Source organism: Streptomyces sp. CB01373 (assembly GCF_002803075.1).
GTDB lineage: Bacteria > Actinomycetota > Actinomycetes > Streptomycetales > Streptomycetaceae > Streptomyces.
Window position 1 is genome coordinate 398,827 of record NZ_NNBK01000002.1, and the last position, 55,547, is coordinate 454,373.

Annotated in this window: 55 protein-coding genes (2 of these 55 only partly in view); 22 read left to right on the plus strand and 33 right to left on the minus strand. The window is 72.4% G+C overall.

Features of this window, described 5'->3' with window-relative positions; genetic code table 11:
• The 7 genes from CG719_RS04110 to CG719_RS04140 form a co-directional block, all read right to left on the minus strand.
• A protein-coding gene (locus tag CG719_RS04110; RefSeq protein ID WP_100567063.1) for an urease accessory protein UreF crosses the window boundary here: on the minus strand, positions 1-46 show its start. 683 nt of this gene lie to the left of the window's left edge; the window shows 46 of its 729 coding nt (coding positions 1-46); the start codon lies at positions 44-46; its stop codon lies beyond the left edge, outside the window.
• Positions 47-69: 23 nt separating this feature from the next.
• Positions 70-1,779 carry an urease subunit alpha gene (locus tag CG719_RS04115; RefSeq protein WP_100567064.1) on the minus strand — a complete coding sequence of 570 codons (1,710 nt, stop codon included), beginning with the start codon at positions 1,777-1,779 and terminating at the stop codon, positions 70-72.
• Positions 1,772-2,083 (minus strand): urease subunit beta, encoded by a 312-nt coding sequence (locus tag CG719_RS04120; protein WP_100567204.1) that lies wholly within the window; start codon positions 2,081-2,083, stop codon positions 1,772-1,774. The genes CG719_RS04115 and CG719_RS04120 overlap by 8 nt, the downstream gene beginning before the upstream one ends.
• A gap of 176 nt (positions 2,084-2,259) precedes the next feature.
• Positions 2,260-2,562, minus strand: a complete 303-nt coding sequence (locus CG719_RS04125; protein ID WP_100567065.1) for an urease subunit gamma — start codon at positions 2,560-2,562, stop codon at positions 2,260-2,262.
• A 95-nt stretch (positions 2,563-2,657) separates the two neighbouring features.
• Positions 2,658-3,149 carry a hypothetical protein gene (locus tag CG719_RS04130; RefSeq protein WP_234375399.1) on the minus strand — a complete coding sequence of 164 codons (492 nt, stop codon included), beginning with the start codon at positions 3,147-3,149 and terminating at the stop codon, positions 2,658-2,660.
• A 107-nt stretch (positions 3,150-3,256) separates the two neighbouring features.
• Positions 3,257-3,625, minus strand: a complete 369-nt coding sequence (locus tag CG719_RS04135) for a MazG-like family protein (RefSeq protein WP_100567066.1) — start codon at positions 3,623-3,625, stop codon at positions 3,257-3,259.
• Between the two features lie 106 nt (positions 3,626-3,731).
• Positions 3,732-4,277 carry a DoxX family protein gene (locus tag CG719_RS04140; protein WP_100567067.1) on the minus strand — a complete coding sequence of 182 codons (546 nt, stop codon included), beginning with the start codon at positions 4,275-4,277 and terminating at the stop codon, positions 3,732-3,734.
• Positions 4,278-4,419: 142 nt separating this feature from the next.
• On the opposite strand from CG719_RS04140, the gene CG719_RS04145 reads away from it, so the two are divergent.
• The 3 genes from CG719_RS04145 to CG719_RS04155 all read left to right on the plus strand — a co-directional run bounded on the left by CG719_RS04145 (position 4,420) and on the right by CG719_RS04155 (position 7,232).
• Positions 4,420-4,746, plus strand: coding sequence for a hypothetical protein (locus CG719_RS04145; RefSeq protein ID WP_100567068.1), 327 nt, complete (start codon positions 4,420-4,422; stop codon positions 4,744-4,746).
• A gap of 67 nt (positions 4,747-4,813) precedes the next feature.
• On the plus strand, positions 4,814-5,809 hold the full coding sequence (locus CG719_RS04150) for an aldo/keto reductase (protein WP_100567069.1): 996 nt from the start codon (positions 4,814-4,816) through the stop codon (positions 5,807-5,809).
• 214 nt (positions 5,810-6,023) lie between these two features.
• A complete protein-coding gene (locus CG719_RS04155) occupies positions 6,024-7,232 on the plus strand; it encodes a D-alanyl-D-alanine carboxypeptidase family protein (protein ID WP_324838184.1) in 1,209 nt (402 codons plus the stop codon).
• Between the two features lie 113 nt (positions 7,233-7,345).
• On the opposite strand, the gene CG719_RS04160 is transcribed toward CG719_RS04155, so the two are convergent.
• A complete protein-coding gene (locus tag CG719_RS04160; protein WP_100567071.1) occupies positions 7,346-8,104 on the minus strand; it encodes an SDR family oxidoreductase in 759 nt (252 codons plus the stop codon).
• Between the two features lie 107 nt (positions 8,105-8,211).
• Complete coding sequence (locus CG719_RS04165) at positions 8,212-9,270, minus strand: Gfo/Idh/MocA family protein (RefSeq protein ID WP_442802707.1); 1,059 nt, start codon at positions 9,268-9,270, stop codon at positions 8,212-8,214.
• A gap of 132 nt (positions 9,271-9,402) precedes the next feature.
• On the opposite strand from CG719_RS04165, the gene CG719_RS04170 reads away from it, so the two are divergent.
• The 5 genes from CG719_RS04170 (at position 9,403) to CG719_RS04190 (ending at position 14,846) form a co-directional block, all read left to right on the plus strand.
• The gene (locus tag CG719_RS04170; protein ID WP_100567072.1) at positions 9,403-10,710 is read left to right on the plus strand and encodes a multidrug effflux MFS transporter; all 1,308 of its coding nucleotides are present in this window, start codon (positions 9,403-9,405) and stop codon (positions 10,708-10,710) included.
• On the plus strand, positions 10,659-11,846 hold the full coding sequence (locus tag CG719_RS04175; protein ID WP_100567073.1) for a serine hydrolase domain-containing protein: 1,188 nt from the start codon (positions 10,659-10,661) through the stop codon (positions 11,844-11,846). The genes CG719_RS04170 and CG719_RS04175 overlap by 52 nt, the downstream gene beginning before the upstream one ends.
• Positions 11,847-12,316: 470 nt before the next feature.
• A complete protein-coding gene (locus CG719_RS04180) occupies positions 12,317-13,312 on the plus strand; it encodes a small ribosomal subunit Rsm22 family protein (protein ID WP_100567074.1) in 996 nt (331 codons plus the stop codon).
• A 66-nt stretch (positions 13,313-13,378) separates the two neighbouring features.
• On the plus strand, positions 13,379-14,008 hold the full coding sequence (locus CG719_RS04185) for a TetR/AcrR family transcriptional regulator (RefSeq protein ID WP_100567075.1): 630 nt from the start codon (positions 13,379-13,381) through the stop codon (positions 14,006-14,008).
• 100 nt (positions 14,009-14,108) lie between these two features.
• Positions 14,109-14,846, plus strand: coding sequence for a bifunctional DNA primase/polymerase (locus CG719_RS04190; RefSeq protein WP_100567076.1), 738 nt, complete (start codon positions 14,109-14,111; stop codon positions 14,844-14,846).
• Between the two features lie 20 nt (positions 14,847-14,866).
• Here the strand turns inward: CG719_RS04190 and CG719_RS04195 are convergent, their stop codons facing one another.
• The 7 genes from CG719_RS04195 to CG719_RS04225 all read right to left on the minus strand — a co-directional run bounded on the left by CG719_RS04195 (position 14,867) and on the right by CG719_RS04225 (position 22,230).
• Positions 14,867-15,868 carry a hypothetical protein gene (locus CG719_RS04195; RefSeq protein WP_100567077.1) on the minus strand — a complete coding sequence of 334 codons (1,002 nt, stop codon included), beginning with the start codon at positions 15,866-15,868 and terminating at the stop codon, positions 14,867-14,869.
• A complete protein-coding gene (gene efeU / locus CG719_RS04200) occupies positions 15,828-16,700 on the minus strand; it encodes an iron uptake transporter permease EfeU (protein WP_100567078.1) in 873 nt (290 codons plus the stop codon). The genes CG719_RS04195 and efeU overlap by 41 nt, the downstream gene beginning before the upstream one ends.
• Positions 16,701-16,703: 3 nt before the next feature.
• Entirely contained in the window at positions 16,704-17,963 is a 1,260-nt protein-coding gene (gene efeB / locus CG719_RS04205) for an iron uptake transporter deferrochelatase/peroxidase subunit (protein ID WP_100567206.1), read from the minus strand.
• A 17-nt stretch (positions 17,964-17,980) separates the two neighbouring features.
• Complete coding sequence (gene efeO, locus CG719_RS04210; protein ID WP_100567079.1) at positions 17,981-19,117, minus strand: iron uptake system protein EfeO; 1,137 nt, start codon at positions 19,115-19,117, stop codon at positions 17,981-17,983.
• A 187-nt stretch (positions 19,118-19,304) separates the two neighbouring features.
• Complete coding sequence (locus CG719_RS04215; protein WP_100567080.1) at positions 19,305-20,129, minus strand: heme ABC transporter ATP-binding protein; 825 nt, start codon at positions 20,127-20,129, stop codon at positions 19,305-19,307.
• Complete coding sequence (locus CG719_RS04220) at positions 20,126-21,220, minus strand: FecCD family ABC transporter permease (protein WP_442802708.1); 1,095 nt, start codon at positions 21,218-21,220, stop codon at positions 20,126-20,128. The genes CG719_RS04215 and CG719_RS04220 overlap by 4 nt, the downstream gene beginning before the upstream one ends.
• Positions 21,217-22,230: a heme/hemin ABC transporter substrate-binding protein gene (locus CG719_RS04225; RefSeq protein WP_199836499.1), complete on the minus strand. Its 1,014-nt coding sequence runs from the start codon at positions 22,228-22,230 to the stop codon at positions 21,217-21,219. The genes CG719_RS04220 and CG719_RS04225 overlap by 4 nt, the downstream gene beginning before the upstream one ends.
• Positions 22,231-22,342: 112 nt before the next feature.
• Here CG719_RS04225 and CG719_RS04230 point away from each other — a divergent pair, with 112 nt between their 5' ends.
• From CG719_RS04230 to CG719_RS04240, 3 genes are all read left to right on the plus strand, one after another.
• A complete protein-coding gene (locus CG719_RS04230) occupies positions 22,343-23,809 on the plus strand; it encodes an HtaA domain-containing protein (RefSeq protein ID WP_100567082.1) in 1,467 nt (488 codons plus the stop codon).
• A 133-nt stretch (positions 23,810-23,942) separates the two neighbouring features.
• The gene (locus tag CG719_RS04235; protein WP_100567083.1) at positions 23,943-25,535 is read left to right on the plus strand and encodes an HtaA domain-containing protein; all 1,593 of its coding nucleotides are present in this window, start codon (positions 23,943-23,945) and stop codon (positions 25,533-25,535) included.
• A 61-nt stretch (positions 25,536-25,596) separates the two neighbouring features.
• Positions 25,597-26,280 (plus strand): PhzF family phenazine biosynthesis protein, encoded by a 684-nt coding sequence (locus CG719_RS04240; protein ID WP_100567084.1) that lies wholly within the window; start codon positions 25,597-25,599, stop codon positions 26,278-26,280.
• A gap of 36 nt (positions 26,281-26,316) precedes the next feature.
• Here CG719_RS04240 and CG719_RS04245 read toward each other — a convergent pair whose 3' ends face one another.
• Together CG719_RS04245 and map are read right to left on the minus strand one after the other, a co-directional pair.
• Positions 26,317-26,964 (minus strand): biliverdin-producing heme oxygenase, encoded by a 648-nt coding sequence (locus CG719_RS04245; RefSeq protein WP_100567085.1) that lies wholly within the window; start codon positions 26,962-26,964, stop codon positions 26,317-26,319.
• A 152-nt stretch (positions 26,965-27,116) separates the two neighbouring features.
• Entirely contained in the window at positions 27,117-27,974 is an 858-nt protein-coding gene (map, locus tag CG719_RS04250) for a type I methionyl aminopeptidase (protein ID WP_100567086.1), read from the minus strand.
• 58 nt (positions 27,975-28,032) lie between these two features.
• Between map and CG719_RS04255 the strand changes: the two genes are divergently transcribed.
• The gene (locus CG719_RS04255) at positions 28,033-28,263 is read left to right on the plus strand and encodes a hypothetical protein (protein WP_100567087.1); all 231 of its coding nucleotides are present in this window, start codon (positions 28,033-28,035) and stop codon (positions 28,261-28,263) included.
• Positions 28,264-28,475: 212 nt separating this feature from the next.
• Here the strand turns inward: CG719_RS04255 and CG719_RS04265 are convergent, their stop codons facing one another.
• Positions 28,476-29,075 carry a hypothetical protein gene (locus CG719_RS04265; protein ID WP_100567088.1) on the minus strand — a complete coding sequence of 200 codons (600 nt, stop codon included), beginning with the start codon at positions 29,073-29,075 and terminating at the stop codon, positions 28,476-28,478.
• Positions 29,076-29,181: 106 nt separating this feature from the next.
• Here CG719_RS04265 and npdG point away from each other — a divergent pair, with 106 nt between their 5' ends.
• Positions 29,182-29,886: an NADPH-dependent F420 reductase gene (npdG, locus tag CG719_RS04270; protein ID WP_100567089.1), complete on the plus strand. Its 705-nt coding sequence runs from the start codon at positions 29,182-29,184 to the stop codon at positions 29,884-29,886.
• 54 nt (positions 29,887-29,940) lie between these two features.
• Entirely contained in the window at positions 29,941-30,126 is a 186-nt protein-coding gene (locus tag CG719_RS04275) for a hypothetical protein (protein ID WP_100567090.1), read from the plus strand.
• Here CG719_RS04275 and CG719_RS04280 read toward each other — a convergent pair.
• Complete coding sequence (locus CG719_RS04280; protein WP_100567091.1) at positions 30,116-30,925, minus strand: site-2 protease family protein; 810 nt, start codon at positions 30,923-30,925, stop codon at positions 30,116-30,118. The two genes, CG719_RS04275 and CG719_RS04280, sit on opposite strands and share 11 nt — an antisense overlap.
• Before the next feature lie 153 nt (positions 30,926-31,078).
• Here CG719_RS04280 and CG719_RS04285 point away from each other — a divergent pair, with 153 nt between their 5' ends.
• Complete coding sequence (locus CG719_RS04285; protein ID WP_100567092.1) at positions 31,079-34,672, plus strand: AfsR/SARP family transcriptional regulator; 3,594 nt, start codon at positions 31,079-31,081, stop codon at positions 34,670-34,672.
• Positions 34,673-34,697: 25 nt separating this feature from the next.
• Here CG719_RS04285 and CG719_RS04290 read toward each other — a convergent pair whose 3' ends face one another.
• From CG719_RS04290 to panB, 3 genes are all read right to left on the minus strand, one after another.
• Positions 34,698-35,528, minus strand: coding sequence for an ABC transporter permease (locus CG719_RS04290; RefSeq protein ID WP_100567093.1), 831 nt, complete (start codon positions 35,526-35,528; stop codon positions 34,698-34,700).
• Entirely contained in the window at positions 35,525-36,550 is a 1,026-nt protein-coding gene (locus tag CG719_RS04295) for an ATP-binding cassette domain-containing protein (RefSeq protein WP_100567094.1), read from the minus strand. Before CG719_RS04295 ends, CG719_RS04290 begins: the two co-directional genes overlap by 4 nt.
• Positions 36,551-36,778: 228 nt before the next feature.
• On the minus strand, positions 36,779-37,645 hold the full coding sequence (panB, locus tag CG719_RS04300; protein ID WP_100567095.1) for a 3-methyl-2-oxobutanoate hydroxymethyltransferase: 867 nt from the start codon (positions 37,643-37,645) through the stop codon (positions 36,779-36,781).
• A 191-nt stretch (positions 37,646-37,836) separates the two neighbouring features.
• On the opposite strand from panB, the gene CG719_RS04305 reads away from it, so the two are divergent.
• The 4 genes from CG719_RS04305 (at position 37,837) to CG719_RS04320 (ending at position 42,791) form a co-directional block, all read left to right on the plus strand.
• On the plus strand, positions 37,837-39,435 hold the full coding sequence (locus CG719_RS04305; RefSeq protein WP_199836500.1) for an MFS transporter: 1,599 nt from the start codon (positions 37,837-37,839) through the stop codon (positions 39,433-39,435).
• A gap of 122 nt (positions 39,436-39,557) precedes the next feature.
• Positions 39,558-40,184, plus strand: coding sequence for a TetR/AcrR family transcriptional regulator (locus CG719_RS04310; RefSeq protein WP_234375400.1), 627 nt, complete (start codon positions 39,558-39,560; stop codon positions 40,182-40,184).
• A 176-nt stretch (positions 40,185-40,360) separates the two neighbouring features.
• Complete coding sequence (locus tag CG719_RS04315; protein WP_100567098.1) at positions 40,361-41,416, plus strand: endonuclease/exonuclease/phosphatase family protein; 1,056 nt, start codon at positions 40,361-40,363, stop codon at positions 41,414-41,416.
• 112 nt (positions 41,417-41,528) lie between these two features.
• Positions 41,529-42,791 (plus strand): MFS transporter, encoded by a 1,263-nt coding sequence (locus CG719_RS04320; protein WP_100567099.1) that lies wholly within the window; start codon positions 41,529-41,531, stop codon positions 42,789-42,791.
• A 73-nt stretch (positions 42,792-42,864) separates the two neighbouring features.
• Here CG719_RS04320 and CG719_RS04325 read toward each other — a convergent pair whose 3' ends face one another.
• The 4 genes from CG719_RS04325 to CG719_RS04340 form a co-directional block, all read right to left on the minus strand.
• On the minus strand, positions 42,865-44,619 hold the full coding sequence (locus tag CG719_RS04325; protein ID WP_100567100.1) for an NAD+ synthase: 1,755 nt from the start codon (positions 44,617-44,619) through the stop codon (positions 42,865-42,867).
• 667 nt (positions 44,620-45,286) lie between these two features.
• The gene (locus CG719_RS04330; RefSeq protein ID WP_100567101.1) at positions 45,287-47,224 is read right to left on the minus strand and encodes a S53 family peptidase; all 1,938 of its coding nucleotides are present in this window, start codon (positions 47,222-47,224) and stop codon (positions 45,287-45,289) included.
• Positions 47,225-47,529: 305 nt separating this feature from the next.
• Positions 47,530-48,162: a DUF305 domain-containing protein gene (locus tag CG719_RS04335; protein WP_100567102.1), complete on the minus strand. Its 633-nt coding sequence runs from the start codon at positions 48,160-48,162 to the stop codon at positions 47,530-47,532.
• Entirely contained in the window at positions 48,159-48,845 is a 687-nt protein-coding gene (locus CG719_RS04340) for a DUF3105 domain-containing protein (RefSeq protein WP_100567103.1), read from the minus strand. The genes CG719_RS04335 and CG719_RS04340 overlap by 4 nt, the downstream gene beginning before the upstream one ends.
• Positions 48,846-49,022: 177 nt before the next feature.
• Here CG719_RS04340 and CG719_RS04345 point away from each other — a divergent pair, with 177 nt between their 5' ends.
• Positions 49,023-49,466: an RrF2 family transcriptional regulator gene (locus CG719_RS04345; RefSeq protein ID WP_100567104.1), complete on the plus strand. Its 444-nt coding sequence runs from the start codon at positions 49,023-49,025 to the stop codon at positions 49,464-49,466.
• A gap of 109 nt (positions 49,467-49,575) precedes the next feature.
• On the opposite strand, the gene CG719_RS04350 is transcribed toward CG719_RS04345, so the two are convergent.
• Positions 49,576-50,766 carry a globin domain-containing protein gene (locus CG719_RS04350; protein WP_100567105.1) on the minus strand — a complete coding sequence of 397 codons (1,191 nt, stop codon included), beginning with the start codon at positions 50,764-50,766 and terminating at the stop codon, positions 49,576-49,578.
• Positions 50,767-51,095: 329 nt separating this feature from the next.
• Here CG719_RS04350 and glnA point away from each other — a divergent pair, with 329 nt between their 5' ends.
• Positions 51,096-52,457: a type I glutamate--ammonia ligase gene (glnA, locus tag CG719_RS04355; protein WP_100567106.1), complete on the plus strand. Its 1,362-nt coding sequence runs from the start codon at positions 51,096-51,098 to the stop codon at positions 52,455-52,457.
• A gap of 67 nt (positions 52,458-52,524) precedes the next feature.
• On the plus strand, positions 52,525-52,740 hold the full coding sequence (locus CG719_RS36140; RefSeq protein WP_100567107.1) for an ATP-binding protein: 216 nt from the start codon (positions 52,525-52,527) through the stop codon (positions 52,738-52,740).
• Positions 52,741-52,810: 70 nt separating this feature from the next.
• Here the strand turns inward: CG719_RS36140 and CG719_RS04365 are convergent, their stop codons facing one another.
• The 5 genes from CG719_RS04365 to CG719_RS04385 all read right to left on the minus strand — a co-directional run.
• A complete protein-coding gene (locus tag CG719_RS04365) occupies positions 52,811-53,179 on the minus strand; it encodes a DoxX family protein (protein WP_100567108.1) in 369 nt (122 codons plus the stop codon).
• Positions 53,176-53,823: a TetR/AcrR family transcriptional regulator gene (locus tag CG719_RS04370; RefSeq protein WP_234375401.1), complete on the minus strand. Its 648-nt coding sequence runs from the start codon at positions 53,821-53,823 to the stop codon at positions 53,176-53,178. The genes CG719_RS04365 and CG719_RS04370 overlap by 4 nt, the downstream gene beginning before the upstream one ends.
• A gap of 169 nt (positions 53,824-53,992) precedes the next feature.
• Complete coding sequence (locus CG719_RS04375; protein ID WP_100567109.1) at positions 53,993-54,304, minus strand: hypothetical protein; 312 nt, start codon at positions 54,302-54,304, stop codon at positions 53,993-53,995.
• Positions 54,305-54,492: 188 nt separating this feature from the next.
• Positions 54,493-55,047 (minus strand): hypothetical protein, encoded by a 555-nt coding sequence (locus tag CG719_RS04380; protein ID WP_100567110.1) that lies wholly within the window; start codon positions 55,045-55,047, stop codon positions 54,493-54,495.
• Positions 55,044-55,547: the 3' portion of a TetR/AcrR family transcriptional regulator gene (locus CG719_RS04385; RefSeq protein ID WP_199836501.1), read on the minus strand. 60 nt of this gene lie beyond the right edge of the window; the window shows 504 of its 564 coding nt (coding positions 61-564); the start codon falls outside the window, past its right edge; its stop codon occupies positions 55,044-55,046. Before CG719_RS04385 ends, CG719_RS04380 begins: the two co-directional genes overlap by 4 nt.

The window sequence follows — 55,547 nt, forward strand, 5'->3', positions numbered from 1 at the left end:
GCGCCGGCGGCGTCGGCTGCGGCTGATTGGCGTCCTGGGCGTTCATCGAGGCGCGTCGATGTCGTCGGGTCAGAAGAGGAAGTAGCGCTGTGCCATGGGCACTTCGGCCGCGGGTTCGTGCTCGATCAGCTCCCCGTCGACCCGCACGGCGTACGTGTCGGCGTCGACCTCGATGCGCGGAGTGGCCGTGTTCTCCGGAAGGTCCCGCTTGCCGCGGCCGCGTACGTTCTCCACGGCGACGAGCCGCCGCCGCAGCCCCAGGCGGTCCGCGAGGCCGTCCTCGACGGCCGCCGGTGCGACGAAGGCGACGCCGCTCGCGGCGGCGGCCGGGCTGCCCACGTTGTAGCCCATCCGGTTCAGCACCGGCTGGGGCGTGGGAATCGACGCGTTCGGGTCGCCGAGGGCGGCGCTCGCGGCCATCCCGGCCTTGAACACGACCGTGGGCCGCACCCCGAACAGGGCGGGCTGCCACAGCACCAGGTCGGCCAGCTTCCCGGGCTCGACGGAACCGATCTCGCGTTCCAGGCCGTGCGCCACCGCCGGGCAGATCGTGTACTTGGCGACGTAGCGGCGGGCCCGGTGGTTGTCGGCCCCGCTGTCGCCGGGCAGTGAACCGCGCAACTCCTTCATCCGGTGGGCGGTCTGCCACGTCCGCGTCACGACCTCCGCGACCCGGCCCATCGCCTGAGCGTCCGAGGACATGATCGAGAGCGCTCCGAGGTCGTGCAGCACGTCCTCGGTGGCGATGGTCGTGGGCCGTACCCGGCTCTCGGCGAAGGCGAGGTCGTTGGGCACCTGCGCGTTGAGGTGGTGGGCCACCATGACCATGTCCAGCGCCTCGGCCACCGTGTTGACGGTGAACGGGCGGGTCGGATTGGTCGACGCGGGCAGCACGTTCGGCTCACCGGCGATGCGGATGATGTCCGGTGCGTGGCCGCCGCCCGCGCCCTCGGTGTGGTACGCGTGGAACGTCCGGCCGCCCACGGCGGCGAGCAGATCCTCCACGAAACCCGCCTCGTTGAGGGTGTCGCTGTGGATCGCGACCTGAACTCCGGCCCGGTCGGCGACGGTCAGCGCGGCGTCGATCGCGGCCGGGGTGGCGCCCCAGTCCTCGTGCACCTTGAACCCGCCCGCCCCGCCGCGCAGTTGCTCCCACAGCGCCTCGGGGGACACGGTGTTGCCGCGGGCCAGGAACAGCACGTTGAGCGGCCAGGGCTCGCAGGCCTCCAGCATCCGCCGCAGCCACCAGGCGCCCGGCGTGGCCAGGGTCGCCTTCGAGCCCTCGGTGGGTCCGGTCCCGCCGCCGACGAACGTGGTGGTGCCCGCCGCGAGGGCCTCCTCGAACATGGCCGGGCCGACGAAGTGCACATGGGTGTCGATCGTGCCCGCCGTCAGGATCAGCCCGTTGCCGGCCGCGATCTCCGTGGAGGGGCCGATGACGAGGCCGGGGTGGACCCCGTCCATGGTCTCGGGGTTGCCCGCCTTGCCCAGCGCCACGATCCTGCCGTCCCGCACGCCGACGTCGGCCTTGACCACTCCCCAGTGGTCCAGGACCACCGCGCCGGTGATGACCAGGTCCGGTGTTCCCTCGCCGCGGGTGGCCCGCGACTGGCCCATGGACTCCCGGATGGATTTGCCACCGCCGAAGACGGCCTCGTCTCCGCCGCCGCAGAGATCCCGCTCGACCTCGATGAACAGGTTGGTGTCGGCCAGGCGGACCCGGTCCCCGGTGGTCGGGCCGAACGATGCCTCGTACTCGCGCCGGCTGATCTCAGCCATCGAGTTCACCTCCGCACAGACCGCGCAGTCCGGCCACGATCCGCCGCCCCCCGATCGGGACCAGCTCCACCTCCTCCACGGCCCCGGGCTCGAAACGCACCGAGCCGCCCGAGAGCACGTTGAGCCGCCGCCCCCACGCGGCCTCGCGGTCGAACTCCAGCGCGGCGTTGACCTCCGCGAAATGGAAGTGCGAACCGACCTGGACGGGACGGTCGCCGGTGTTCTCCACCCGCAGCCGGGTGACCTCCTTGCCTGCGTTGATCACGACCGGGTCGTCGCCGTAGAGCACTTCGCCCGGGATCAGGGGCTCGTCGGCCTCCGGATGTCCCCCCGTGTAGTGCCGCCGGGCCGCCTGCCGCGACCCGGTTCCGCCCCGCCGTGGCAGGCTGGGGCTGCCGACGCCGCTGGACGGGTGCAGCACCGAGCCGTGCTGGTCCTGCCGGCCGGGGTCGTCGCTGGGATGCTCGTCGCTCCTCATGATCATGAGATCGGCCCCGTCACCGTGATCAGATTCGTGCCGTCGGGGAAGGTCGCCTCGACCTGCACCTGTCCCAGCATCTCCGGCACCCCCTCCATCACGTCGTCGCGACCAAGCACGGCCCGTCCGGACTCCATGAGCTCGGTGACCGTACGGCCGTCGCGCGCACCCTCCAGCAGGAACGACGTGATCACCGCGGTGGCCTCCGGCAGATTCAGCTTCAGGCCCCGCTCCTTGCGCTCCAGGGCCAGCTTCGCCGCCGTGTAGATCATCAGGCGCTCACGCTCGTGCAACGTCAGAAGCATCGGCCGCCTCCACGGGGTGAGAGGAAGAACCACGCTCTTGCAGTTAAGCCCAAACGTGCCACCGTCGCAGAGCGAGAGCTCACACCGCGTGACGCTCAGCGGGCCCTTCCGACAGGCCGGACCTCCTCCGCGCGTACGCCACCGGTCCTGGCGTGCGCCAGGACCGCCCGCCGCGACTGGCCGTCCAGGGGCAGGTGGAAGGCCTGGAGCGAATGGCGTGCTCCACCCGTGTCGAAGCGGTCGACGACCTTGCCCAACGGGTTCCGCAGCCGCCCGTCCGGCATGAGGACGCCGGCCGGCTGGGAGAAACGGGCCCGCTGGCCGGCGTCGAAGTCCACCCAGCTCGCACCGGCGTGGCGCACCAGCACCTCACCCACGTACGCCCCGAGGCCGAGCAGCGGCCCCCGTACGCGCTCGCGCGACGCGCCGCTCTTGCGCATGCCGTCGATCAGGAAGTCGACGATCCGCAGACTCGCCACGGAGTAGTCCAGGGGCAGCCGGCTGCGCTCCGTGAGACGGGCGACCAGGACGGCCGCGCGCCGGGGCATCCCTTCCGCGCACGGATTGATCTCGTCGGCCTCGGCCATGGAACTTCCACCCTTCGCTTGCCAGAGGGCCTTGACGGGCCCCTGATCAGCAAGCGGATTCAGCCGCCGGAACGTCACGCCCCGCCGGTGCGCGGGCGGGGCCTCGGTCAGGTCTCCCCGCCCGGCCCCAGTGACCGCTGCCTGACCCGGTCCAGATGCCGGGCGAAGACCTCCCGGGCCTGAGGGGTCAGGGTGCGCAGGGCCACCAGGGCGGTGATCACCACGTCGCACAGTTCCGCCTCGACGTCGTCCCAGGTGTGGGTGGTGCCCTTGCGCGGGTTCTGGCCGGTCGCGCCGATCACCGCCTGGGCGACCTCGCCGACCTCCTCCGACAGTTTCAGAACCCGCGGCAGCACCGTCGCCTCCCGGCTCTCGCCGAGGGGGCGGTGCCCGTCCAGCCAGGCCCACAGGTCGTCGACGGCGGACCAGAGATCCTCGGGCGGTGCCGGCGCGGAGCCGGGGTGCTGATCGCTCATGCGGCGCAGCCTGCCACGAGCCGCCCGTCCGGCTCCGCGGAAAGCGCCTCCCGCCGGTCCTCGCCACTCCGCGAAAGCGGCTCCCGCCGCTCCTCGCTGTTCCTCGCTACTCCTCGAAGAGAGCCTCCTGCTCGCCCTCCTTCTCCTGGCGCAGCCGCCGGACGCGGGCGCCGAGGACCAGGGACGTCGCCGCGGCCACCGTCGCGAACGCCGCGGGGACCATCCAGCCGCGGTTGACGGCGTGCCCGAGGGCGTGGTCCACGGAGAGCCGGCCGGGGCCCGTGATCGCCAGGCCTGCGGAGGTCAGGCCCAGCGAGGCCGCGTACTCGTAGCCGCCGCTCTGGGCGAAGAAGCCGCTGGGCGCGTGCACCGCCGCCGCCCCCGCCATCGCGCCGGCCGCCGCCGCGCCCGCCGCCGGGGTCGCCAGGCCCATGGCGAGGAGCAGGCCGCCGCCGGCCTCCGACAGCCCGGCCGCCATCGCGCTCGCCTTCCCGGGCCGGTAGCCCACGGACTCCATGAACCGGCCGGTCCCCTCGATCCCGCCCCCGCCGAACCAGCCCAGCAGCTTCTGCGCTCCGTGCGCTGCCAGCACGCCGCCGGTACCCAGCCGGAGCAGCAGCAGGCCAAGATCGCGTCGGTCGTAACAGGTCACGGTGACTCCCAGGCGGACGGCGGAGGATCAGCGGCTTCGGACCGCTTCCGGGTCTCCACCGTCGCACCGCCCACACTCCACCGGCCCGTCCTGGGCGCCGTCCGGGTGGCGGGGTCCCCGGGACCGGTGTGACGCTGCCGACATGACGATTCAGACCGCCAGACTGAGCGACCCGGCCGTCCGTGCCTTCGTCACCGCCGTCAACGCCCACGACCGCGAGGGCTTCATGCAACTGCTCGCGCCCGGCGCGACCATGGCGGACGACGGGGCCGACCGCGACCTCGCGGAGTGGATCGAGGAGGAGATCTTCTCCACGCACGGCCACATGGACGTCGACAACGAGTCCGCCGGCGGCCGCGCCCTCCTCGCCCGCTACCGCAACGACACCTGGGGCGAGATGCGCACCCGGTGGTCGTTCACCATCACCGACGACGGCCGGATCTCCCGGTTCGAGACCGGCCAGGCATAGCCCACCGACACAGGCCCCGTACCGGGCCTTGCCCTCGCGTGCGCTCCAACTCGTAGCGTCCCAGGGCATGGAGACCACCACCTTCGCAAGGACACTGGGACACGGCGGGATCGAGGTCAGCGCACTCGGCTTCGGGTGCTGGGCGATCGGCGGGGAGTGGCGGTCGGCGGACGGGCAGCCGCTCGGCTGGGGCAGGGTGGACGACGAGGAGTCCGTACGGGCGATCCGGCGCGCTCTCGATCTCGGCGTCACCTTCTTCGACACCGCTGATGTCTACGGCTGCGGGCACAGCGAGCGGGTGCTCGGGCGGGCCCTGGGCAAGCGGCGGGACGAGGTCGTCGTCGCCACCAAGTGGGGCAACCTGTTCGACGAGCGCACCCGCACCGCCGACGGCCAGGACGCCACCCCCGAGCACGCGCGCCGCGCCCTCACCGCGTCCCTCGCCCGCCTCGGCACCGACCACGTCGACCTCTACCAGCTGCACATCTCCGACGCACGGCCCGGCGACGCGGCCGCCCTGCGGGACGCCTGCGAGGACTTCGTGGCCGAGGGGCTGATCAGGGCCTACGCCTGGAGCACGGACGACCCCGCCCGCGCGGCCGTCTTCGCCGAGGGCGAGCACTGCACGGCGGTGCAGCACGCGCTGAACGTGCTCCAGGACGCGCCCGGGATGCTCGCGCTGTGCGAGGAGCGGGGCCTCGCGAGCGTGAACCGCAGCCCGCTGGCCATGGGACTGCTCACCGGCAAGCACGCCGGGCGCGCGCCCCTGGAGGCGGGGGACATCCGCAGCCGGCCGCCCGCCTGGCTGAAGGGCTTCGGCGACGGCTCCGGCGCCGACCCGGAGTGGCTGGCCCGCACCGAGGCGCTGCGCGAGGTCCTGACCAGCGGCGGCCGTACGCTCGCCCAGGGCGCCCTGGCCTGGCTGTGGGCGCGCAGCGGGCGGACGGTTCCCATCCCCGGCTTCCGCTCGGTCGCCCAGGCCGAGGAGAACGCGGGCGCCCTCGCCAAGGGCCCGCTGACCGCCGCCCACCTGGCCGAGACCGACCGCATCCTGGGGCGCTGAGGAGCCGCGGGCCGGGGACGGAGGGGCGCGGGCGTCGAGCGGGCCGGGGGGCGTGGGCCTCGCGCGGGCCGGGGCCGAGGGGCGGGGCGTGGGCGCGGCGCGGGCCGGGGCGCGATTCGGCGGGGCATTCGGCGACTCGTCCTTTGGTGATCTTTTGATCAGACTTTGAGGACATGTCGCGCACGGGCTCAGGCTCGCTCTGTACGGTCCCGGGGTGCGTGTTTCCTCTCGGTCCCCCCACGGCCCGTCCCGGCGTTCCCTGCTCACCCTCGCCACGGCCGCCCCGCTGGCAGCCGTGACCGCCGCCGGCCCGGTCGCGGCCGCCGCCCCCGCCCGCGCCGCCACCGTGATCGGCGGCGAGCGGCTGGCCCATACGAAAGTGCAGGTGAGCGGCGCCACCGGCCTGCCAGGCGGGCTCACCGCCCGTGCCTGGCTCCTCGCCGACGGGGAGACGGGGCACGTGCTCGCCGCGTACCGCGCGCACCAGCCCCTCGCGCCCGCCTCGACGCTGAAGATGCTGTTCGCGGACACGGTGCTGAGGAAGTTCCACCGCGCCGAGCGGCACACCGTCACCGAGGCCGAGCTGGCCGACATCCCCGGCGGCTCAAGCCTCGTCGGGATCCAGGCCGGGACCACCTACACGGTGGAGCAGTTGTGGCAGGGCGTGTTCCTGCGCTCGGGCAACGACGCCGTGCACGTGCTCGCGCACATGAACGGCGGGGTGGCGAAGACGGTCGCCGAGATGCAGGCCAGGGCCCAGGACCTCCAGGCCCTGGACACCCACGTGGTCAGCCCGGACGGTTTCGACCACCCCGGTCAGCTGTCCTCGGCGTACGACCTGACGCTGATCGCCCGGCACGGACTGCGCAACGCCGACTTCCGCGGCTACTGCGGCACGCACGCCGCCGACTTTCCGGCTGGCCGGAGCAAGACGTTCCAGATCCAGAACACCGACCGCCTGCTGACCGGAGCGTGGGGCCTGAAGGCGTACCACGGCCTGATCGGGGTGAAGAACGGCTACACCAGCGACGCCGGCAACACCTTCACCGGCGCGGCCGTACGCGGCGGCCGCACCCTGCTGGCCACGGTGCTGAACCCCGCGGCCGGCAGCAACGCCGTCTACGAGGAGACCGCCGCCCTGCTCGACTGGGGCTTCGGGAAGGGCAGTTCCGCGCGGCCCGTCGGCACGCTGGTCGAGCCGCTGAGCGAGGGCGGGAAGAAGGCGGACGCGGACACCCCGCCCGTGAAGCAGGCGGCACCGGCCGCCGCCGGACCGCCGGGCGCGGCGGCGGACGGCGGGCCCTCGGCCTGGCGGCTGCTGGAAGGCGCGGGCGGTACGGTCGCGCTGCTGACCGGCGGCGTGTGGGCGCTGCGCCGGCGCCGGGCCGCGTCCGCCGAGTCCGGGGGGCGCCACCGGCGCTGAGCCGCCCGCGCGGCAGGCGTTCCACGCACCGGCGCGCATCCGTTGGTGAGGATCGCCCGCCCGCGGCCCGGGTCGGCGTCCGTCCCGGGCCGTTCGGGCCCGTTCCGGGCGGCTCAGCCCCGCCCCACGTACGGCATCGTCGTCGCCAGCACCGTCGCGAACTGCACGTTCGCCTCCAGCGGCAGCTCCGCCATGTGCCGCACGGTGCGCGCCACGTCGGCCACGTCCATCACGGCTTCCGGGACCACCTCCCCGTTGGCCTGGAGGACGCCCGATTCCATCCGGGCCGTCATGTCGGTGGCCGCGTTGCCGATGTCGATCTGCCCGACCGCGATCCGGTACGGCCGGCCGTCCAGGGACAGCGCCTTGGTCAGGCCGGTCAGAGCATGCTTGGTGGCGGTGTAGGGCGCCGAGTGGGGCCGGGGCGTGTGCGCCGAGATCGAGCCGTTGTTGATGATCCGGCCGCCCTGCGGGTCCTGCTCCTTCATCCGCCGGTACGCCGCCTGGGCGCACAGGAAGGCCCCGTTGAGGTTGGTGTCCACCACGTGCCGCCACGCCTCGTAGGACAGCTCCTCCACCGGTACGCCGCCCGGCCCGAAGGTGCCCGCGTTGTTGAACAGCAGGTCGACCCGTCCGAACCGGTCGACGGTGGCGGCGAACAGCGCTGCCACGTCGTCCGGCCGGGCCACGTCGGTGCGCACGGCGAGGGAGGCGGCCCCCGGGGCGAGCGCCGCCGTCTCCTCCAGCGTCTCGGGGCGGCGCCCCGCCAGGGCCACGGACCAGCCCGCGCGCAGCAGTTCCACGGCGACGGCCCGCCCGATGCCCGAGCCGGCTCCGGTCACCACCGCGATCTTCGATTGCCTGTCGGTCATGGCACCGGAGCGTACGAGGACGGTCCGCCAAGCGGAATCCACTGTCCGCCATACGGATGCCGGCGAGGGCCGCGGAGGCCTCCGGAAGCTCGCCGGTGTCGCGGGGCTCAGGCGAGCGCGGCCTCCCGGGCCCGCCCGGCGTCCGGTCCGTCCGCCTCTCCGGGATAGCGCACGCCGATCCGCTCCCGCACCGCGTCCAGCGTCCGCATCACCGCCAGGGTGCCCTCCAGCGGCACGAGCGGGGACTCCGTCTCGCCCGCGCGCAGGGCCCGCATCACCTCCCGCGCCTCGTGCCGCAGGGTGGTGCGCGGACCGTCGGCCGGGGCCGCGGTGAACTCCTCCGGGTCACGGCCGTGCCGGCGCAGCACGAAACGGTCGGGGTGGAAGAAGCCGGAGGGCACGTCGATCCGGCCCTTGGACCCGGTGACCGAGGCGCAGGTGGCCGTGGATCCCGTGATGGAGCAGTGCAGTTGGGCCAGCGCGCCCCCGTCCCAGGAGAGCAGCGCGCCGGTCTGGAGGTCGACGCCCTCCGCGGAGAGCACCGCCCTGGCCGTCACGTCCGACGGCTCGCCGAGCAGCAACTGGGCGAACGAAACCGGGTAGACGCCGAGATCGAGCAGCGCCCCGCCGCCCAGGTGCGGGTCGCGCAGCCGGTGCGAGGGCGGGAAGGGACCGGCGAGCCCGAAGTCGGCCTGAACGGTGCGTACTTCGCCGATCGCGCCGTCGTCGACCAGTGCCTTCAGGCGCCGTATCAGTGGATTGCAGTACATCCACATGGCCTCCATCAGGAACCGGTCGTGCTCACGGGCGAGCGCGACGAGTTCCCCCGCCTGCCGCAGGTTCAGCGTGAACGGCTTCTCGCACAGCACGTTCCGACCGGCCTCCAGGCACAGGCCGGCGGCCGCCCGGTGGGCCGTGTGCGGGGCGGCGACGTAGACGACGTCGACGTCCGGGTCCCGGGCGAGCGACTCCCAGTCGCCGTACGCCCGCGGGATCCCGAACCGTTCCGCGAACGCATTCGCGGACTCCTCGGTGCGCGAGGCCACCGCCACGACCTCGGCGTCCGGCAGGTCCACCAGGTCCGCGGTGAACGCGGCCGCGATCTGGCCGGTCGCCAGAACACCCCAGCGCACCGTCTGTTCCGCCACCCCGGACACTTCCGACATCCCGGACCTCACCCTCGCTCGCGCGTTCCTCGGCACGGTGTACGAGCTGAGAGCATAGGCGGCGGATCAGCCGGGGAGGCCCGGAGAGGGCCGAAGAAGGCCACGAGAGGGCCGGGAGAGGAAGGGACACACATGTCGGAGGGTGGGGCGCCCGCACCGCACGCGCCGCGGACGGCCGTACCGGAACGGGGACTCGCCGGACCACCGGCGCGCTCGGCCCGCCGCGCCGGACTGCTGGTGACCCTGATTCTCGGCGGGCTCACCGCGACGCCTCCGCTCGCGATGGACATGTACCTCCCCTCCCTGCCGGAGGTCACCCGGTCCCTGCACGCCCCGGCCGCGACCGTCCAGCTCACACTGACCGCCTGCCTGGCCGGCATGGCGCTCGGGCAGATGGTGGTCGGCCCGATGAGCGACCGGTGGGGGCGCCGCCGCCCGCTGCTGACGGGGCTCGCCGTCTACGTCCTCGCCACCGCGCTGTGCGCGTTCGCCCCGAACGTCGAGACGCTGGTCGCCTTCCGGCTGGCCCAGGGCCTGTCGGGCGCGGCCGGCATCGTGATCGCCCGTGCGGTCGTGCGGGACCTGTACGACGGCGTGGCCATGGCCCGCTTCTTCTCCACCCTGATGCTGATATCCGGCGTCGCCCCGATCGTGGCCCCGCTGATCGGCGGGCAGATCCTGCGGGTGACTGACTGGCGCGGCGTGTTCGTCGTCCTCACGGTGGTCGGGGCGCTGCTGGCCGTGGTCGTCTGGACCCGGCTGCCGGAGACCCTGCCGCCCGACCGCCGGCACGGCGGCGGGGTGGGCGAGACGCTCGGCTCGATGCGCCGGCTGCTCGCCGACCGCGCCTTCACCGGATACCTGCTCGCGGGCGGCTTCGCCTTCGCGGCGCTGTTCGCGTACATCGCCGCCTCGCCGTTCGTGATCCAGGAGATCTACGGCGCCTCCCCGCAGACGTACAGCCTGCTGTTCGGGCTCAACTCTGTCGGGCTGGTCATCGTGGGCCAGGTCAACGGCCGGGTGCTCGTCGGCCGGGTCCGCCTCGACCGGGTGCTGGCCGTCGGCCTCGTGGTGATCAACCTGGCCGCGGCCGCCCTGCTGCTGATGGCCCAGGGGGTGTTCGGCGAGGTGGGCCTCGTGCCCGTGGCCGCCGGGCTGTTCGTGCTCATGTCCGCGATGGGCGTCACCCTGCCCAACACCCAGGCGCTCGCACTGATGCGCACCCGCGAGCACGCCGGTTCCGCGTCCGCCCTGCTCGGCACGTCCTCCTTCCTCATCGGCGCGATCGCCTCCCCGCTGGTCGGGATCGCCGGGGAGCACACCGCCGTGCCCATGGCGCTGGTCCAACTGGCGGCCGCGCTGGTGGCGCTGGCCTGCTTCATGGGAATGTGCCGTCCCTGGAGGCCACATGCGGCCGAGAGCATGCAGGAGGAGAGCTGAGCGCACCGAGACTGCGCGGGGACACACCGGAGAGGGCCGGACTCGACCCCGCCGAGCTGCGTCACCTCGTCCGTGAGGTCCACGACCTCACCACCGGGGAGCACCCCTGGGCGGCAGGTGCCGTCGTGCTCGCCGGACGCGGCCCGGTGGTCGCCGTCGCCGAGGCGGCGGGCTGGGCGGTGCGGTACGCGTCCTACGACCCCGCCACCGACCGGGGCGTCGAACTCCCGGCCGACCGGCGGGTGCCGATGACCGTGGACACGCCGTTCGATCTGGCCTCCCTGACCAAGCTGTTCACCGCGGTCGCCGCCGTGCAGCAGATCGAGCGGGGCACGCTGGGCATCGACGCGCGGGTGGGGGCGTACCTGCCGGAGTTCCGGGCCGCCGCCGCACACGGCGTCACCGTACGGCAGTTGCTCACCCACACCTCCGGGCTGCGCCCCGAACTCCCGCTGTACGACTGCCCCGACGCCGCCTCCCGGTCGGCGATGCTGCGCGCCGAGGCCCCGGTGGGCGTGCCCGGCACGTACACCTACTCGGACCTCAACCCGCTGCTGCTCCAGCACGTCCTGGAGCGGATCACCGGCCGCACCCTGGACGTCCTGGTCCGCGACGGGATCACCCGCCCGCTGGGCATGGCGTCCACCCGCTTCGGCCCGTGCCCCGGCGCGGCGGCGACCGAGGACCAGCGGCGGCCGTGGGCCAAGGCGGACCGGGGGATGCTGCGTGGCGAGGTCCACGACGAGAACGCCTGGGCGCTGGGCGGTGTGGCCGGTCACGCGGGCCTGTTCTCGACGGGCCCCGACCTCGCGGTGTTCTGCCGCGCGCTGCTCGCGGGCGGCTCCTACGGCCCCGCCCGGATCCTCGGCCCCGACCTCGTCGACCTGCTCCTCGCCCCACCGGGCCTGGGCTTCGCCGTGGACCAGCCCTGGTTCATGGGCGAACTGGCGGGCCACGGAGCAGCGGGCCACACGGGCTTCACCGGCACGTCCCTGACCCTCGACCGGGCCACGGACACTTTCCTGATCCTCCTGGCCAACACGGTCCACCCCCGCCGCCGCCCATCATCGAGCACCCCCCGCGCGACAGCGGCGACACGCCTGTCACGAGCGGTCCGCGGCACCCGCCGCGCCTGAGGCGGCGAACGCTCCCGGCAGCCTGCCGGGCTCGGCGGGCTGCGGCAGCAGGCCGGGCCTTACAGACGCGAGACCACTACGCGCGGTGGCGGCCCGGCCGGCGTAAGCAGTCGGGGGCTCGTGCCGGGCTCGGGAGGGGTGAGCGGGCCACCGCGCGGCTGGGGGCGACCCGGCCGGTGGAGGCGAGGGGGCGGCGGTGGCCAGCCCGTCCAGCGCACCGACCCTGCTGTCGCAGGCGGTCCGCGGCGTCCGCCGGGCTTGAGGGGGCGAATGCTCCAGGCGGCCTGCCGGGCTCGGCGGGTCAGGGCAGCCGGCCGGGCCTGAGAGACGCGAGGCCCCTGCACGCGGCGGCGGCCCGCGGCCGACGTAGGCGAGGGGGCGCGACGCCCACCCCGTCCAGCGTGCCGGCCCCGCTGTCGCGGGCGGCGTCGGCGGTTCCGGTGGTTCGTCGGACCTGAGAGAATCGGACGGTGAACGACGTTGTACCGCCGTCGGAGACTCTCCGTGCCGCGCTTTCCGGGTTGCTCGACGGGCTGCCGCCCCGGCAGGCCGCGGGCGCCGTGGAGCGGCTGATCGCCAACTACCGGGGGAGCACCCCGACCGACGCGCCGATCCTGCGCGACCGCGCCGACGTGGTCGCGTACGCCGCGTACCGGATGCCGGCCACCTTCGAGGCGGTGCGCTCGGCGCTGGCCGCGTTCGCCGAGGCCGCCCCGGAGTGGACGCCCGCCGGCCACACCGACGTCGGCGGCGGCACCGGCGCCGCCGCCTGGGCCACCGCCGCCACCTGGGACGGCATCCGCCCGGTGACCGTGCTCGACTGGGCCGAGCCCGCGCTCGCCCTCGGCCGGGAGATCGCCGAGGCCGACCCGGCCCTGCGGGACGCCCGCTGGCAGCGCGCCCGGATCGGCGCGGCGCTCACCCTCGACCACACCGACCTCGTCACCGTCTCCTACGTCCTGGGCGAGCTGACCGCGCCCGACCGCGCGGCCGTCGTGGACGCCGCCGCGGCCGCCGCCCGCGCCGTCGTGGTCGTCGAACCCGGCACACCCGACGGGTACGCCCGCGTCATCGAGGCCCGGGACCGCCTGACAGCGGCCGGCTTCCACATCGCCGCGCCCTGCCCGCACAGCGCCGCCTGCCCGATCGTGCCCGGCACCGACTGGTGCCACTTCTCGGCCCGGGTCAGCCGGTCCTCCCTGCATCGGCAGGTCAAGGGCGGCTCCCTCGCCTACGAGGACGAGAAGTTCAGCTACGTCGCCGCCACCCGCTTCCCGGTCACCCCCGCCCCCGCACGCGTCGTCCGCCGCCCCCAGATCCGCAAGGGCCAGGTCCTGCTCAACCTGTGCACGCCGGACGAGGGCCTGAGCCGCGAGACGGTCACCAAACGCCACGGCGATCTGTACAAGGCGGCCCGCGACACGGACTGGGGCGACCCCTGGCCGCCCCCCGACCCGACGCGCTAGGCGACCGGACCCGGCCCGCTGGGAGCGGCGAGACGCACCGTCTCCCCGCCCTGCTACCGTCGGCGCATGCCCGACAAGCCCGCCCCCGACGCCAGCCGCCGCAGCGAGAAGTCCCGCCGCGCGATCTACGCCGCCGCCCTCGCGCTCGTCGCCGAGACCGGGTATCCGAAGACCACGATCGAGGCGATCGCCGCGCGGGCCGGGGTGGGCAAGCAGACGATCTACCGCTGGTGGCCCTCGAAGGCGGACGTCCTCATGGAGGCGTTCTTCGACCTCGGCGAACAGGCGGCGGCCCGGCAGGAGGACGCGCGGGCAGACCGGCAGCCCGACGGGATCCCCGACACCGGCGACCTCGCCGCCGACCTCAAGACCGTCCTGCGCGCCACCGTCGACGCACTCTTCGACCCGGCGTTCGAGGCGCCCGCCCGGGCCCTGGCCGCCGAGGGCCTGGTGAACGACCAGGTCGGCCGGCAGTACGTGGCCAAGCTGCTCCAGCCGCAGCTCGAGCTGTACGTCCACAGGCTCCGCTCGGCCCAGGACACCGGCGCCGTACGCCCCGACATCGATCCGCGCATCGCCCTGGAACTCTTCGTCTCCCCGCTGGCCCAGCGCTGGCTCCAGCGCACCGCGCCCGTCTCCTACGAGTACACCGACACCCTCGTCGACTACGCGCTGCACGGGCTCGCGCCCCGCTGAGCACCGCCCCGGCCACCCCGGTTGCGGGCTCCGGCCCCCCGAGGCGCAGGATGGTGGGACCATGGGACATGCTGTCCACACCAGCGAGGTCAGGGGATAAATGAGCGCGGAGTTCGGCGGTCGTACCGGCCGGGAGGGCAAACTCACCAGGTGGCTGCGCGGACGTCGCCCCAAGGAGACCGCCGGAGACGGCGGCCGTGAGGACCTGCTGCTCGCCGCCGCCACCGCGGGACTGCCCCTCGCGCCCGCCGCGCACCCGGGCACCGGATACGGCTGCTCCTGCGACCGCGTCGGCTGTCCCACCCCTGCCCGGCACCCGGTGTCGTTCGCCTGGCAGACGCAGTCGACCACCGACCGCGCCCAGATCGAGCGCTGGGCCCGGCACCAGCCGCAGGCCAACTTCATCACTGCGACCGGAATGGTGCACGACGTCCTCGACGTGCCCGTGGAGGCCGGCGACGAGGCCCTGGAGCGGCTGCTCGCCGAGGGCGTCGAGGTCGGTCCGGTCGCGGAGAGCGACGACGGCCGCATGCTGTTCTTCACCCTCACCCGCGGCACGCCCGAGGACGAGGACGAGTGGTGGCCCTGCGAGCTGGACTGCCACCCGGAGACCATGGACGAGCATCCGGGCCTGCGCTGGCACTGCCGCGGCTCCTACGTCCTGGTCCCGCCGGCCCGCCTGCCCGGCGACGACGACCAGCAGGTGCGCTGGCTGCGCGGCCCCGAGTACGCCCTCCCGGACCCCCTGAGCCTGCTGGAACCCCTCACCGACGCCTGCGCCCGCCACGCCGCCGGGGCATCGGACCCCCACTCCTCGACCTGGCCCCTGCACCGCTGAACCCCGGGGGAACCCGGCTCCTACCCGCCCTGGGCCGAGGTCAGGCCCTGGACGCGGGCCAGTATCGACACCTGCTGTCCGGCCGCGCCCTTCGGTGGGTCGAGGGCCACTTCGTTGGAGAAGAACTCCATCGTCAGGGACTGCCTGACCTCGCCCGTGGTGAGGGCCTGGACGTCCTTGTTGGGGGTGGGCACGGAGGCGCCCTCGGCGGCGGTCTGCTTCTCGTAGTGGCGGGTGGTGAAGAACACCAGCGCCCCGCCGTCCGCGGTGCGCAGCGCCAGCGGGGCGAAGGCGCCGTCCGTTCTGGGCTGGTCGATGTACTGCCGCGCCAGCCCCGGACGGCTCGCGGCCCTGTCGCGCAGCTCGCGCCAGCCGGTGGTGTGCGGGCCGTCGGCGAAGGTGTCCCCGCCGTTGCTCAGGTACGTCGCGTAGCCCTGGCTCAAGTCACCGGGCACGACAGCCAGTTCGCCACTGCTCTCGGGCAGGGCCTCGGCCAGGCCGTCCTCGTCCTTCCGGAACTCCGGTATGTCCCCGGGGGCCACCAGCGTCAGATACGCCACCCGCCACTCCTCGGTGACGCCGTAGCGCAGGAACACCATCAGCCAGCGCTGGTTCCCGCCCTTGTTGCCCTTGGCGTCGGCGAGGAACCAGCGCGGCCAGCCCGCCTTCTGGGGGATCGTGAACCTGGCGTCCGTCAGCGTCAGCGGTGTGTGCGCGGGGTTGCCCTCCGGGTGGTTGGCACGCCCGGCCTTCAGCCGTGCCCCGTCGATGGCGCCGAGCGCGCCCACCACGAAGCCCGCGTCCAGGGTGCGGTCGTAGGCCTTGTCGGCCGCGTTGTACGCCTCGGTGAACCGATTCAGCGCCTTCGCGGCCTCCGCGGGGGTGGTGGCCGGAAGCACCTCGCGCTCACCGTGCACCACCACGCACCCGCTCGCCGTCAGCGTCAGCGCGGCCGCCGTGACCGTCGCCGTCGCCCAGCGCTCAAGCCTGCGAAGCCTGCGAGGGCCGCGAACCCTGCTCATCAGCCACCGTCACCTTCCTCTTCCCGGAGGCGAACCCTACCGGGGCGAAGAAGAAGGTGAGCGTCGGGACCAAGTACAGCAGCCACACCGTGACCTGAAGCACCGTCGGGTCGGGCTGGAAGTTGAACACGCCCTTCAGCAGCGTGCCGTACCAGCTGTCCGGCGGGATGGCGCCGCTGATGTCGAAGGCCAGGTTGCCAAGCCCCGGGACCCAGCCGGCCTCCTGGAGGTCGTGCAGGCCGTATGCCAGCACACCCGCCGCGACGACGACCAGCATGGCGCCGGTCCAGGTGAAGAACTTGGCGAGGTTGATCCGCAGCGCGCCCCGGTAGAACAGCCAGCCGAGCAGGACGGCCGTGGCCAGGCCGAGGGCGACGCCGATGAGCGGGCGCGGGGTGCCGTCGGAGGCCGCGTGCACCGACGCCCACACGAACAGCGCCGTCTCCAGGCCCTCCCGGCCCACGGCCAGGAACGCGGTGGCGACCAGCGCGCCTGTCCCCATCGCCAGCGCCTGGTCCAGCTTGCCGTGCAGCTCGGACTTCAAGTGCCGGGCGGTGCGCCGCATCCAGAAGACCATCCAGGTCACCAGGGCGACGGCGAGGACCGACAGGCCGCCGCCGAGCGCCTCCTTCGCCTGGAACGTCAGCTCCTGGGAGCCGAATTCGAGGACGCAGCCGAAGCCCATGGCGATGGCGACCGCGATGCCGATACCGGTCCAGATCGGCTTCAGGGCGTCCCTGCGGCCGGTCTTGACCAGATAGGCGATGAGGATGCACACGACGAGGCTGGCTTCCAGCCCCTCGCGCAGGCCGATCAGATAGTTGGAGAACACGGGTCACGCCTCCTCGGACAGCAGGGTGCGGCCCCACCAGTCGTGCGTGTCACGCACGCCGGGCGGGATCGCGAAGACCGCCGAACCCACGTGCTGGATGTACTGGTTGAGCGCGTCCGACGCCGCCAGCCTGCGCTGGAGCGGGATGAACCCGTGGCGCGGGTCGCGCTGGTAGGCCAGGAAGAACAGTCCGGCGTCCAGGCGGCCGAGGCCGTCGGTGCCGTCGGTGAAGGAGTAGCCGCGGCGCAGGATCGTGATGCCGTCGTTGGAGTCGGGGTGCGCGAGCCGTACGTGCGCGGTGGGCTTCATCGCCTTCAGGAACGGCTCGTCGTGCTCCTTGGGCTTGCCGACCGGCGCGCCCTCGCCCTTGTCCCGGCCGAAGATTTCCTCCTGCTCCTGGAGCGGAGCCCGGTCCCAGGTCTCGATGTTCATCCGGATGCGCCGGGCGACGAGGTACGAACCCCCGTGCATCCAGGCGTCGTTCGCGCCGCCGTCCTGGTCGCCGACCCAGACGTGCTCCGTCAGCCGGCCGGTCTCGGTGCCCGCGATGTTGCGGGTGCCGTCCTTGAACCCGAAGAGGTTGCGCGGGGTGTGGGCGTCCGGGGTGGTGGAGGAGGTCTTGCCGAAGCCGAGCTGGGACCAGCGGACGGCGACCTTGCCGAAGCCGATGCGGGCCAGGTTGCGGATCGCGTGCACGGCGACCTGCGGGTCGTCCGCGCAGGCCTGGATGCACAGGTCGCCGCCGGTGCGGGAGCGGTCCAGGTTGTCGCCGGGGAACTTGGGCAGGTCCACCAGGGCGGCCGGCCGCTTGTCCCGCAGCCCGAACCTGTCGAACAGCGACGGCCCGAAGCCGATGGTCAGCGTCAGCCGCGAGGGGTTGAGGCCCAGCGCCTCGCCGGTGTCGTCGGGCGGCGCCTCGGGGAGTCCGCCGTACGCGCCCTCGCCGACCTCCTTGCCGGCGGTCATCCGGCGTGCGGCGGCCGTCCAGTCCTTCAGCAGCCGTACGAACTCGGCGCGGTCGTCGGTCTTCACGTCGAACGCGGCGAAGTGCAGCCGGTCCTGCACGGCCGTGGCGATGCCGGCCTGGTGGGCGCCGTGGAACTCCACCGCGCCGCCCGCTTCCGCGCCGACCGGGTCCAGGTCGGAGCCGGCCTTGGTCATCGCCACCGCGCCGCCGGCCGCGACGGCGCCGAGCGCGATCCCCGCCCCGCCCCAGCCGATCACGGCGCGGCGGGACGGAGTGCTGCCCTGGGTATCGGTCATCTCCAGCCTCTGCTTCACTACTTCACGACGGCCGCGGCGAGCTTGGACAGCGGCTCGGCGAGCGCGTTCACCGCGTCCGAGAGCTCCTTGCGGTCGTCCTTGCCGACCTTGTCGTAGGAGACGAACTCGTACGACGTCTTGTCCTTGCGGTACTTGTCGAGAAGCGTCTCGAGCGCGGCGAACTGCTTGTCGAGCTCCTTGGCCAGCGCCGGGTCGTTCTTCGAGGCGACCGGCCTGAGGAGTTCGTACGCCTTCTGCGCGCCCTCGACGTTGCCCTTGAAGTCGACCAGGTCGGTGTGGGCGTAGCGGTCCTCCTCGCCGGTGACCTTGCCCTGGGCGACCTCGTCGAGGAGTTCCTTGGCGCCGTTGGCCATGGAGGTCGGGGTGATCTCGGCGGTGCCCACCCGCTGCTGCCAGTCCTTGAGGTCGGTGAGGAGCTGGTCGGCGAGCGTCTTCTCCTCGGCGCCGATCTTTCCGTCCTTCCACAGCGACTTCTCCAGGCGGTGCCAGCCGGTCCACTTCTGGCCGTCCTCCAGGCCGTCCTCGCGGACGTCGACCTTGGGGTCGATGTCGCCGAAGGACTCCGCGACCGGCTCCGTGCGCTCCCAGCCGAGGCGGGAGATCGCGTACGCCTTCTTGGCGGCCGGCACGTCGCCGGCCTTGATCGCCTTCACGAAGGCCTCGACGCGGGGCAGGGTCTCGTCGGCCTGGTCCTGGGCGTACTGGCGGTAGTCGGCGACGGCCGTGTCCAGCTTCGGGTCGCGCTTGGCGACCGCGCCGCCGGTCGCCTTGACCTCCTGGCGGATGCCCTTGCCCTTCATGCCCGGCTTGCAGGCGATGAGGTAGTCGCCGGCCTTCACCTCTGCGGTGATCTTCTGCTTGATGCCGGGGCCGATGTTCTCGCGCTCGGCGACGATCCGGTCGTCCGGGAAGAGGAGGTAGACCTCGGTGACCTTCGAGCCCTTGTTCTCGATGGCGAGCTCGACGTGCCCGGCCGGGAACTCCTTCTTCGAGACCTCGCAGGAGTCGTCCTTCGCGGTCACGTCGACCACCCGGTCGGTGTCCTGGGCACCGCTCTTCTGCGTACAGGCCGTCACGGCGGTCAGCGCGACCGCTGCCGCGGCGGTGATGACGGAGAAGCGGACGGCTCGCACGAGGGCTCCCGGAAGTGGCTGGAAGGTGACCTGACACCCCACAACCCTTGGTGAGGCTTGCCTAACTTAACCGAGGCTTACCTGGTTCCTACCCGTGCGGACCGTGATTCCTGTCTCATGATCCGCGTACGGGAACGAACTGATCGCGAATGCGCCAAGAACGGGCAAAGGGGAGGTCAAGGCAGAGTCAAGGGGTCCTTCTGGGGGTCACCAGGACCGCACCCGTACGCGGATGCGGCAGCACCTCGACCTGCTGGTCGTAGACCCGTGAGAGCAGCGCCTCGGAGAAGACCTCGGCGGGCGGGCCGTCGGCCACGACACGACCGGCGCACAGGATCGCGACCCGGTGCGCGTACGCGGCGGCCAGTCCCAGGTCGTGCAGCACCACGACGACCGCGTCCCCGGCGTGCGCCCTTTCCCGGCACAGCCGCAGCACCATCTCCTGGTGCTTCAGGTCGAGCGCGGCGGTCGGCTCGTCGAGCAGCAGCAGCGGTGCCCGCTGGGCCAGCACCCGGGCGAGCGCGACCCGGGCCCGCTCACCGCCGCTGAGCGCCGGGAACGGGCGCGCGGCGAACGCGGTCACCTCGGTGGCGGCCATCGCCTCGGCCACGATCCGCTCGTCCTCGTCCGGGGACGCCGAGGACGCGTGCGGGGCACGGCCCATCCGTACGACCTCCTCGACGGCGAAGGGGAAGGAGAGCGCCGCCGACTGCGGCAGCACGGCGCGGCGCAGCGCGAGTTCGGGCGCGGACCACTCGTGGGCCGGGCGGCCGTGCACGCGTACCACGCCCCCCGTGGGCGGGAGATCGGCGGCGAGCGCGGCCAACAGGGTCGACTTTCCGGCGCCGTTGGGGCCGACCAGGGCCAGCACCTCCCCGGCGCGGACCGCGACGTCGACGCCGTCGAGCACCTCGCGGGCGCCGCGGCGCACTCGCAGCGCCTCCGTCTCGGCGAGCACGTCGCCCGGACCGGCCGGGGCGGGGGGAACCGGTCGGATCCTCGGCAGTCTCATGCCCAGCCTCCTTGCCTGCGGCGGGTACGGCGCAGCAGCCAGAAGAAGAACGGGCTGCCGACCAGTGCGGTGAGCACGCCGAGCGGAAGCTCGGCGGGTGCGGCGACGGTGCGGGCGGCCAGATCCGCGCCGAGCAGGACGAGCGCGCCGAGCAGGGCGCTGCCCGGCACCAGGAAGCGGTGCCCGGGCCCGGCCGCCATCCGCAGCAGATGCGGTACGACCAGACCGACGAAGCCGATGATTCCGGCGACGCTGACGGCCGCCGCGGTCAGCAGGGCGATGACCAGCACCAGCACGACGCGCAACCGCTCCACGTCCACGCCCAGGTGCCGGGCCGGACCCTCGCCGAGCGAGAGCAGGTCCAGGCGGCGCGCGTACAGCGGCGCGACGCCCAGTCCGAGCACCGCGCACGGCAGGACGGCCATGACCTTCGGCCAGGTGGCCTGGGAGAGCGAGCCGAGCTGCCAGAAGGCGATCTGGTTGACCGCGGCGGAGTCGGCGAAGAACAGGAACAGGCCGATCAGCGCGCCCGCGAAGGCGTTCACCGCGATCCCGGTGAGGATCAGCGTCACCACCTCCGTCCGGCCGCCCGAGCGCGCCATCGCGTACACCAGCAGGACCGTGCCGAGGCCCGCCGCGAAGGCGGCCACCGAAACCGTCCAGGTGCCGAGGAAGTCGAGCCCGAGGGCGATCGCGGCGACCGCGCCGACCGCCGCGCCCGAGGAGACCCCGATGACGCCCGGCTCGGCCAGCGGATTGCCGAACACGCCCTGCATCAGCGCGCCCGCGCAGCCCAGTGAGGCGCCCACGAGCAGGGCCAGCACGATGCGCGGGAAGCGCACGTTCCACAGCACCGACTCCGCGACCCGGTCGAGACCGCCGCCGCCGAGGCCGATCCGGTGCAGCACGGAGGAGAGCACCTCGCCGGTCGGGATCGGGTACGCGCCGGTCCCGGCGGCGACCGGCACCAGCACGAGCAGGCCGAGCACCAGACCACCCGTCAGGAACCAGGCCGTGCCGCGCCGCTTCCGCCCGGCGGGGGCGGGCGGCGCCTGGAGAGGGCGTACGGGTTTGTCGTCCAGTGCCGTCACCGGGCACCGCCCGCGTAGAGCTGGTCGACGATCGAGCGCAACACCTGGTCCGTGCGCGGGCCGTAGTTGAGCAGCACGCCGTCCTCGACGGACACGACCCGGCGCTCCATGCCCGCCGGTGTCTGGGCGATACCGGGGATCTTCACCAGCCCGTCGAGGCCGCCGACGGATTCGAGGCCCTTGCTCATCACCAGGATCGCGTCCGGAGCCGCCTTCGCCAGCGCCTCGGTGGTGATGGCGGTGAAGTCCTTCGTCAGCCCCGAGTCGGCGCCCGCGTCGATCCCGCCGCCCGCCTCGATGAGCGAGGCCGCGCCGGACCCGGCGCCGCCGATCAGATAGACCGAGGCCGAGCCGCGCAGGTACAGGAAGGCGACGCGGGGATGGTCGGCGTGCGCCGGGATCGCCTCGCGCACGGCGTCGATCCGGTCCTGGGAGCGCCTGGTCAGCTCCTGGCCCGCGGCCGGTACGCCGAGCGCGCCGGCGACCGCCTGGATGCGCGCCCCCACGTCGGCGAGGCCGGCGGCCGGCTTCACCACGAGCACGGGGACGCCCGCGGCGCGGATCTGGTCCATGGCCTCCACCGGCCCGCTGGTGGTCTCGGCCAGCACCAGGTCCGGGGCGAGGGACAGGACGCTCTCGGCGGACACGTCGTGATTGCGGGTCACCACCGGCAGCTCGGCCGCCTGCTGGAAGGTGGCGGTGATGTCACGGGCGACGACCCGGTCGCCGAGCCCCAGCGTGAACACGATCTCGCTGAGACTTCCGGACAACGGGACGATCCGGCGCGCCTTCTTGACGGTCACCTCCTTGCCGTCGGCGGAACGGACCGTGGCGGGCAGCCGGGGCGAGGGTGTGCCGGCCAGGGGTTCGACCCGGTTGTCGACGGCGGCGGCAGCCGTCGTCGCGGCGGATCCCCGGTCCGTGCCGGAGGGTCTTGAGCCGGAACAACCGGTAGCGGTCAGGGTGAGGGCGAGCACGGACACCAGTGCTCCCGCCAGTGTTGTGCGCAAGCGTCGCACGGTTCCGTCCGTTCCTTTCGGGGGGTACTGCCAGCATCTGACCGGCACATCTTAGGTTAGCCTTACCTTCGTTTGCTACCGGTTGTGGATCGGGAGGTTCCCCATGCCCGCGCGCCTTCGCGCTCTGGTCACCGCGTCGTTCACGGCTCTCGCCGTGCTCGCCGCGGCCCTGTCGGCGGTCCTGCTGCCGGCCACCGCCGCCCACGCCGAGAGCCGTACCGTCCAGGGCGGCCGGCTGGACTGGGGCATCAAGTCCTCCTTCCAGAGCTATGTCACCGGGCCGATAGCCAAGGGGAGTTACTTCCTGACCGGCGGTGCCGCGACGGTCGGCGGCAGCACCTTCCGCTTCCACTCGGCGACCGGCTCCTACGACGGCGCCACGGGCGCGTTCCGTGCCTCGTTCTCCGGCGGTGTCCGCTTCGTCGGCCATCAGGCGGCAAGCGGCGGCTACCAGCTCGACCTCACCCTCAGCCGGCCCACCGTGAGCGTCAACGGCTCCGTCGGCACGCTCTACGTGGACGTCGTCAGCAAGGCGAAGGACACCGGGAGCGTCACGACCGCCGCTCAGGTGCCCTTCGCCACCCTCTCCCTCGGCGGGGTCGACATGAGGGGCGGCGGTGACGCCGTCGTCCTCAACAACCTGCCCGCCACGCTCACCCCCCAGGGCGCGCGGTCCTTCGCCGGCTACTACACGGCCGGAACCCCGCTGGACCCGGTGAGCCTCGCGGCGGACGTACGCCCGGCCGCGAAGGCGGCGGCCCCCTCGCTCACGCCCACCCCGTCCAAGTCCGCGCAGAAGAAGGCGGCTTCGCACCGGGCGCTCGTGAACGGCGCCGTCGACTGGGGCGTGCGCCGCACCTTCCGCGAGTACGTCACCGGCGACATCGCCCGCGGCAAGTGGACCCTGACCGGCGGGGCCCAGGACGGCGGCGCCCTCTTCCGCTTCCCCTCCGGCCGGGGCACGTACGACAAGGGCGCACTCGACGCCACCTTCAAGGGCGCCGTCCGCTTCACCGGCGCGCACGGCCTGGACCTGGAACTCAGCGCCGTCCGCGTCACCGTCGCCAAGGGCACGGGCACGCTCTACGCCGACGTGACGAGCGACCGCCTGACCGGCAGGAAGGTCCCGCTGGTCACCTTCGCGGCCAAGGACCTGACCGCCCGCGACGGCCTGGCGAAGGTGACCGAGGCACCGGCCGAGCTGACCGCCCGCGGCGCCGAGGCGTTCGGCGGGATGTACCCGGCGGGCACCGCGATGGACCCGGTGTCCCTGGCCGTCGCCCTCACCGAGGGCGCCGAACTGCCCGCGCTGCCCGACCTGGGCAGCGCGGTCACCGACACCGCCGCGCCCGCCCCCACGACGGCCGCCCCCGACCCCGACCCGTCGGTCGAACCGGTCGCGGCCACCGGCGACGACGGCACCCCGGTCCTGCCGGTCGCACTCGGCGCGGGAGGCGCGCTGGTGCTGGCACTCGGCGGCGCGGCGCTCCTCCGCCGCAGGAACCGCACGGCCGCCGCCGCGTCGGCCACGGGTTCCGGCACCGACGAGGAGCGGTCCGGCGGATCGTGACCCTTCGCGGCCGTCCGGCCCGCTGAGCCAGAGACCCTCACTCCCCACCCCCCCCACGTCCGATTCCCTTTCCCTCTCCCTTTTCCTTCCTTCCGCCGCCCCACCGGTGGACCCCGTCACGAGGAGAACCGCCATGCCCGCCACCGCCACCCGCGCCCGCAGACGGCCGGTGATGTTCGCCGCCGCCGTGGCCACGGCCACCGTGATGGGAGCCGCCGCCCTGGCCACGGCTCCCGGTGCCGCCGCGGCCTCCGTGCCCCTGACCGGCTACGAACTGAGCTGGGGCATCAAGGAGTCGTACCGGAACTACGTCACCGGCCCCTACACCAAGGGCACCTTCACCGCCTCCGACGGCGCCTCGCAGGCCGACGGCAACGGCGTCTTCACCTTCACCGACGGCCAGGGCACCTACGACAGCACCAACCACACGCTGCACCTGGCCTTCAAGGGCACCCTCGTCTCCGAGTCGCCGGTGCACGGGTTCAAGCGGGTGATGAGCGACTTCCAGTACGACAGCGCCACGGGCATCCTCACCGCCGACCTCACCGCCGACGACGGCCCGACCCAGCAGGACGTGCCGTTCGCCGAGGTCGCGGCCCCGACCGGCTCGGACATGAGCGGCCTGGCCACCACCCTCACCACCGAGGCCGGCACCTTCCTCGGCGGCTCCAACTACGCGGGCGCGGCAGGCGATCCGCTGTCGGTGGTGAAGAAGCCGGGCACGACGTCGCCGAGCCCGTCGCCCAGCGAGCCGGAGACCACCTCGCCGGAGCCGACGTCCCCGCCCGCCTCGTCGGCCTCGCCGAGCGAGTCGGAGACCGGCAACCCGTCGACGTCCCCGAAGCCCAGTGACTCGGCCTCCCAGAGCGCCGAGCCCACGGCGTCCACCTCCCCGTCCGCCTCCACCGCGCCCGCCCCCTCCAAGGGCGACATCGCCGACGGCAGGCTGACCTGGGGCGTGAAGGACTCCTTCCGCGGCTATGTCGTGGGCCCGGTGGCCAAGGGCCGGATCACGGCGTCGGGCGGTGCCTCCCAGGCGTCCGGCAACGGTGCCTTCACCTTCGCGGACGCCACCGGCGTCTACGACACCGAGGCCGGCACCCTGTCCGCCGCGTTCAAGGGCTCGGTCAACTTCAAGGGCCACCAGGGCGAGGGCGAGGGCGGCGGCTACGGCCTCGACCTCACCCTCGACAACGTCAGGGCCGGCCTCGACGGCGGATCCGGCAGGCTGACCGCCGATGTCACCAGCCTCGGCGAGAAGTCGCCGAACGTGGTCCTGGCCGACCTGAAGGCCGGCTCCACCGAGCTCAGCGCCAAGAACGACGTCATCACCGTGAACGACGTGACGGCGACGCTGACCGAGGCCGGCGCCAAGGCGTTCGGCGGCTTCTACGACAAGGGCACCGCGCTCGACCCGGTGATCCTGTCCGTCGCCCTCACCAAGGACGCCGAACTTCCCTCCGGCAACGGCACGTCGGGCGGCGGCTCGGGCACGGGCGGCACGGGCACCTCCGGCGGAACGGGCGGTACGGGCGGCACCGGTACGGGTGGTACCGGTTCGACGACCGGCGGCATCGGCTCCACCACCGGCGGCATCGGCGGCAGCATGGCCGCCACCGGCTCCGACGTCCCGGTGGGCGCCCTGGGCGCGGCCGCCGCGGCGACCGTGGCGGCGGGCGCGGGCGTGCTCTACGCCCTGCGCAGGCGCCGCGACACGCAGGCCTGATCCGCGTCGGCGGCGGTGCCGTCCGGTTCGGACGGCACCGCCGCGATGCTTGAATGCCCGGGTGACTGATTACGACGTGCTGCGCGTCTTCTGCGGGCCGCGCGGTGGCTACGGGAACGAACTCGGTGTCGTCCGGGACGGCTCGCGCGTCCCCGACCGGGACGACCGCCAGGAACTGGCCGCCAAACTCGGCTTCAGCGAGACGGTGTTCGTCGACGACCCCGAGCGTGGCGTCATCGACATCTTCACCCCCACCCTGCGCCTGCCGTTCGCGGGCCACCCGTGCGTGGGGGTGGCGTGGCTCCTGGACGTGCCGGAACTGGTCACCCCCGCCGGGACCGTGGGCACCCGCCTGGACGGCGAGTTCACCTGGATCGAGGCCCGACCGGAGTGGGCCCCGCCGTGCACCCTGCGCCAGTACGCCACCGCCGCCGAGGTCGACGACCTGCCCGTACCGCCGCCCGGCGAGCGAAGCGAGATGGGGGTCCCCCCGGACGAAGTCCGGGGGAGGATCTACGCCTGGTCCTGGGAGGACGAGGCCGCCGGCCGCATCCGCGCCCGCGCCTTTCCCGGTCGCGACGATGGCATCGACGAGGACGAGGCGACAGGCGCGGCGGCCCTGCTCCTCACGGCCGAACTGGGCCGTGCCCTGAACATCGTCCAGGGCACGGGCTCACAAATCCTCACGGCCCCCCAGCCGGGCGGCTGGGTCGAGGTCGGCGGCCGGGTGATCCTGGAGCGCTGACGCGCACGGTCCACGCCCCGCCGACCCCGGCCGCGGTCAGGCCGACAGGGGGAACTCCTCGGCCAGGGCGTGGAAGACGGCCGTGTTCAGGGAGAACGCCTTCTTGCACTCGGTCACGATCCGCTGCTTCTCCAGGTCGTCTGCGTTCACGCCGTCCAGGAGTTCGCGGTAACCCCGCTTGAAGGCGGCCGGGTTGGTGATCTCCTCGAAGACGTAGAAACGGACGCCGTCGCCCTTCTTCGTGAAGCCCCACGTCTTCTCCGCCTTGTCGCGGATGATCTGGCCGCCGGAGAGGTCGCCGAGGTAGCGGGTGTAGTGGTGGGCGATGTAACCGGCCGGCCACTGCTCGGCGCACTCGCGCACCCGCTCCGCGTACGCCTCGGTCGCGGGCAGCGCGCTCACCTCCGAGCGCCAGGAGGCGCCGCGCAGATGCTCGAGGTCCCGCTCCAGCGCGGCCAGGCGGAACAGCTCGGGCTGGATGAACGGGCCCGCCGCCGGATCCGACGCCAGCCGTTCGGCTCCGTCCTCCAGTGCCGCGTACACGAACCAGAGCTGCTCGGTGTACCGCGCGTACGCGTCCACGCCGAGCCGGCCGCCGAGCAGATCGCTCATGAAGGTGGAGGTCTCCGCCTCCGTGTGCTGCTCGTGGGAGGCGGTGCGGATGAGTGTCGAGAAGGAGTCCATGTGGCCATCCTCTAAGGTAAGGCTTGCCTAAGTCAATGGCTTTACCGACACCGTGTCGGGAAAACTTTACCCCGAATTCCGGCCAAACGGACATGGGGGACAAGGAAAGGCCCGCCCCCGGAGGGAGCGGGCCGCGGCGGAGGGGAGCGGTACTACGGCAGCGTCAGGATCTCCGCCCCCGAGTCCGTCACCACCAGCGTGTGCTCGAACTGGGCGGTGCGCCTGCGGTCCTTCGTGACGACCGTCCAGCCGTCGTCCCAGACGTCGTACTCGTGGGTGCCCAGCGTCAGCATCGGCTCGATCGTGAAGGTCATCCCGGGCTGGATGAGCGTCGTGGCGTGCGGGCTGTCGTAGTGCGGGACGATCAGCCCCGAGTGGAACGACGTGTTGATGCCGTGGCCGGTGAAGTCCCGGACCACGCCGTAGCCGAACCGCTTGGCGTAGGACTCGATGACGCGGCCGATGATGTTGATCTGCCGTCCGGGGCGGACCGCCTTGATCGCGCGGTTGAGGGCCTCCCGGGTGCGCTCCACCAGCAGGCGGCTCTCCTCGTCCACGTCACCCACGAGATACGTCGCGTTGTTGTCCCCGTGCACCCCGCCGATGTACGCCGTCACGTCCAGGTTGACGATGTCGCCGTCCCGCAGCACGGTCGAGTCCGGGATGCCGTGGCAGATGACCTCGTTGACCGAGGAGCACAGCGACTTGGGGAAGCCGCGGTAGCCGAGCGTGGAGGGGTAGGCGCCGTGGTCGCACATGAACTCGTGCGCCACTCGGTCCAGTTCGTCCGTGGTGACGCCGGGCGCGATGTGCCGGGCCGCCTCCTCCATGGCCTGCGCGGCGATCCGCCCGGCGATCCGCATCGCCTCGACGGTCTCCGGCGTCTGCACCTCCGGCCCGCTGTACGGCTTCGGTGCGGGCCTGCCGACGTACTCGGGGCGGCGGATGTTTCCGGGCACGGAACGGGGCGGGGACAGCTCCCCGGGGACGAGCAGCGACTGGCCAGACATGTCGGCGAGTCTATCCGGGGGCAATGGGGGAACATGTCCGTGGCGAGAGGAGCTGGTCATGGCCCTGTTCAAGAAGCGGACCGCAGGAAAACCGGGCGAGTGGTACTACTGCCTGGAGCACAAGAAGGTCGAGGAGGGGCCCGAGTGCCCCGCCAAGGACCGGTTCGGCCCGTACACCTCCCGCGGGGAGGCCCAGCACGCGATGGACACCGCCCGCGAACGCAACCTCGAGTGGGAGAACGACCCCCGCTGGCACGACGCCCCGACGGGCGGCACCGAGGAGGGCTGAACAGCCCCGAAGGCACCGGTCGCGCGGCCGCGCGCAGGGCGCCGGCCGCGGGATCCGCCCGCATGTGCACCGCGTGCTCGTTCGTCCGCGTGTCGTACGCATCAGCTCCGGCAGGCACAGCGCCGGCACCACACCGACGCCCGGACGCCCCACCATGCGGCGAACGACCCCGAGCGGACCTGCCCGAGCCGAACCGGTTTCCGTTCGCCCCGCTACCAGCGCGGCGGTGGAGGTGCCGTCAGGAGGTCCGTCAGCCGGGACAAGCGGTCGCGGAAGCGGCCGCGGCCGCGCTGGGCCGGCAGCGGGTTCTCCCCGGCCGCCGCACTCACCAGGTGCTGCACGGTGTCCAGGTCCAGCTCGGAGCCGGGCGGCACCGCCAGCGTCTCGTGCGCCATCGCCTCCAGCTCGCCCCCGCCCGAGCCCAGCGCCAGCACCGTCGCTCCGGCCCGCCGGGCCTCGTGCACCCGCTCCAGGAGCGGGGCGGGCTCCTCGGGGGCGACCACGAGCAGCGTCTCGCCGCGCCGGGCCGCCGCGAGCCGTCCCAGGCCCACGGCCAGATGCGCCCGGTCCGAGGGGCGCGGGGCGTGTCGTACCAGCGTCGGGGCCAGCTCCGGGGTGCCCGACCAGGCGGCCTCGTCCACCAGGTGGGCCGCCAGGTGCCAGGGCTCGTCCCGCGGGGTGCCCACGAGCAGCAGCCCGCCCCCGTGCGACACCACGGACCCCCGCAGCACCCCCGCGAACCGCCGGGTGGTCACCAGCCACTCGGTCCCGGCGAGCACCTCGCGCAGCAGCGCGACCCGTACGGCGTCCATACGCGCGCATCCTGCCGCAAACGGGTACGGGCGGGGCGGACTTCGACCGGCGTTCGCCCTTCCGGGGGACCCGGCGCAGGCGGGGCCGCGGACGTAGAGTCGGCCCATGACCTCTAGCGACAGTGCACACAAGGCCCCCGCAAAGGACCCCTGGGACCTCCCCGACGTCTCCGGGCTGGTCGTGGGCGTGCTCGGGGGAACCGGCCCGCAGGGCAAGGGCCTGGCCTACCGGCTCGCCCGGGCCGGCCAGAAGGTGATCATCGGCTCGCGCGCGGCCGAACGGGCCCGGGCGGCGGCCGAGGAGACCGGCCACGGCGTCGAGGGCGCCGACAACGCCGAGACCGCGCGCCGCAGCGACATCGTGATCGTCGCCGTTCCGTGGGAGGGCCACGGCAAGACCCTCGACGCCCTGCGCGAGGAGCTGGCCGGCAAGCTCGTCGTGGACTGCGTCAACCCGCTCGGCTTCGACAAGAAGGGCGCCTACGCGCTCAAGCCGGAGGAGGGCAGCGCCGCCGAGCAGGCCGCCGTCCTGCTGCCGGACTCACGGGTGACGGCGGCCTTCCACCACCTGTCGGCCGTCCTCCTCCAGGACGCCGGGATCGAGCGGATCGACACCGACGTGATGGTCCTCGGCGAGGAGCGCGCCGACGTGGAGATCGTCCAGGCGCTGGCCGGCCGCATCCCCGGCATGCGGGGCGTCTTCGCGGGCCGGCTGCGCAACGCCCACCAGGTGGAGTCGCTGGTCGCGAACCTGATCTCGGTCAACCGCCGCTACAAGGCACACGCGGGGCTCCGGATCACGGACGTATGAGCCGATGGGGGACACTGGTGGCCGTAGCAGTGTCCCCCGACAGGAGCCGACCCCATGCCTCGCCTCGCCCTCTACGCCCTGATCGTCTGCCTGCTCGCGGTGGCCGCGGCCGTCGTCTCCTTCGTCCAGGGCAGCTGGCTCGGGGTGGTGTGGGTGCTGCTGGCCGGGCTGTCGTCCAACATGACCTGGTACTACGCCCGCCGCGGCCGGACGGGGCAGGGCGGCTCCGTCACAGGCTGACCGAGCAGAACTCGCTGGTGCGCTGCCAGAAGCGGTACAGGTCGTGGCCGCAGTACTGGTCGAGGGGGCCGACGCCGAGGTGACGCAGCAGCGTGTGGATCACGTCGAAGAACGCGATGTTGAGCGAGGGCACCCACAGCAGCGCGAAGACGAAGATCAGGCCGAACGGTGCGAACGGCTCCACCTGGCGCTTGATGCTGTACGACAACCAGGGTTCGATCACGCCGTAGCCGTCCAGGCCCGGGACCGGCAGGAAGTTCAGGATCGCGGCCGTCACCTGCAGCAGCGCGAGGAAGGCCAGGGCGAACCGGAAGCCGCTGGGCACGCCGTCCAGCGCGTGCAACCAGAACGGTGCCGTGCACACCACCGCGAACAGTACGTTCGTCAGCGGTCCCGCCGCCGAGACCAGGCTGTGCCGCCAGCGGCCCCGGATCCGGCCGCGCTCGATGAACACCGCGCCGCCGGGCAGCCCGATCCCGCCCATGACCAGGAACAGCAGCGGAAGCAGGATGCTCAGCACGGCATGCGTGTACTTCAGCGGGTTCAGTGTCAGATAGCCCTTGGCGCCGACCGTGAAGTCACCACTGTGCAGCGCGGTGCGCGCGTGCGCGTACTCGTGCAGGCACAGCGAGACGACCCAGGCCGCGGTCACGAACACGAACACCCACAGACCCTGGTGGCCCGGAATCGGGGCGAACCCGGTCCAGGCGGCCCAGCCCCCGACCGCGGTGACGGCCAGGATGCCGAGGAAGACGGGGCTGATCCGGCGGTCGCCGTGGCGGGTGGTGACGGACGTCATGGGGGACGGCTCCTGTGCTCGTACGGTTCGTGCGGCGAGCCCGACCGTACCGGGCACACGGGCGGAACGTCCCGCCCTGGGGCACGGGTTCCCGGACCGCCCGCGCGCCGCGCCGCCGAAATCCCGTGACCGTCCGTGAGACCACCGGAGACAATGGACCTCGTGCGCTATCGCATCCTCGGCACCACCCAGGCACTCCGCCCCGACGGCACCGCCGTTCCGCTCGGCGGGGCCCGGCTGCGTGCCCTGCTGACCGTGCTCGCCCTGCGACCCGGCCGTACGGTCCCGGTGCGCGCGCTCGTCGACGAGGTGTGGGACGGCGAGCCGCCCGCCGACGCCACCGGCGCGCTCCAGGCCCTGGTCGGGCGGCTGCGCCGGACGCTCGGCGCGGGCGCGGTGGCCTCGGCGGAGGGCGGCTACCGGCTCGCCGCCGCGACCGACGACGTCGACCTGCACCGCTTCGAGCGGCTGGCCGGCGAGGGCCTGCGCGCGCTGAGCGACGGTGACCCGGCGAAGGCGGCCGCCGTCCTCGACGACGCTCTCGCGCTGTGGCGCGGCCCCGCCCTCGCCGACCTGCCCGACCGCACCGCCGAGGCGGCCCGCTGGGACACCCGCCACCTGGACGTGCGCCGCGCCCGCCTCACCGCCGCCCTCGCCCTCGGGCACGCCGAGCGGAGCCTGCCCGAGTTGACCGCGCTGTGCGACACGCACCCCCTGGACGAACCCCTCCAGACCCTCCGCCTGCGCGCCCTGCGCGACGCGGGCCGCACCGCCGAGGCCCTGGCCGCCTACGAGGACGTACGCCGGCTGCTGGCCGACCGCCTCGGCTCCGACCCCGGCCCGGAACTGCGCGCGCTGCACGCGGAACTGCTGCGGCCCACCGGCGGGACGCGGCCGGCGCCCGGCCTTGTCGCAGGCGGTGGGGGCTGGGCTGCTGAGCCCGCTTCCGGCGCGGCGTCCGGCCCGGGCGTGGCCCGGATCGCTGCGCCTGGTCCCGGTGCGGTGTCCGGTTCCGGTGCGGCATCCGGCCCCGCCACGGGCGGCGGGGCCCGGACCCCCGAGGCCGGTTCCGGTGCGGTGGCCGGGCCGCGTGCCGCGGGTGAGGCCGCCGTCCCCGCGGCGGTGCTCTCCCGCGTTGCTCCCTCGGCGGTACCCCTCGCCGGGCCCGATGCCGGTGTCCCGGACGGTGCCGCGGGCGAGGAGGTGGGCCCCGGTACGGCCGATGCCCGGCCCCCGAGCAACCTCCGCGCCCGGATCACCTCCTTCGTGGGCCGCGAGGCCGACATCGGGACGATCCGGGCCGACCTGGACGCCGCGCGTCTGGTGACGCTGCTCGGGCCGGGCGGGGCCGGGAAGACCCGGCTGTCGCAGGAGGCCGCCGAGGCCGTGCGGCCGGTGCCGCTGGACGGCGTGTGGCTGGCCGAGCTCGCCCCCGTCGACGACGCCGAGGCCGTGCCCGGGGCCGTGCTCACCGCCGTCGGCGCCCGCGAGACCGTGCTGTACGGCGCCGGTGCGGAGGAGATGCGGGCCGCCGTCGCCGACCGGCACAACGACCCCGTCGAGCGGCTGGTCGAGCACTGCGCCAGGCGCCGCATGCTGCTCCTGCTCGACAACTGCGAGCACGTCGTCGACGCGGCGGCCCGCCTCGTCGAGGAGCTGCTGGCCCGTTGCCCGCACCTCACCGTCCTCGCCACCAGCCGGGAACCCCTCGGCATACCCGGCGAGGTGCTGCGGCCGGTCGAGCCCCTGCCCGACCCGGTGGCGCTGCGACTGTTCGCCGAACGCGGGGCCGCCGTACGGCCCGGCTTCCGCACCGACGCCGACCAGGAGACCGCGGACGCCTGCGCCGAGATCTGCCGGCGCCTGGACGGGCTGCCGCTGGCCATCGAACTCGCCGCCGCCCGGCTGCGGATGCTGACCCCGCGGCAGATCGCCGACCGGCTCGACGACCGCTTCCGCCTGCTCACCTCGGGCAGCCGTACCGTCCTGCCCCGCCAGCAGACCCTGCGCGCCGTCGTCGACTGGTCCTGGGACCTGCTCGACGCCGACGAACGGGACGTCCTGAGCCGGCTGTCCGTCTTCGCCGGCGGCTGCGACCTCGCCGCGGCCGAGGCCGTGTGCGGCCCCGCCGCCTTCGACGCCCTCGCCTCCCTCGTCGACAAGTCCCTCGTGGTGGCCGCCCCCGCCGCCGACGGCGGGATGCGCTACCGGCTGCTCGAGACCGTCGCCGAGTACGCGCGGGAACGGCTCGACGAGACCGGTGGCCGCACCGCGACCGAGCGCGCCCACCTGACGTACTACCGCGAACTGGCCCGCACCACCGAGCCGTTGATGCGCGGCTCCAGCCAGCGGGAGGCGATGGCCAGGATCGAGCTGGAGTACGAGAACCTGCGCACGGCGCTGCGTCACGCCGTCGCCGCACGCGACGAGCAGGAGGGCCTGTGCCTGATCCTCTCGCTCGCCAACTACTGGCAGATGCGCGACATGCGCCTCGAGGCCCGCAACTGGTGCGCCGAGTTCATCGAGTTCGGCCCCGACCCCTTCACCGAGCCGGTCCGGCCCGCCGAACCCGTCTGGCAGCGGTGCACGGACGCCCCGCCCCCGATGACCGGCGAGGTGCTCGCCGAGGCCCGCCGGGGTCTGCACCTGGTCCATCTCTCCTGCATGGACACCGAGTTGGAGGCCTGGGAGTCGCCCGAGGCGAAACGGAAGCTGCGGCTCATCACCCAGGTCTACCAGCCCGGCCAGCCGCAGATCTGCCGCAGTCCCGGCATGCTCTGGATGTTCGCGGTGATGCTGACCGGCGAGGTGAAACGCCTGCTCGAGGTCACCGACGCCGCGGTACGCACCTGCCGCGAGACCCCGGGATTCGAGTGGGAGCTGGCCCACGCCCTCCAGTGGCGCGCCAACCTGCTGGCCAACCGCACCGACTGGGCCGGGGACGCCGGCCGGGACGCCGACGAGTCGCTGGAGATCTTCCGCCGTCTCGACGACGCCTGGGGTACCGCCGAGGCACTCTCCGCGCGCGCGGAGGCCCATGAGCGCACCGGCGCCTACCTGTCGGCCGCGGCCGACTACCGGTCGGCCATCGACCACGCCGAACGCCTCGGCGCCGCCGCCCAGGTCACCGTCCTCACCGCCCGTCTGGGCAGCGCGCTGATGGAGTCGGGCGACACCGAACAGGGCGAACGGCTGCTGTGGGAGGTCGTCGAGCAGAGCCGGAACAGCCACAACGAGGCCATGCCCCCCGCCCGCCTCTACCTCGCCGGCCGACTGGGCATGACCGGACGCATCCCCGAGGCGCGCGAACAACTGCGTTTGCTGCGCGAGGAGTTCGGTATCTCGCACTTCGTCGTCTTCGACGCCTTCATCCTCGGTGCCGAGTCCTGGGTCGACGCGGTCGACGGCCTGTACGAGGACGCCCTGGACAAGGTCCGCCGGGCCCTCCAGCGCGCCCAGGACCCGCTGTCCGAGGCCATCGCGCCCCATATGCCCTCGGCGTACCTGACCATCGCCGCCAGGGCCCTCGCCGGCGTGGACGGCGGACGCCGGGCCCGGGACGCCGCCCGCTGCCTCGGAGCCGCCGACGCCCTGCTGCCGCCCCGCCACGTCGCCTCGGCCATGGAGCGCCACGTCCGCGACGAGGTCGTCGCGCTCACCCGGGAACTGCTCGGCGACGAGGCGTACGAGGCCGCGTACGCGGAGGGCGGCGGCCTCTCCGCGCAGGAGGCCGCCGCCCTGATCTGAGCCGCGACGGTGCGACGCCGTACCGTCAGCTCTTCGTACGGAACTTGTGGATCGCGATCGGTGCCATCACCACCGTGATCCCCGCCGACCAGGCCAGCGTCAACCACATGCTGTGCGCCACCGGGCCGCCCACCATCAACCCTCGGGCGCTGTCCGCGAGGGCGGACAGCGGGTTGTACTCGGTGAAGTTCCGCAGCCATCCCGGCATCGTCCCGGGCGGTGCGAAGATGGACGAGCCGAACTGGAGCGGCATCAGCACCAGGAAGCCCATCGCCTGCACGGACTGCGCGTTCTTCATCACCACGCCGAGCGTGAGGAACACCCACATCAGCGCCGAGCCGAACACCGCCGACAGCCCCACGGCGGCGAACAGGCCTGGCCAGTTCTCGATCTCGAAGCCCACGAGGACGCCGACGACCAGCAGGACGGCCGTCGCGATCATCATCCGCAGCAGCTCCACCGAGATCTTGGCGAACAGCACCGAGCCGCGCCCGATCGGCAGGGACCGGAAGCGGTCCATGACACCGGAGTTGAAGTCCGTGTTGAAGCCGGTGCCCACGCTCTGGGCCAGGTTCATGCCCATCATGGCCATCAGGCCGGGCACGATGTACTGCACGTACTGCTGCTGCCCGCCGCCCAGCGACTGCCCGATCGAGCCGCCGAAGACGTACACGAACAGCAGCGTGAAGATCACCGGGAACAGGATCGCGTCGAACATCGATTCCGGGTCCTGCCGTATCCACAGCAGGTTGCGGCGGACCAGCGCGCCGGTGTGCCGCAGATGGCTGCGCAGCGGGATCCGGGCATCGGCCTTGAGGCCGGGGGAGCCCAGAGGGGTTGTGGTGACGGCGCTCATGCGGCGACCTCTTCGCGGATGTCGGCGGGCACGGTGTCCTGCGGGGCACTGGCGCGGTGGCCGGTGAGGGACAGGAACACCTCGTCCAGGCTGGGCAGTTCGGTGGTGATGGAGCTGATCGTGATGCCGCGCGCGGTGACCGCGCCGACCACGGCGGTCAGTTGCTCGTCGCTGAGGATCGGTACGAGCAGGGAGCCGGTCGCGGTGTCGACGGTTGTCGCGGCGAGCCCGGTGATGCCCAGTTCGTCGAGCATCCCGGCCAGCGGGCGCACTTCGAGCGGGTCGGCCGGCTTCACGCGCAGGGTGCGCCCGCCGACCTTCGCCTTCAGCTCCTCGATGCCGCCGTTCGCGATGACCTTGCCGCGGTCGACGACGGTCAGTTCGGAGGCGAGCTGTTCGGCCTCCTCCATGTACTGGGTGGTCAGCAGGACGGTGACCCCGTCGCCGACCATCGTCTTGACCTCGTCCCACACCTCGTTGCGGGTACGGGGGTCGAGGCCCGTGGTGGGCTCGTCCAGGAAGAGGACGGCGGGCCGCCCGATCATCGAGGCGGCGAGGTCGAGCCGCCGCCGCATGCCGCCGGAGTAGGTGCGGGCCGGCCGCCGCGCGGCCTCGGTGAGCGAGAACCGCTCCAGCAGCTCGTCGGCGCGGGCGCGGGCCTCCTTGCGGGGCAGGTCGAGCAGCCGGCCGATCAGGTAGAGGTTCTCCCAGCCGGGGAGCTTCTCGTCCACGGAGGCGTACTGCCCGGTCAGCCCGATCACCCGGCGCAGCTGCCGGGGCTGCCGTGCCACGTCGTAGCCCGCCACGGTGGCCTGTCCCGCGTCCGGGGCGAGCAGCGTGGACAGGATGCGTACGAGGGTGGTCTTGCCGGCTCCGTTCGGCCCGAGCACGCCCATCACGGTGCCCTCGCGCACGTCCAGGTCCACGCCGTCCAGTGCCTTGGTCTCGCCGTAGTGCTTGACCAGCCCCCGCACGGTCACGGCGTTCGGCACGCCGCCGGGGTTGTCGTCGATTCGCGTCATGCCCCGAACAGTGCCAGCCCCCACCGACAAACCACCGACAGTCCACCGACAGACGGCACCGGGCGCCGACATGTCCCCGACGAGCACCGCAACCATCGATTGAGGAACCACGACGGTGAGCAACCACCTCCGCGAGAGCGGCGCCGGGTCAGGCGCAAAAACCGGCAGCCCCGCCGACGGGGGAAGATCGGCGGGGCTGCCCTGGTACCGCGATGGCTCAACCGGAGGTCAGTGCACCGAGTGCTCCTCCAGCGGGAACGTCCCGCCCACCACGTCCTCGGCGAACGCCTTGGCCGCGCCGCCGATGACCTCCCGCAGATCGGCGTACTTCTTGACGAACTTCGGCACGCGCCCGCCGGTCAGTCCGAGCATGTCGGTCCACACCAGCACCTGCGCGTCCGTGTCGGGCCCGGCGCCGATGCCGACGGTCGGGATGTGCAGCATCCGCGTCACCTCGGCGGCCAGTTCGGCCGGCACCAGCTCCAGGACCACCGCGAACGCGCCCGCGTCCTGAACGGCCTTGGCGTCCCGCAGCAGTTGCTGCGCCGCCTCCTCGCCGCGGCCCTGGACGCGGTAGCCCATGGCGTTGACGGACTGCGGGGTCAGGCCGATGTGGGCCATGACCGGGATGCCGGACTCCACCAGGAGCCGGATCTGCTCGTGCGACCGCTCGCCGCCCTCCAGCTTCACGGCGCCGACGCCCGCCTCCTTCACCAGCCGGGTCGCCGAGCGCAGCGCCTGCACCGGACCCTCCTGGTAGGAGCCGAAGGGGAGGTCGCCGACGATCAGGGCGCGCTTCGTGCCGCGGACGACCGCGGCCGACAGCATCGTCATCTCGTCGAGCGTGACGGGCACGGTCGTCTCGTAGCCGAGGTGGCAGTTGCCCGCGGAGTCGCCGACCAGCATCACCGGGATGCCGGCCTCGTCGAAGACGGACGCGGTCATCGCGTCGTAGGCGGTGAGCATGGGCCACTTCTCGCCGCGTTCCTTGGCGAGGGAGATGTCGCGAACAGTGATGCGGCGAGTGCCCTTCCCCCCGTACAGCGCCTTGCTGCCGTCGGAGGGCTTGTTGTGGGCAGCCGAAAGCTGCGTCATGACAACGGCTCCTTCAGTCATCTCGGGGCGCCCTGACGGCGTCCCCGGATCCCTCCCATGGTGGCACCTCGTGCCGGAGGCGGCCAGAGGAGCCCCGTGTGCGCAACGTCTCGGCACGCGAGTCGTAAGATCTGGGTAAAGGATTCCGATACGAGACGGTCTCGTATCGGAAGTGCCCTAGGCTCGTCGGCATGACTACTCCTGCCGACCGCGCCGTCGACGGCCCCCGGGTTCCGGAGGCGGTGCACCGCCGACGCTGGGCGATTCTCGGCGCGTTGATGCTGAGCCTGCTGATAGTGGTGCTCGACAACTCGATCCTGAACGTCGCGATCAAGACCATCTCGACCCCCGCCCCGACGGGCCTGGGCGCCACGCAGAGCGAGCTGGAGTGGGCGATCAACGCCTACACGCTCGTCTTCGCGGGTCTGTTGTTCACCGCGGGCCTCGTCGGTGACCGCATCGGGCGCAAGAAGGTGCTGATCGGCGGCCTCATCGTGTTCGGCGCCAGTTCCGCGCTGGCCGCCGAGTCCGGCTCGCCCGCCCAACTCATCGCCTTCCGCGCCCTGATGGCCGTCGGTGCCGCCTTCGTCATGCCGGCCACCCTCGCCGTCCTGATGAACGTCTTCGAGCGCGACGAGCAGCCCAAGGCCATCGGCATCTGGGCCGGCGGCGTCGGCCTGGCCATCGCCATCGGCCCGATCACCGGCGGTCTGCTCCTGGACCACTTCTGGTGGGGCTCGGTCTTCCTGGTCAACGTTCCCATCGTCGTCATCGCGGTCGCGCTGATGCTGTGGCTGGTGCCCGACTCCCGCGACCCGCGGCCCGGCCGCCTCGACCCGATCGGCGTCGTCCTGTCCGTCGTCGGCCTGGTCCTGCTCGTCTACGGCATCATCAAGGGCGGCGAACTCGCCGACTTCACCGACACGACCGTGCTGTCGACGATCGCGGCGGGCCTGCTCGTCCTCGCGGCCTTCGTGGTGTTCGAAAAGCGCAGCGACCACCCGTCCCTGGACGTCACGTACTTCAAGAACAAGGTCTTCTCGGCCGCCATGACCGCCATCGCGCTGGTCTTCTTCGCGCTGATGGGCGTGACGTTCTTCGGCATCTTCTACACCCAGAGCGTGCGCGGCTACTCGCCCCTGCAGTCCGGTGTGCTGATGCTGCCGCTGGCCGTCGCACAGCTGATCTTCGCGCCGCGGGCCCGGCTGGTCGTCGACCGCTTCGGCAACAAGGCCACCACCACGGGCGGACTGGTCCTGCTCGCCGCCATGCTGGCCGCCTTCGCCGGCTTCGAGGCCGACACGCCGATCTGGCTGCTGGAGGTCGTCTTCTTCCTCATGGGCACCGGCATGGCGCACATCATGACGCCGACCAGCGTCGTCATCATGCAGGCCCTGCCCCGCGAGAAGGCCGGCTCGGCCTCCGCGCTCAGCAACACCTTCCGCCAGGTCGGCGGCGCCCTCGGCATCGCCGTCCTCGGCTCGGTGCTCTCGACGGCGTACCGCAACGACATCGAGGGCAAGCTCGGACTGCTCCCGCCCGGGCTGCGCGACAAGGCGGCCGAGTCCATCGAGGCCACCCTCGGCGTCGCGGCCAAGCTCGGCCCGCAGGGCAAGGGCCTGATCGACCCGGCCAACCACGCCTTCCTGCACGCCATGCACGTCACCTCGCTGTGCGGGGCCGCGGTCGCGCTCGTCGGCGCGGTCGTGGTGGCCCTGTTCCTGCCCGGCAGGCAGCCGGTGCCGCAGAAGGATGAGGAAGAGGAGAAGGTGGTGGCGGCGGTGGAGTAGCCGGGATATGACGGGGGCACGCGGCGACGGGGGACTGCCGGCCGGAGGCGGCCGTCGGTGGGTCGGACCCACCGGCGAGCCGCCCGATGGACAATCTCCTGTGCGACGAAAGGACGGCCCACGTGAGCCTTGCCGACAGCCACACCGCTGCCGACGCCCCCGTGCGGGGGCGCCCCCGCAGCGAAGCGGTGGAACACGCCATTCTGGAGGGCGTGATGAAACTGCTGGAGGACGGTGTGCCGCTGGCCGAACTCTCCATCGAACGCATCGCCCGCACCGCGGGCGTCGGCAAGGCCACCATCTACCGGCGCTGGAGCGGCAAGGAGGAACTGTTCGTCGACGTCGTACGCGCCGCCGAGCCCCCCGACCCCGAACTGCCGGGCACCTCCATGCGCGACGACCTCGTGGCCATCCTCGAACAGCTGCGCCGCCGCGGCCTGGTGAGCCGCAGCTCGCTCATCCTGCACAACGTCTACGCGCAGATGAAGAGCAGCCCGAAGATCTGGTGCGCCTACCACGCGACCGTCGTCGAGCCGCGGCGCAGGCTCCAGGTGGAGGTCCTGCGCCGCGGGCAGCGCGACGGCGAACTGCGCCGGGACGTGGACGTCGAGGTACTCGTCGACCTCTTCGTCGGACCCATGCTGGTGCGCAGCGTGATGCGCCCGGACGCCGACCTGCCCGAGGGCCTGTCGGAGCAGATAGTGGACCTGCTGCTCGAAGGGCTACGGCCTGTCAGTTCCCCGCGCTGATGTGCGCGTTTCGTCACAGACCGGGCCGTGGGCGGCGCAAGCGGAACTCCGGGCGCCGACTTCTTCGTCCTCATGCCCGTACGGCCGTCGAGGACGGCGGGAACGGTGCCGATCATCCCCTAGGGTCGTAGAACACGGGGGTGAACGGTGTGCACGGCAGGCAGTGAGGCGACGGTATGGCGCGACAGGCGTACGTGACGCAGACGGCGGGCGGTTCGGGTCCCGGGCACCGGGGAGGCCGGCTGCGGCGTCTGGCGCACGGCCTCACCGACGGCCGACGCGGCGACGCCGGGATCTGGCGCCGGGGCCTCCTCCTCGCCGCGTTCGCGGTCGCCATCGCCCTGGTGATGGTGGTGCACGCGCAGATCCCCAACCGGATCGGCAACCTCGGCAGCCTCATTGAGACCTTCCTGCCGTGGGCGGGCCTGTTCGTAACGGTGCTGCTGGTCCTGGCCCTGGTGCGCAGGTCGGCGACCGCGCTGATCGCCGTGCTGCTGCCCGTGATCGTCTGGCTCAACCAGTTCGGCGGCCTGCTCACCGACAAGACGGGCACCGGCGGCGAACTGATGGTCGCCACGCACAACGTCAACGCCGACAACCCCGACCCGTCCGGCACCGCCCGGGAACTGGCCGCCTCGGGGGCCCAGGTGCTCGCCCTGGAGGAGCTGAAGACCTCCGCGCTCCCCACCTACGAGCGGACGCTCGCCCCGCAGTACCGGTACCACTCGGTGCAGGGCACGGTCGGGCTGTGGAGCAAGTACCCGATCAGCGGCGTCCGCGCCGTCGACATCAAGCTGGGCTGGACGCGCGCCATGCGCGCCAGCGTGGCCACGCCCGAGGGGTCCGTCGCGGTGTACGTCGCCCACATGCCCTCGGTGCGGGTGAAGCTGAACGCCGGGTTCACCGCCGCGCAGCGCGACGAGAGCGCGGACGCGCTGGGCGAGGCGATCGCCGGTGAGCAACTGCCCAGGGTGGTCCTGCTCGGCGATCTGAACGGCACCATGAACGACCGCTCGCTCAACGCCGTCACCTCCCAGATGCGTTCCACCCAGGGCGCCGCGGGCAGCGGCTTCGGGTTCAGCTGGCCGGCGTCGCTCCCGATGGCGCGGATCGACCAGATCATGGTCAGGGGAGTGGAGCCGGTGAGCTCCTGGACCCTGCCGCGCACCGGCAGCGACCATCTGCCGATCGCCGCGCGGGTGAACGTCACCACATCGGAAACCGGGTCGTAACCTGCTGGAATACTGGGCCTGAGAGGCTTTGTTCCGTCTGAGAACATACGCATACGCGGTTCACCGCGGTACGGAACTGCTCCGCACGCTTCGAAGCTTCGAAAGGCCCTTCATGCCCCTGGCTGTGCTCGCCCTCGCCGTGGGCGCTTTCGGCATCGGCACCACCGAGTTCGTCATGATGGGGCTGCTCCCCGACGTCGCCGGCGACCTGCACATCTCGATCCCCGCGGCCGGGCACCTGGTCTCCGCGTACGCGCTGGGCGTCGTCATCGGCGCCCCGCTGCTGGCCGCCGTCACCTCGCGACTGCCCCGCCGCCACGTCCTGATCGGCCTCATGGCCCTGTTCGTCGTCGGCAACGCGCTCTCCGCCCTCGCGCCCGGCTACCACTGGCTGCTGGCCGCCCGCTTCCTCAGCGGACTGCCGCACGGCGCCTACTTCGGCGTGGGCGCCGTGGTCGCGGCGGCCCTGGTGCCGCCGGAGCGCAAGGCGCGCTCGGTGTCCCTGATGCTGCTCGGCCTGACCCTCGCGAACGTCATCGGCGTCCCGGTCGCCACGCTCATGGGCCAGCACCTCGGCTGGCGGACGACCTTCCTCGCGGTCAGCGTGATCGGGGTCGCCGCGATCGCGTCCCTCGCCCTGCTGGTCCCGCACGACCGCGGCCACGCCCCCGCGGCCGGACTGCGCCGCGAACTGGCCGCCCTGCGCTCGCTCCCCGTCTGGCTGGCCCTGCTGACGACCGTGGCCGGATGCGGCGCGCTGTTCTCCGCGTACAGCTACATCACGCCGATGCTCACCCGCTCCGCCGGGTACACCGAGGCCGGAGTGACGCTGGTGCTGGCCCTGTTCGGGGTCGGCGCGACCGCCGGCAACCTGCTCGGCGGGCGCCTGGCCGACCGCTCGACGAGGGGCACGCTGTTCGGCGCGCTCGTCGCGCTGGTGGTCGTCCTGGCACTGTTCCCGCTGATGATGCGGACCCACTGGAGCGCGGCCCTCGCGGTGGCCCTGCTCGGCACGGCGGCGTTCGCCACCGGTTCGCCGCTCCAGCTCATGGTCATGGAGAAGGCGTCCACGGCCCCGTCCCTGGCCTCCGCGGCCAACCAGGCCGCGTTCAACCTGGCGAACGCGGGCGGCGCCTGGATCGGCGGGCTGGCGCTCGCCGCGGGCTTCGGCGTGACCTCGCCGGCCCTCGCGGGGGCCGCCCTCGCGGTACTGGGCCTCGCGGTGGCCGGCACGGCCCACCGGGTGGACCTGCGGCGGGCGGGCGCCGTACGGGGGCGGGAGCGCGTGCTCGCCTCGCACCTGCCGGCCACGGCACGTCCGGGAGTTCCTTCCGCCCCGTCGAGCACGGGGGAGCCGCGGGCGGAGGCGGTTTGAGCGGAGGGCGGGCCGGGTGGCCCGGGGGCTCGCCCCCAAAGCCCCCGGCCCGCCCTCAGTTGGGAACGGGCGCCTACGCCGACTCCCGCCAGCCGTTGGTGATCGGCAGGCGCCGGTCCTTCCCGAAGCCCTTCGCGGAGATCTTCGTGCCCGGCGGGTACTGGCGCCGCTTGTACTCGGCCGTGTCGACCATGCGGAGCGTCTTCACGACCAGCTCGCGGTCGTACCCTGCCGCGACGATCAGATCGGCGCCCTTGTCCTGGTCGACGTAGAGCTCCAGGATCGCGTCCAGCACCGGGTAGTCCGGCAGCGAGTCGGTGTCCACCTGGCCGGGGCGCAGCTCCGCGCTCGGCGGCTTGGTGATGGAGTTCTCCGGGATCGGCGGGGTCTCGCCCCGCTCGGCCGCGGCCCGGTTGCGCCACTCGGCCAGCCGGAAGACCGACGTCTTGTACACGTCCTTGATCGGGCCGTACGCGCCCACCGAGTCGCCGTACAGCGTCGAATAGCCCACCGCCAGCTCCGACTTGTTGCCGGGTGCGAGGACGATGTGGCCCTCCTGGTTGGAGACCGCCATCAGCAGCGTGCCGCGCAGCCGGGACTGGAGGTTCTCCTCGGCCAGACCCGTCAGGCCCAGGGAGCCCATGTAGGCGTCGAACATCGGGGCGATCGGGACGGTGCGGAAGTTCAGGCCGGTGCGGCGTGCCAGCTCCGCGGCGTCGTCCCTGGAGTGCTCGGAGGAGTACTTGGACGGCATGGAGACGCCGTACACGTTCTCGGGGCCCACCGCGTCGCAGGCGAGCGCCGCGACCAGCGCGGAGTCGATGCCGCCGGACAGGCCGATCAGCACGGAGCGGAAGCCGTTCTTGCGCACGTACGCGCGCAGGCCCACGACCAGGGCCGTGTAGACCTCCTCGTCGTCGTCCATGCGCGCGGCGTACCCGTCGGCCGGCTCCGGCTCGTAGGCGGGCAGCGGCTCGTCGGACAGCACCACGCGGTCGATGCGCAGACCGTCGTCGACCACGCCCGTGGGCGCGTCCACCGAAGCGGCGGGCAGGTCCAGGTCCAGCACCATGAGGTCCTCGGCGAACTGCGGCGCCCGCGCGACCACCTCGCCGTCCGGGGAGACCACGATCGAGTCGCCGTCGAAGACCAGCTCGTCCTGCCCGCCGGTCATGGCGAGGTAGGCGAGGGTGCAGCCGGCCTCCTGGGCCCGCTTGCGGACCAGGTCGAGGCGGGTGTCGTCCTTCAGACGCTCGTACGGCGAGGCGTTGACCGAGACCAGCAGCCCCGCGCCCGCGCTGCGCGCGGCCGGCACCCGGCCGCCGTCCTGCCACAGGTCCTCGCAGATGGCGAGCGCGACGTCGACGCCGTGCACGCGCAGGACCGGCATGGTGTCGCCGGGGACGAAGTAGCGGAACTCGTCGAAGACGCCGTAGTTGGGCAGGTGGTGCTTGGCGAAGCTCAGCACCACCTCGCCGCGGTGCAGCACCGCCGCCGCGTTCTGCGGCGCGCCGGCCGGCATGCCGTACTTCGGCTGGGCGGTCTCACCGCGGTCGAGGTGGCCGACGAGCACCGGCAGCTCCCCGAGGCCCTCCGCGGCGAGCCGGGCGGCGAGGGCGCGCAGCGCGGCGCGGGACGCCTCCACGAAGGACGACCTGAGGGCCAGGTCCTCGACGGGGTACCCGGTCAGCACCATCTCCGGGAACACCGCGAGGTGTGCTCCGCGCTCGGCGGACTCCCGGGCCCGGCGGACGATCGCCTCGGAGTTCCCGGCGAGGTCTCCGACGCGCGAGTCGATCTGGTTCAGAGCGAGACGTAGTTGAGGCACGCGCCCAGTGTAATCGTCAGAGCGACGCGATAGCCGGGCCCGACGATGTGGCCCGCCCCACGCCGCCCCGCCCGCGGCGCCACCGCGCGCCGACTCGGAACGCCCCGCCGACACCAGCACCGGCCCTGACCACCCCGCGCCGCCCGGCGCGCACCGGTGGTACCTGCGGCGCAGACCGGCGTGAGCCCGGGCGCCTGCGTCGGTCTGCGCGGGCCGGGTCCCGAGTCGGGCCCGGCCGCGCTGCGCCGATTCCCGGGCGGCTTCCGGGCCGGGGTCCGCGCTCACGGGCTGGTGTCCGCGGCCCGTGTGGGCCCGTGTCCGGCCGCGCTGCGCTGGTGCCTGGCGGCTTCCGGGCCGGGGCCGCCTCCGCTTCCGCGCCGCTGCCTGCGGCCTGTGCCCGGCCGACCTGCGCCGATTCCCGGGCGGCTTCCGGGCCCGGGCCCGTGCTCACGTGCCGGTGCCTGCGGCCCGTGCCGGCCCCTGCCTGCCCGGTCGGTCCCCGTCGGACAGGGGCGTCCCCACACGCCCGGCCGTACCCCGGCCGACCGAGGTGGCCGTGCCCCGCGCCGCCTGCCGAGGCGGACGGCCCCGCTCGTGTGGAGGCGCCTGCACGCGTGTGCCCGCCCCCCCCGGGTGGAGGGGCGGGCACACGCATGTTCTGCCGGGGTCAGCGGCGGGGGTAGGACTCGACGTAGCCGGGCGCGGGCGAGCCCACGCCGGTGACGGTGTCGTAGCCCTTGACCGCCTGGAGCGAGCTGTCCTTGCCGAGGCTGCGGACGGAGTAGCTCAGGCCGTCCGCGGCGTCGACGCCGTTGACGTAGTCGACCCGCGCGACCGCGAGGTCCTTGCCGGTCGGCCGGTCCACCACGTCGTGGTACACCTTCGAGCCGTACTTGGAGTAGATCGCCGGGTTGGCGAAGCCGATCGCCTTGCCGCCGCGGGCCTCCTGGGCGAGTGCCTGGACGGCCGCGATGACCGGCGCGGCCAGCGAGGTGCCGCCGATGCGGTACTCGCTGTACTTCTCCGAGCCGTTCGGGAAGGTCTGCGTCTGGCCCACCAGGAAGCCGGTGTTCGGGTCGGCGATCGCCGCGATGTCCGGGACGACGCGGTTGCCGGCCTTGTTGTTGGCCGTGGCCAGCGCCTTCGGCACCACGTTCTTCTGGTACGACGGCTGCGGAACCGTCCTGCTGGTGCCGCCGCCCGCGCCCGAGGTGAACGCGCCGGGGAAGCCCGCCCAGCTCTTGCCGTCCTTGGACAGCGAGGCCTTCTGGGTGCCCCAGCCGGTCTCCCACAGGTACTTGTGGCCCTTGCCGACGGCCAGCGAGGTACCGCCGACGGCGGTCACCCACGCCGAGTTGGCCGGGGTGTCGACCTGCTTCGTACCGGTGTTCGCGACCTCGTCGCCGTCGTCGCCGGAGGAGAAGTAGAAGCCGATGCCCTCGACCGCTCCGAACTGGAACACCTGGTCGTAGGCCGCCGCGACGTCCGGCGTCTCGTTGGCCTCGATGTCGCCCCAGGAGTTGGAGACGATGTCGGCCAGGTGGTTGTCGACGATCTTGCTCAGCGAGTCGAGCAGGTCGTCGTCGTAGCAGGACGCGGCGCCCACGTAGACGACGTTCGCGTCCGGCGCGACCGCGTGCACGGCCTCGACGTCGAGGGTCTCCTCGCCGTACCAGCCGGCCGCCCCGCACTCCTCGGTGTCCGTGTAGCCGGCCGGGAGCACCTGGCGCAACTGGCCCGTCTTCCAGGGCTTGTCGCCGTTCTTCTTCGCGTAGGTGGCCGCGTCGTAGGCGATGGTCGGCGAGGCGTAGGCGTCGGTGATGGCGACGCGGACGCCCTTGCCGGTGTACTTGCCCGCGCCGTAGGCGGACCGCAGCTCCTTGCCGGTGTAGCCCTTGACGGCGTACGGGACCTTCTGGCCGTACGCGGAGGGCAGCGTGCTCGCGACGTTGGAGCCGTGGTATGTGGAGAACGGCCCGGAGTTCTTGAAGACGTCGTCCGGCGGCGGCAGTTGGTCCTTGTGCTTCGCCTTGTGCGGGGCGTTGTCCAGGCCGGTGACGGTCAGGACGGCGCCGTTCAGGGAGGCCGGCACCGACGCCGTCTGCGCCGGGGCGCGGTAGGTCCTCGAACCCTTGGCGAAGTTGTGCAGCTGGGTGCCGAACGCCTTCTCGACGGCGGCGACGTCACCGGAGACGGCGACGTAGTGCGGGGTCACGGAGGTGACCTTCAGCCCCGACGACGCCAGCCACGACTTCACGGCGTCCACCTGGGCCTGCGTCGCGCCGAAGCGCGCCTGCGCCTCCTCGGCGCTCAGGTGCTTGCCGTACGAGGCCGACGACGGGTCGGAGACCGCCGCGGCGTACTGGGCGAGGCCGGCGGCGTCCCGTCCGGCCAGGTAGACCCGGGCGCGGACCTGGGAGCTGTCCGAGGTGGCGCCCTTGTCCGCCGTGGCCGTCGCCCAGACGGGCTTGGTGCCCGCGAGCGTGCTGCGGCTCGGGTGGTCCGCAGCGTGCGCGGGTATGCCGAGCGCCAGTGCGCCGGCGAGCAACGGCAGGGTCGCCGCCAAGCTCACTCCGGCGCGCGCTGTGGCACGGTTGGATCTCATAGAACCCCCTGCGATGCGTTCGCATGTGTCGCAATGAGTGGTTGGCTCTCGCGCGATCCCCGCGGCGCCCGCGGCGGTTCGGCCCCGAATGGATCACACGAACGGGGTCACTCTTCCTGATGAACCGTTCATGTCAGGGGAATGAGAAGACCAAGAGAAACCCAAAGAACCAGCCGCACAGGGGGAATTGAGGCTTTCATCCCCACGTCGTGCGTGGGGATACGTGTGGCGAAGGAAGTGACCGGGTCCCGAACGGGCTTCCGGGTCGGGAACGGGTCGTCCGGGTCAGGAACAGGGCGCTCGGGTCACGAACGGGGCGCCGCGCCAAGCTCCTTGAGCATGTCGGCCATCAGCCGCAGCTCCGACCGCTGCGACGCGACCATGCCCCGCGCGAGCCGCTTCTCCACACCGACCGCGCAGCGGGCGACACAGCCCTCGGCCATGTGGACCCCGCCCTTGTGGTGGTCGGTCATGAGCCGGAGGTAGAACACCTCGGCCTGCCTGCCGTCGAGTTCGCCCAGCTCGCGCATCTCGGTGTTCGTCGCCATGCCGGGCATCAGCGCGCCGTCCTCGCCCGCGGGCATGCCGCCCATGCCCATCCACGCCATCGGCGGCTTCGCCGACACCTTCGGCAGCTCCCACAGGTCGAGCCAACCCAGCAGCATGCCCCGCTGGTTGGCCTGCGTCTGCGCGATGTCGTAGGCGAGACGGCGCACTTCGGTGTCCGTGGTGCGGTCGCGCACGATGAACGACATCTCGACCGCCTGCTGATGGTGGACCGCCATGTCCCGGGCGAAGCCGGCGTCCGCCGAATCGGCGGCGGGCACCGTCACGGCGGAGCGCGCCCCGCCGCTGTCCTCGGCGACCGCGTACGTGATCGCCCCCGTCGCCACCAGGGCCGCCGCCGCGGCCCCGGCGATCAGCCCGATGTGCCTCACCGGTCGAGACCGCCCGTGCAGGTGGCTCCCGGCTCCGGCGTCTGCGGGCCCTGGACGAACTCGGAGAGGAACTTGTCCACGTGCGGGTCGTTCGCGCCCGTCACCGAGCGCTGGTGCGCCCAGGCGGACAGCATGAGGGGGTCCTTCTGGTCCTCGACCGGGCTCATCAGCGTGTACGGGGTCTTCCTCACCTTCGCCGCGAGCGCGGCCACGTCCGCCTTGGACGCCTTGCTGTTGTACGTCACCCATACGGCGCCGTGCTCCAGCGCGTGCACGGCGGCCTCGTTCTTCACCGGTTCGGAGTACACGTGACCGTTGCAGTTCTGCCAGACCGGGTTGTGGTCGCCGCCGACCGGGGGCTCCATCGGATAGGTCACCGGGGCGGTGGTGTGGTTGCGGTCCAGCGTGCCCTTCCACGTCCGTACGCCGTCCGCACGGGTGACGAAGCGCCCTTCGCCGCCGCCCTTCTCACCGCCCTTCCCGTCGCTCGCAGCGGCCGGCGCGGCGTCCGAGGATCCCGAGTTCAGCAGCACCACGCCGCCGGTGACCAGCGCGGCCACGACGACCGTGCCCGCGGCCATCGCGAGCCACCGGTTGCGCCGCTCACGGACGCGCTGCGCCCGGCGCATCTCCTCCATGCGGGCCTTGTGCTGTTCGGTACCGGTCCGGGGCGCGGCATCCATGGCGGAGTCCTTCGTGGGGGAGGGCGGTCGGACGTGGCGGTCGGGTGGGGCATGCGGGTGCGGCGTGCGGGAGCTGTGCGTGCCCGAGGGGCCCGCTGATCGTAGTGGGACGGAGGCGTCCGCTGGGAGACCGCCGATAAGTTGAACGACGGATGCGTATTACCTACCCTGGCCCCCATGCGGCTGCTGCGCTCCACCGACATGGCGCTGCGCGTCCTGATGCGGCTCGCGGTCGCCGGCGAGTCGAGCCCCACGACCCGGGAGGTCGCGGACGACATGGGCGTGCCGTACACGCACACCGCGAAGGTGGTCGCCGAACTCCAGCACCGCGGTCTGCTCGCGGCCCGCCGCGGCCGCGGCGGCGGACTGACGCTCACCGAAGCGGGCCGCAACGCCTCGGTCGGCGCCCTCGTGCGCTCCCTGGAGGGCGAGGGCGACGTAGCCGACTGCGAGGGCAGCACTCCCTGCCCGCTCAGCTCCGACTGCCGCCTGCGCGGGGCCCTGCGCCGGGCCCAGGAGGCCTTCTACGCCGCCCTCGACCCCCTCACGGTCGCCGACATGGTCGCGTCCCCGACGGGACCGCTGCTGCTGGGCCTGCCCGCCATGCGGCGGGCGACCTGATCGGGTCCGGTGCCGGGAGCCCGGAAGGTTCCCGTACGAGCACACGAAAGGCCGGCCGGGACGGTGTGAACCGCCTCGGCCGGCCTTCGCGGCACGTCGGCCGGATCGCTCAGGCGGCCGGCTGGGCCAGCCACAGGTCCGGGCCGAAGACCTCGTAGTGGATGTCGGCCGGGGACACGCCCTTGCCGATCAGCTGCTCGCGCACCGCCCGCATGAAGGGCAGCGGACCACACAGGTACGCGCGCGTGCCGGCCGGGACCTCGACGTCGCCGAGGTCGACCAGGCCGGGCCGCCCGGCCCCTTCGGCGTCCTGCTCGTAGAAGAAGACAGGCCGCGCGTCCGGCAGCTTGGACGCGTACGCCTGGTGGTCGGAGCGGAGCGCGTGCGCGGTGGGCGAGCGGTCGGCGTGGACCACGGTCACCGGGGCGCGGTGACCGGCGAGGGCGAGCTGCTCCAGCATGGCGATCATCGGGGTGACGCCGATGCCCGCGGAGGCGAGCAGCAGCGGTGCCTCGGTCTCCTCGATGACGAGGTCGCCGTACGGGGCGGAGAGCTGGAGGACGTCACCCACGCGCACGTGTGCGTGCAGGTGGTTCGAGACCTCGCCGTCGGGCGTCGTGGCGTCGCCGGCCACCCGCTTGACGGCGAACTGCCGCTCCGGCGATCCGGGGGCCGCGGTGAGGCTGTACTGGCGGATCTGGCGGGCCCCGTCCGGGAGCTCGACGCCGACCGAGACGTACTGGCCGGCCCGGTAGCCGGGCACCGGGGCCCCGTCGGCGGGGCGCAGCCTGAAGGTGGCCACGTCCGCGGTCTCCTCGGCCCGCTCGACGACCTCCCACGCGCGCCAGCCCCGCTGCTCGCTCTGCTCGTACAGGCGCTTCTCGATGGCGATGAGGGCGTTGGCCATCAGCCAGTAGACCTCGGTCCAGGCGTCGGCGACCTCCGGGGTCACCGCGTCGCCGAGCACCTCGGCGATGGCCGCGAACAGGTGCTCGTGGACGATCGGGTACTGCTCCGGAGTCACCCCGAGCGACGCGTGCTTGTGGGCGATGCGCTGGAGCATCAGGTCGGGCCGCTGGTCCGGGTTCGCCACGAGGTGGGTGGCGAAGGCGGCGATGGAGCCGGCCAGAGCCTGCCTCTGGGTGCCGGCGGCCTGGTTGCCGCGGTTGAACAGGTCGCGCAGCAGTTCGGGGTGGGCGTCGAACAGTCTGGCGTAGAAGCGCTCGGTGATCCGCTCGATGGCCGCGCCGACGGCGGGGAGGGTGGCGCGGACGGTTGCTGCTGACTGCTCGGACAGCATGGGGACTCCTCGATGACTCGATCGGACGGGCTCGATCGCTCGACTGATCGAAACGGTATTGAAACTTGCATTTGAGATGCAAATTAAAGCGGCGTGGTTTCGGTCACGTGGGTGACGGATCGGCCATTACGGATGACGGTGCGAGCGGGCAAGATGGGCGGCAGAGCGGTACACCTGCCGTACGCGGGGCGATCGCCTCACGTGGCGGCCGGGCGACAGGGCTCCGCAACACGTGCGAAACGCGACCGTGGTGGGATGCTCAGGTGCCCGACGGTCTCCCGTGACAGCGCACACAGGCGGCCTGACCAGCAAGGATGGGAAAGCGGAAGATGGACAAGCAGCAGGAGTTCGTGCTCCGGACGTTGGAGGAGCGCGACATCCGGTTCGTACGCCTGTGGTTCACGGACGTGCTCGGCTTCCTCAAGTCCGTGGCCGTCGCGCCGGCCGAGCTGGAACAGGCCTTCGACGAGGGCATCGGCTTCGACGGCTCCGCCATCGAGGGCTTCGCCCGGGTCTACGAGTCCGACATGATCGCCAAGCCGGACCCGTCCACCTTCCAGATCCTGCCCTGGCGTGCCGAGGCCCCCGGTACGGCCCGTATGTTCTGCGACATCCTCATGCCGGACGGCTCGCCCTCCTTCGCCGACCCGCGCTACGTCCTCAAGCGCGCCCTGGCCCGCACCTCCGACCTCGGGTTCACCTTCTACACCCACCCCGAGATCGAGTTCTTCCTGCTCAAGAACCGCCCGCTGGATGGCTCCCGGCCCACGCCCGCGGACAACTCCGGCTACTTCGACCACACTCCGCAGGCCATCGGCATGGACTTCCGCCGCCAGGCGATCACCATGCTGGAGTCGATGGGCATCTCGGTGGAGTTCTCCCACCACGAGGGCGCCCCCGGCCAGCAGGAGATCGACCTGCGCTACGCCGACGCCCTGTCCACCGCGGACAACATCATGACGTTCCGCCTGGTCATGAAGCAGGTGGCGCTGGAGCAGGGCCTCCAGGCCACGTTCATGCCCAAGCCCTTCTCGGAGTTCCCGGGCTCCGGCATGCACTCGCACCTGTCGCTGTTCGAAGGTGACCGGAACGCGTTCTACGAGTCCGGCGCGGAGTACCAGCTCTCGAAGGTGGGCCGCTCCTTCATCGCGGGCCTCCTGCGCCACGCCGCCGAGATCTCCGCGGTCACCAACCAGTGGGTGAACTCCTACAAGCGCATTTGGGGCGGCTCCGAGCGCACCGCGGGCGCCGGCGGCGAGGCCCCCTCGTACATCTGCTGGGGCCACAACAACCGCTCCGCCCTGGTCCGCGTCCCGATGTACAAGCCCGGCAAGACCGGCTCCGCGCGCGTGGAGGTCCGCTCCATCGACTCCGGCGCGAACCCCTACCTCGCCTACGCCGTCCTCCTGGCCGCCGGCCTGAAGGGCATCGAGGAAGGCTACGAGCTCCCGCCGGGCGCCGAGGACGACGTCTGGGCCCTGTCCAACGCCGAACGCCGCGCGATGGGCATCGAACCGCTGCCCCAGAACCTCGGCGAGGCCCTGACCCTGATGGAGAACAGCGACCTGGTCGCCGACACCCTGGGCGAACACGTCTTCGACTTCTTCCTCCGCAACAAGCGCGCCGAGTGGCACGAGTACCGCTCGGAGGTCACGGCGTTCGAGCTGAAGAAGCATCTGCCGGTGCTGTAAGCGCAGGTCAGAGTAGGTTTCCCGCTGGTTCGGCGGACGGGGTCGACGGTCGCGGACCGTCGGCCCCATGGCCTCTCACTGGTCCTGGGCCGTCTCTGGGCCGTCCGGCACGGGATCGGCGCTCTCGACGAACTCACCGTTCGCTGAGTGGGAGAAGACGTTCGGCGACCGCCGGCTCTGCGCGGCCATCGCTGACCGCCTCACCTTCCGCGGCACTCTGCTCCAGACCGGCACGGAGTCCTTCCGACCCCAGGCCACCTGCGACAAACGCGAAAACCACTGATGGAGGATCCCTGTGACTTTGTGCCTGAGGGCGATCCCGGCACTGTCACAACGGCAGCGCCCGTGGTGAGTCACAGCCGCACGAAGCTCACCATGAGCACAGCCAGGGACAGCAGTAGCATGCCCAGGCAGTTGACCCAGAACGCGGAGTTCAAGGCTCGCGCGCGAATGTGGGATGCGGCGGCCGCCAGGAAGTAGACAGCGATCGCGGCAGTGGTCGTCATGGCGACGCCGGGCACCCAGAGCCCGACGATGAGCCCCACTACGGAGGCCGCCTTGAGGGTGATCAGCGCCCACCACCAGTCGCGCGGGAACCGTACGCCGTCCAGGCAGTCGACGATGAATCTCGGTGGACGGAGCATCATTGCGGCGTCGCCCGCCTGTATCCCGAGCAGGACCATGATTGGCCAGACGGGAGACGGGAGTTCAGAGAGGGTCATCGGTCATCCTCGTCGTATACGGTGACGAATTCGGCGGTGCGCCGGATCCCGGTTGCCGTCTGCTGCCGGTCGGTGGATCCCGCGGCAAGCAGCATCAGCTCCCCCAGGTAGCTGGTGAACATCACCTGCGCACCGTGCCGGGCGCGGGGGGTGGGTATTCCCGCCTTCACCATCGCGGCGGTGAGATTGTCCTCGGTCAGCGTGCGCAGCGCGCCGAGGGCCGCGTTCTCGGGTTGACCTCGGGTCAGGGTCCGGAAGTACGAGCGCGCGAGTTCGTCGTTCTCGGCGAACAAATCGAGGAACGGGTCGAAGTAATGGGCCAGGTAGTCGACTGCGGAGGCTGCGGACTCCGCCGCCGGTGGCGCGGGGATGCGGGCGGCGATGGCTTGGTCGTAGACAAGGCTCAACAGAGACTCCTTGTCCCCCACTGCCATGACGGCACCCACGGAAACACCCGCCTCCGCCGCGATCTGACGCACCGTTGTGCCCTGGAAGCCACGCTCCTGGAAGAGTCTTTCGGCGGCTTCGACGATGTGGGTGGTGGTCCGCCGTTTTCGTTCGGCGCGAGTTGCCTGAACGCGTTCAGTGAACATGTTCAGAAGGTAGCGGCGCGGCTGCACCGAGGCAATGGTGTCGGTCAGCACGGTTTCAGAACTCGGCACGCGGGCCGGGGAGGGCACGGGGGCGTACACGCGGAGTGACACCACAGGGCGATGCCGACGTCCTGAATCTGAACAGGGCTCAATGTCTCGCAGGACGACGAGCGTGGGCAGCGCGCGGTACATGCGCGTGGCGCAGGCCCAGTCCTGCCCATCACGGGTGCAGTGGAGGCAGCTTCCGGCGCTTCCGGCCGCCGCGGCCGTTTCGGGGGATGTCGCGGCCGCGCGCCACCAGAATGAAGCCAGTAATGCTGAATGCCAGGCAACAGGCAGCCAGGATGAAGCCGAGGGGCTGGCGACTTCCGGCCAAGGAGCTGGCTGCGTGAAACAACTGCCCCAGTCCGATCGCTATGACGCCCCAGCCCGCACGGGTGTCCGAGCGTCGGCGGCGCTGCCGCCCGACGAGCCACACGCCAAGCGCCATGAAGATGACACCACCGGCGCTGATGATCACCGCATCGAACATCCCCACCTCCGCGGGAAGCGTACCGATCGCGGGGCGACGAGGACCCGATGCCTCCGCGCGCACTCGCCGTGCGCAGAATCAGGGCCTGGGCAACACCTTGATCGCGGTGATCATCGACTGTCCGGTACCGACGCACGAATGGCGCGCCACAGGTCGGAGCCGCAGATGCAGGAGGCAACGACCTCAAGTCAGGCCGGCACCGGCGCGGGCTGGATCCGCTTCGCGTCCCAGGCCAGCCACACGCAGGCGGCCGCGAGCAGTGCGCCGTGCGCGATCCGCAGCGCGGGCGGACCGAAGAACTGCGGCAGGAACAGCCCGAACCCGACCGCGAACAGGATCGCCGGCACCGTGCGCATCCGGGCTGCGACGAGGATCGCGCCCGCCGCCATGGTCAGCAGCCCGAGCCCGAACATCGTCATCGCGAACGGGTTGTAGCGCACGTCCTCGGCCAGGTCGAGGATGTTCGACTGGTTGGCCATCGCATGCAGGCCGAAGTCCTCGGCGCCGTAGTACGGCAGCGTCAGGCCGGCGCCGATCCAGAACACGATCGCCGCCACGCGGTTGATCGGCAGCAGTGCAATCGCGACCAGGATGAACCCGATCATCGCGCACAGGTGCGCGACGATCCACGCGGTGGAGCCCATCGCGGCGGCGGCACCCGAGGTGGTGGACTCGTCCTCCCATGGGCGGAGGGCGGGGTAGAGCAGGAACAGTACGCCTGCGACGGACAGCGGGATCCTCATGAGTCGCTCCTCAGGCTGGCGAGATACATCTGGATGAGCTGGTCGTAGGTGTCGTCGAGGTCTTCCTGCAGGCCGAAGCCGCCCGCGGATTCGATGGACGCGAAGCCGTGCACGAGCACCCGCAGGCGCCGGGTCGCGTGCACGGCCGCCGAGCCCTCGAGTCCGTAGCCGCGCAGCGTGGCGTACATGACGCCGATGAGCTTCGCGCCGGCCGCCTCCTGGATCGGGTCGTGCAGCGGGTCCATCGGCAGCGCGGCGTACCGCTTCGGGTGCGCGGCGACGTACGCACGGTAGGCGTGCATCAACCCAGTGACCGCCTCGTTGCCACCGGTGCCCAAGACGGTCGTCGTGAACCGGTCGGTCATATCCTCCAGCACCCGCACTCCGACGAGCGTCTTCAGTTCGCCGAGGCTCGCCACGTGCTTGTAGAGCGACGGCGTGGCGACCCCGCAGCCGTGCGCCACGGCGGCGAGCGTGAGGCCGTCCGGCCCGCGCTCGTC

Coding starts and splice junctions, on each gene's coding strand:
- CG719_RS04315 (WP_100567098.1), top strand. CDS start 40,361: ATGGCGCGACAGGCGTACGTGACGCAGACGGCGGGCGGTTCGGGTCCC.
- efeB (WP_100567206.1), bottom strand. CDS start 17,963: ATGACCGATACCCAGGGCAGCACTCCGTCCCGCCGCGCCGTGATCGGC.
- CG719_RS04245 (WP_100567085.1), bottom strand. CDS start 26,964: ATGGACTCCTTCTCGACACTCATCCGCACCGCCTCCCACGAGCAGCAC.
- CG719_RS04285 (WP_100567092.1), top strand. CDS start 31,079: ATGGACCTCGTGCGCTATCGCATCCTCGGCACCACCCAGGCACTCCGC.
- panB (WP_100567095.1), bottom strand. CDS start 37,645: ATGACGCAGCTTTCGGCTGCCCACAACAAGCCCTCCGACGGCAGCAAG.
- CG719_RS04190 (WP_100567076.1), top strand. CDS start 14,109: ATGAGCGCGGAGTTCGGCGGTCGTACCGGCCGGGAGGGCAAACTCACC.
- CG719_RS04340 (WP_100567103.1), bottom strand. CDS start 48,845: ATGGATGCCGCGCCCCGGACCGGTACCGAACAGCACAAGGCCCGCATG.
- CG719_RS04145 (WP_100567068.1), top strand. CDS start 4,420: ATGACGATTCAGACCGCCAGACTGAGCGACCCGGCCGTCCGTGCCTTC.
- CG719_RS04195 (WP_100567077.1), bottom strand. CDS start 15,868: ATGAGCAGGGTTCGCGGCCCTCGCAGGCTTCGCAGGCTTGAGCGCTGG.
- CG719_RS04215 (WP_100567080.1), bottom strand. CDS start 20,129: ATGAGACTGCCGAGGATCCGACCGGTTCCCCCCGCCCCGGCCGGTCCG.
- CG719_RS04345 (WP_100567104.1), top strand. CDS start 49,023: ATGCGGCTGCTGCGCTCCACCGACATGGCGCTGCGCGTCCTGATGCGG.
- CG719_RS04160 (WP_100567071.1), bottom strand. CDS start 8,104: ATGACCGACAGGCAATCGAAGATCGCGGTGGTGACCGGAGCCGGCTCG.
- CG719_RS04135 (WP_100567066.1), bottom strand. CDS start 3,625: ATGAGCGATCAGCACCCCGGCTCCGCGCCGGCACCGCCCGAGGATCTC.
- glnA (WP_100567106.1), top strand. CDS start 51,096: ATGGACAAGCAGCAGGAGTTCGTGCTCCGGACGTTGGAGGAGCGCGAC.
- CG719_RS04150 (WP_100567069.1), top strand. CDS start 4,814: ATGGAGACCACCACCTTCGCAAGGACACTGGGACACGGCGGGATCGAG.
- CG719_RS04380 (WP_100567110.1), bottom strand. CDS start 55,047: ATGAGGATCCCGCTGTCCGTCGCAGGCGTACTGTTCCTGCTCTACCCC.
- CG719_RS04290 (WP_100567093.1), bottom strand. CDS start 35,528: ATGAGCGCCGTCACCACAACCCCTCTGGGCTCCCCCGGCCTCAAGGCC.
- CG719_RS04295 (WP_100567094.1), bottom strand. CDS start 36,550: ATGACGCGAATCGACGACAACCCCGGCGGCGTGCCGAACGCCGTGACC.
- CG719_RS04235 (WP_100567083.1), top strand. CDS start 23,943: ATGCCCGCCACCGCCACCCGCGCCCGCAGACGGCCGGTGATGTTCGCC.
- CG719_RS04275 (WP_100567090.1), top strand. CDS start 29,941: ATGCCTCGCCTCGCCCTCTACGCCCTGATCGTCTGCCTGCTCGCGGTG.
- CG719_RS04125 (WP_100567065.1), bottom strand. CDS start 2,562: ATGCTTCTGACGTTGCACGAGCGTGAGCGCCTGATGATCTACACGGCG.
- CG719_RS04320 (WP_100567099.1), top strand. CDS start 41,529: ATGCCCCTGGCTGTGCTCGCCCTCGCCGTGGGCGCTTTCGGCATCGGC.
- CG719_RS04170 (WP_100567072.1), top strand. CDS start 9,403: ATGTCGGAGGGTGGGGCGCCCGCACCGCACGCGCCGCGGACGGCCGTA.
- CG719_RS04330 (WP_100567101.1), bottom strand. CDS start 47,224: ATGAGATCCAACCGTGCCACAGCGCGCGCCGGAGTGAGCTTGGCGGCG.
- npdG (WP_100567089.1), top strand. CDS start 29,182: ATGACCTCTAGCGACAGTGCACACAAGGCCCCCGCAAAGGACCCCTGG.
- CG719_RS04230 (WP_100567082.1), top strand. CDS start 22,343: ATGCCCGCGCGCCTTCGCGCTCTGGTCACCGCGTCGTTCACGGCTCTC.
- CG719_RS04185 (WP_100567075.1), top strand. CDS start 13,379: ATGCCCGACAAGCCCGCCCCCGACGCCAGCCGCCGCAGCGAGAAGTCC.
- CG719_RS04375 (WP_100567109.1), bottom strand. CDS start 54,304: ATGTTCGATGCGGTGATCATCAGCGCCGGTGGTGTCATCTTCATGGCG.
- map (WP_100567086.1), bottom strand. CDS start 27,974: ATGTCTGGCCAGTCGCTGCTCGTCCCCGGGGAGCTGTCCCCGCCCCGT.
- CG719_RS04350 (WP_100567105.1), bottom strand. CDS start 50,766: ATGCTGTCCGAGCAGTCAGCAGCAACCGTCCGCGCCACCCTCCCCGCC.
- CG719_RS04365 (WP_100567108.1), bottom strand. CDS start 53,179: ATGACCCTCTCTGAACTCCCGTCTCCCGTCTGGCCAATCATGGTCCTG.
- CG719_RS04115 (WP_100567064.1), bottom strand. CDS start 1,779: ATGGCTGAGATCAGCCGGCGCGAGTACGAGGCATCGTTCGGCCCGACC.
- CG719_RS04130 (WP_234375399.1), bottom strand. CDS start 3,149: ATGGCCGAGGCCGACGAGATCAATCCGTGCGCGGAAGGGATGCCCCGG.
- CG719_RS04255 (WP_100567087.1), top strand. CDS start 28,033: ATGGCCCTGTTCAAGAAGCGGACCGCAGGAAAACCGGGCGAGTGGTAC.
- CG719_RS04165 (WP_442802707.1), bottom strand. CDS start 9,270: ATGTCGGAAGTGTCCGGGGTGGCGGAACAGACGGTGCGCTGGGGTGTT.
- CG719_RS36140 (WP_100567107.1), top strand. CDS start 52,525: ATGGCCTCTCACTGGTCCTGGGCCGTCTCTGGGCCGTCCGGCACGGGA.
- CG719_RS04305 (WP_199836500.1), top strand. CDS start 37,837: ATGACTACTCCTGCCGACCGCGCCGTCGACGGCCCCCGGGTTCCGGAG.
- CG719_RS04265 (WP_100567088.1), bottom strand. CDS start 29,075: ATGGACGCCGTACGGGTCGCGCTGCTGCGCGAGGTGCTCGCCGGGACC.
- CG719_RS04280 (WP_100567091.1), bottom strand. CDS start 30,925: ATGACGTCCGTCACCACCCGCCACGGCGACCGCCGGATCAGCCCCGTC.